Source organism: Poritiphilus flavus, assembly GCF_009901585.1.
Lineage (GTDB): Bacteria > Bacteroidota > Bacteroidia > Flavobacteriales > Flavobacteriaceae > Poritiphilus > Poritiphilus flavus.
In genome coordinates this window covers 346,030-403,218 of record NZ_WXYO01000001.1, presented here as the reverse complement: position 1 = coordinate 403,218, position 57,189 = coordinate 346,030, and the positions used below count along the sequence as shown (strand labels likewise).

Genomic DNA, 57,189 nt, shown 5'->3' with positions numbered 1-57,189 from the left:
CACTCTGTGATAAAGGTGTGGCATTGAACGGACTCATAGGGAGTGGCCAGGCCGTCGTTTTCCGTTTTATAATCTCCGGTAAAGACCCACACTTCGCCCTGATGTTCCACGCGAATTTGAGAGGAACCAACGATATGGCCGGCGGGATGAAGACTGAATTTTACATTGTTGATCCGAAAGGTCTCTCCCCATTCCCTGCCACTTATATCAATGTCTCCGAGACGGTGTTTTACAATGGGGATATTGCGGTGGTGGGTGATGTATTTTTGATGTCCCCAACGACTGTGATCTGAGTGGCCATGAGAAATGATCGCTTTTTTAACGGGGCGCCATGGATCCAGGTATACGTCAGCGATTTCACAGTAGATCCCTTTGTCCGTGAACTTCAGAAGCGGTTTTTGCATAGCCGGATGAAGATACGAATTTAGGCCCAAAATAAAGTTGGGGTTGGATTGAAATAAAGACCTCTAAAAAAATTATATTTGCGGAATTAAATTTTGAGATGCATGTCTATATTAGATCTATTTGATAGCGGATTCAGAAAACGCAACCAGGATCATTTCGCGGCTATTGTAAGGGTAGCGATGAGCGATGGAGTGATCACCGATGAAGAAAGAGCCTTTTTACACCGATTGGCAGCCAATCTTCATATCTCCGAAGCGGATTACAAAAAGATATTGAAGAATTACAAATCTCATCAGATCAACCCGCCAACCAGTTATGACAAGAGGTTGGAACGCCTCTACGATCTGGCCAGAATGGTTTATGCAGATGACGAACTCGGGGAAAACCAGACCGGCCTTTTGGAAAGGTTGGGAGTTGGACTCGGATTTTCTACCGTTAATGTACATTATGTAGTAGATAAGGCACTAAGATTGGTTAGGGCAGGGGTAGACCGAGATAATTTTATCGACGAGATCAAAAAAATGAATCGCTAAAGGATTCCGGAAGAATTAGAGAGGGGCATACAGCCCCTTTTTTCTTGTCTATTTCATAAACTCCTCCGCTTTTTCCACCATCTTCCTGCTGCCACAGAAAAAGGGTACTCTTTCGTGAAGTTCCGTGGGTTGGATATCTAAGATCCTCTGATGCCCGTCACTGGCCTTTCCGTTGGCCTGTTCTGCCAAAAATGCCATCGGATTGCATTCGTACAGCAAACGCAATTTTCCGTTAGATGCCATACTGCTCTTAGGATACATATAGATCCCACCCTTGATCATATTCCGATGGAAATCTGATACCAGGGACCCTATATATCTCGAGGTATAGGGACGGTCCCCTTCTTCTTTCTGGCAGTATTTAATATAGTCTTTGACACCCTGAGGGAAGTGGATGTAATTTCCCTCGTTTACGGAATAGATCTTCCCTGTTTCAGGAAATTGCATGTCCGGGTGCGATAGGTAGAAGGTCCCGATAGCCGGGTTCAGGGTAAAGCCATTCACACCATGGCCTGTAGTGTAAACCAGCATGGTTGAAGTACCGTAAATAATGTATCCCGCGGCTACCTGGTTCTTGCCCGGTTGAAGGAAATCCTCAAGGGTAACCGGTGTACCCACAGGAGTAATTCTTCGGTAGATGGAAAAGATAGTTCCTACGGAAACATTGACATCTATATTGGAAGAACCATCCAGAGGGTCTATCAATACCACATATTTGTTCTGATGCCTTTCGTCACTACTGTTTATACTGATAAAACTATCTTCTTCTTCCGAGGCGATACCGCATACAATTTCCCTGTTCTTCAGGGTTTGAATGAATTTTTCATTGGCCAGCACATCCAGTTTTTGCTGGTCTTCTCCCTGGATATTAGTATCCCCTGCAGCTCCCAGAATGTCTATAAGTCCCGCCTTATTCACTTCGTGATTAACTACTTTTGCAGCGAGACGAAGCGCGTTGATCAGTTTGGATAATTCCCCTGAGGAATATTGGAATGATGCCTGGTTTTCAATGATGAATTCGCCAAGGGTACTGTTTTTTTTGTCCATGAATGGGAAGAGGATTTATTTAGGCACAAATATCGTTTATTTTGTGATACTACATCGATTTCGTTGAAGCTTAGTTTTTTAAATTTATAACTTTGTGTTTTATTTGTAACAGTTATGAACTACAACATTCGCGATGCCCGAGAGGCTGATATGTCACAGGTCCTGGACCTGATCAAAGAACTGGCCGCCTTTGAAAAAGACCCTGACGCGGTTGAGGTACAGATCGAGGATCTGGTGCAGGATGGCTTTGGGAAAAATAGTCGATTCCATTGTTTCGTCGCTGAGATCGATGAGGAGATCGTTGGTATGGCCTTAATATATCCGCGTTATTCCACCTGGAAAGGTATAGCCTTACATTTGGAAGATCTCATCGTATCCGAAAAGATGCGTGGCAGCGGATTGGGGACAGCACTTTTGAATGAAGTAGTGAAATACGGAAAAGAATTAGGCGTTAAACGAATATGTTGGGAAGTCCTGGATTGGAATGAGCCTGCTATCCGTTTCTACGAAAGCAAGGGCGCAAGGGTGATGCGCGATTGGGACGTAGTTCAATTGGATGAAAATGGGATACAAAACTACCTGGCAAATTTGTAAACAGGCCGTATTATCATAAGAGAAGGAAACAGTTATTTATGAGGATATTTAAATTTGGAGGTGCTTCTGTAAAGGATGCCGATGGGGTTAAAAACCTGGTAAGCGTATTACAGAAGACCGGCTATCAGGATACTTTTTTAGTGGTTTCGGCCATGGGAAAGACGACCAATGCCATGGAGCGGGTCGTTGATGCCTACTTTGAGGACAAGAGCTCGGTAGCCAATGCGCTCAGGGAGGTAATGAACACTCATAGTGCCATCTTAACAGGACTCTTTGAAGATGAAGACCATCCGGTTTTTCGTGAAATTCAGTCCCTCTTTGATGAGGTTCGCGGCTTTTTAGCCTGGAATAAATCCCCCAAATACAGTTTTGTTTACGATCAGGTTGTTGGCTATGGGGAATTGGTTTCCACTACCATTGTCAGTAACTACCTGAACCTTGTGGGCATTCAAAACAGCTGGCTGGACGTACGCGATCTGATCAAAACAGATAACAATTACCGGGATGTAAAAGTAAACTGGGAAAGTACCCAGGAAAGGATCTCCAATAGCGTAAAAATGGGAAAACTCTATATCACTCAGGGTTTTTTGGGGAGTGACGACAACAATTTTACAACCACACTGGGGCGCGAAGGCTCTGACTATACAGCCGCTATCCTGGCTTACTGCCTTGACGCGCAATCGGTGACTATCTGGAAGGACGTTCCCGGGGTATTGAATGCGGATCCTCGATACTTTGAAGAAACCCGATTGCTCAACAAGATATCCTATCGCGAGGCCATAGAACTGGCCTTCTACGGGGCATCGGTAATTCACCCTAAAACGCTGCAACCTCTTCAGCGTAAAGAGATCCCCTTGCATGTTAAGTCCTTTTTGAATCCGGCAGACCCGGGGACTACTGTAGGAAAAGGGATAGGGATAGATCCGGAGATCCCCTGCTTTATAGTTAAGAAGAACCAGGTCCTGATGAAGTTGTCTTCATTGGATTTTTCATTTATCGTTGAAGATAATATCAGTGATCTTTTTAAGCTTCTTCACGATCATAAGATGAAGGTGGATCTCATTCAAAATTCAGCTATTAGCTTTTCCGTCTGTGTGGATAACAAATTCGGGAAACTGGAAGCGCTTCTGGAACAGCTCCAGGGAAAATTCAAGGTAGTACACCACGAAGAGGTATCACTTTATACCATAAGGCATTTTGATACGGCTGCCATTGAATCCTTGCAAAACGGAAGGGAAGTGCTGCTGGAGCAACGCGGTAAAGAAACTGTACAATTGGTAGTGAAGTAAGCAAATTCTTCCTTTTTATTTCAGCAAAAGAGGGTCTCCACATCCTATTTTCCTATATTTACCGTTCCAATATTTTTGATTAGAATGGGTTTAGTGACCGCAAAAGAGGTTGCTCAGGCGATACACCTGCAGAAGTACGGTTTTCTGGGAACTTTTATGGGATGGCTGTTGATGAAGATCACCAAGATTGCCACGATCAACCGTTTTTATAACAAACATAAGCACCTGGAAGGCCTGGACTTTTTAGATGCTATCCTGGATTACTACGAAATTGACTTCGAGATACCTGAAGAAGATTTTAAAAGGCTACCCAAAGAAGGTGCTTATATAACTATTAGCAATCATCCATTGGGGGGTATAGACGGTGTTCTGCTGTTAAAGCTTTTGCTTCAAAAAAGGGAGGATTTCAAGATCATCGCCAATTTTCTACTCCACAGGGTAGAACCCCTGGCCCCCTACATCATGCCGGTAAACCCTTTTGAGAACCACAAGGATGCCAAAAGTAGCATTGCAGGCTTCAAAAATGCTATTGCGCATCTCCGCGAAGGCCATCCGCTTGGGATCTTTCCCGCGGGAGAGGTCTCCACCTATAAAGATGGTAAACTCATCGTGGACAAACCCTGGGAAGAAGCGGCTCTAAAGCTGATCCGTAAAGCGGAGGTGCCGATTGTACCAATTTATTTCCATGCGAGGAACAGCAAGCTTTTCTATCGCCTATCCAAAATAAACGACATATTCCGGACGGCTAAATTGCCTTCCGAGCTGACCACCCAACGCAACAGGGCTATCAAGGTGCGGATCGGGCAACCAATTTCTGTAAGCACTCAAAAGGAGCACCACCATTTGGATGAATTCGCTGAGCTGCTCCGCAAAAAGACTTATATCCTGGCGAATGCCTATGAGAAAGATCGACTTATAGATCAGATCCCATCAACCTTAAAGATCCCAAAACCGCCCAGGAAGATTGCCTCCGCCATACGGAAGGAAGTTATTGAGGGTGAAATTGAAAAGTTAAGGGAGAAGGACTGCAGGCTGCTACAAAGTAAGAACTACGAGGTTTTCCTGGCACAGAAGGAGGACATGCCCTTTATTTTAAAAGAAATTGGAAGGCAAAGGGAAGTGACTTTCCGGGCCATAGGGGAGGGTACCAATAACCCTATAGACCTCGATCGTTTTGATTCCTATTATCACCATCTTTTCCTATGGGATAACCATGAAAAGACAATTGTCGGGGCCTACCGCATGGGAATGGGTGCGGAAATATTCAAGAATTTCGGAATTGATGGATTTTACCTGCAGGACCTGTTCGGTTTTGAACCCGAATTGTATGGTATGATGCAGCAATCCATTGAAATGGGCAGAGCTTATATTGTAGAAGAGTACCAGCAAAAGCCCATGCCCTTGTTTTTGCTTTGGAAGGGAATTGTTCATACCACCCTGCGATATCCGGAACACAAATACCTCATTGGTGGGGTAAGTATCAGCAATCAATTCTCCAATTTCTCCAAGTCCCTTATGATAGAGTTTATGAAGTCTAATTACTGGGACCCCTACGTGGCTCAGTATGTAAGGCCCAAAAAAGAGTTCAAGGTAAAGCTGAAGGATGCGGATAAGGAATTCGTATTCGACGCTACTGCCGCGGACCTAAATAAATTCGACCGCCTGATCGAAGAAGTGGAACCGGGTAGCCTGCGTCTGCCGGTACTGATCAAAAAGTACATCAAGCAGAACGCCAAAGTTGTGGCCTTTAATGTAGATCCGCTCTTTAACAATGCCGTAGACGGGCTGATGTACATCAAGATATCCGACCTGCCCGAAAGCACCGTAAAACCCGTTATGGAAGAGTTTCAGGCAGAGCTGGAACGCAAGTTTATGGAGACAAACGGAGCTTCCTAGGCTAATTCTGAGGCGACAAATTCCATAAAGAACTGCCGTATCTCATTCCGCGCTTTTAAAAAAGCCTTGTGCTTTTCGTCTTCCGTTCCGATTACCTTGGAAGGATCAAAGAAATTCCGGTGTATCCTTTGTGCGTTTTTGGCCGGGATAAACGGGCAGTTCTCATTGGCGTGATCACAGACCGTGATAATATAGTCCCATTCCACACCCTGGTACTCATCCACATGATTTGAGCTGTGCCCGGAAATATCTATACCGTCTTCTTTCATTATGGCTACGGCCCCGGGGTTGAGTCCATGGGTTTCAATACCTGCACTGTAAATGTTGGCATCCCCATTGGTAAGCTGATTTAGGTAGCCATGGGCCATCTGGCTTCTGCAGGAATTCCCTGTGCACAATACCAAAATGTTTTTCATAATTTTATGTTGTTCCTATAGTATTACTTCGTCTTTCAAAGAGGACATTGTCTTTCCAGACCCCATCCAGGTTCCCTATCCTTTCTCGCTTGCCGATCTTCCTAAAGCCTACCTTCTCATGTAATTTGATACTGCCTAAATTCTCAGGAAAGATACCGGACTGCAGGGTCCAAAGCCCTTCGGCTTCGCTTTGGACGATCAGTTCTTTCATTAGCGATTCCCCAACACCTTTGCCACGGGCCTGCTCTCCCACATAGACGCTTACTTCACCTACCCCGCCATACACGCAGCGACTGGAAACCGGTGAAAGTGCAGCCCAGCCCAGGAGTTCTTCCCCTTCCTGGGCCACCAGACGGCAGCTGCTAAGATGGTTTTGATCCCAATCCGCATAGGAGGGTACTTGCTTTTCAAAGGTGGCGAAACCGGTGGCAATGCCCTCCGCATAAATGCGGGCCACGCCCTCCCAGTCTTCAGCTACCATTTTTCGGATACGTATAGACATGATCAGCAACAACCACTTTCAGGATTACATCCAGCTTCAACTGCCTGTCCAACCAGTTTGGACTCCGGTACGCCGCAGGCATCCTTCGCCTTGCAGTCCGTTTTTTGAACAGAAAGCCTAACCAGGAATTGGTCAGCCGATAGTTCCACATCCTGCACGTATAACTGGGCGGTATGAAAACCGTCGTTGCTGTATTCAAATTTTAATTCGGCCTCGGCCTCCATGGGTTTCATTCGGCCAACCCTGTTCAAAATGCTAAGGGCCTTATAAGTGGTCATATATTCTGTTTTGCCGATCTCCTTGGGGCTTTCCCAAAGCTGGACAACGGTCTCCTTCCAGGTATCTGTCCTGGCACCACAGTCCACAGCATCTATATGAATATTCTTGACTTCAGTGATATGATAATTGGCACCAACAAGGGCTCCGTTACGGTAATCGAACAATAAACTCTTGTTCTGATGCGCTCTCAATAGGGAAAGGAATTCTCCTGTTTTCATAATTATAATATTTGATTAACAACAAATGAAAGAAGTTTTATCGAAGAAGGTGTTAAGTTGTTGTTGTACTTCTTTCCACTTCTCCAGGTTAATGCAATAACAAACTTTTTTGCCTTCAATCTCGCCACTGATCAGGTCAATACTCTTGAGCTCTTTCAGATGTTGTGAAATTGTGGGCTGGGCCAGTCCTATCTCGTCTACAATATCATTGCAGATACAGGCTTTTTGCGAAGCAATGTACTCCAGGATGGCGATCCTTGCCGGGTTGGCGAGTACCCTGAAGGTAGCGGCCAATCCGTTTTGACGATCCGTGAATATTTGTGATTTGGTAACCCCCATTTCATATTTATATATTGCAATATTACGATAATAAAACTAAAAACAAAAGCCAGATCGCAATAATCTGACTTTTTTATTCTAGAACCAGGGCTTTTTGCCAGCCTGGTAGGTGTTGTAGAATTCTTCGTCCGACTTGGTCAGGTAAATAATCCCCTCGATCAGACCAATGATTGGTGGAATCCATGCCAGGAAGGCACCAATAATAAAACAGGCTAATACGTATGAGATCAAGGAGAAGCCAAGTAAAATAAAACCTTCCTTGGTGTATCCAAGGATAAATTTATGGACACCAGCCCATCCGAGTACTATGGCAAGGATCCCGGCCAGTATTTTCTTATTGTCACTACCTCCGGTGGCGTTTTTCAGACCTTCTGAAAATTCATTTGCGGTTTTCTTTGCCTCTTCTGCAAAATCGCTGGCGGCCTCTTTGGCGTCTTCAGCAAAATCACTGGCCTTTTCTTTGGCCTCTTCGGCAAATTCACCGGCTTTTTCTTTTGCATTTTCAAATGCATCTTCAGCCTTATCCCCGAGATCTTTGTTATCGTCTGACATGCTTGCTTATTTTGTTGGTTACTATTGGTACTAAATGTAGCAAATTTTCTGATATCAGAGAAATGCTTTGTCCACAGGTTCCCACAACTCCAGCTTGTTCCCCTCAGGATCCAGGATCCAACCGAACTTTCCGTAGTCGTATTCCTCAATTTCACCAACTATAGTAACACCTTCCTCCTTTAGCACTTCCAAAAGCTCTACCAGATTTTCCACCCTGAAATTCATCATAAAAGACGACTCGCTGGGAGCGAAGTACTCAGTATCCTCTTTAAAGGGGCTCCATTGGGTTACGCAGTCGTTCCCCTCTTTGTCCTTCCACCAAAAAGACCAACCATACTGATCGGTATTTAGCCCCAGGTGCCTGTTATACCATTGTTTAATGCCGTCCGGGTCCTTGGTTTTAAAAAAGAATCCCCCAATACCTGTTACTCTGTTTTTCATGACTGTTCGTTTTATTGATTTGTTTTTGTTGATTTCTCGTAAAATTCTATCCATTGCTGAACGCTGATCTTGGAACACAGTTCTCCGATGAGCTTGTAGGGAATGGTCTCGATCTTTTTGAACCGAATACAGCTTTTACCCATATCCAGTTTGGTCTTTACGTATTTCGGATATTCCTTAGTGAACCAATCCAGTAGTTTTTTATCGGAATAGACTCCCATATGGTATAAGGCCACAAAGTTCTTTTGGGATGCAATATTGATGAAAGGCAGAGGCAGCTTAGGGTCGCAATGGTACCCATCCGGATAAATGGAATGCGGAACTACATAACCTATCATCCCGTAATTCATGGTCTCTTCAAAACCTTCGGGGATGTTTTCCAAGATGGTATTTCGGAGTTGGCTCATCGCCTCCCGACGGTCCTCCGGCAGTTCTGACAGGTATGCTTCTGGGCTGGATGCTGATGATCTCATGGTTGATGATTATTGGATTAGGACTTTTTCTGTAGGATCAAGGCCGAAATGAGCGACATGATAAATCCGATTACAAAAACCGTCATGAACATGAGGATGAAACTCATCATCGGATTCGCAAATAGGGCTTTTTCAGATTCCATTGTCTCAAGTTTCACCTGGAATTCCTCAGGGGGTAATGTGCTTCGGAGCTCTTCAATATTCCTTTGGTAATATTCATTCAGAAAATCGGGGTTGATGAATTGGTTGTAAATGATATCGAGTATCCCGAATGCCAAAGCCGCACATAGCGTGATCAGAATTCCGATACCAAGGGCCTTACCAAGGCTGATCAGCCCTTCGCTTTCTTTATCCCGGTAGTGTTTTATTCCAAAATAGACAAAGGAGAGCGAAACGATTATAGAGGCATAACCCAGGATTTCCTGTGTGGTGTAATCCTGATCGCCGATCAGATACCAGCTTAAAAGGAATAGCACACAAATGGTCACTGCGCTGTAGATCCCAAAACGGAGAATGGTTTTTTTCATAATGTTGGTCTTTATTGTTTGACTCAAAATTACATAAGGCACTGCTCAGCGTACTCATACTAAAGTACCAAACTACTCGTACTTTAGTGCCAAACACCCCTTATTCAGGGAGTATTCTGTACTTTTTGGCTATTTGAATGGCCTGGGTCCGCCTTTTAGCATCCAGCTTGATCAGCAGATTGGAGACATGGGTTTTGATCGTACTTTCCGAAACGAACAGTTTTGATGCGATCTCGCGGTTGGATAGCCCGTTTGAGATTTCCTGTAATACTTCGTACTCCCTGCTACTCAAACCCAGCTGTTTGATCTTCTCATGGTCAATTCCAAGGCTTTCGGGATCTTTTTTGCCCTGGTTTCTCCTCTTATTGATGTAGAGCCCGATCAAAAGGAAGACCACTGCAATGACGGCGATGATCATTTCTATGGAGCTGTCCCCGGAGATATAGGAGTATTTGCTGAGTTGAAAAAGACTCAGCAAAGCCGCAATAAGCGCAGCGAAAATTAGGACGGTCCGCTTCACATCCTAAATTTAACAAAATTCAGCTTTGATCTTATCTACAATGGTCTGGGCCAATTTTTCCTTACTTTCCACGGTCCAACCCGCTACATGCGGACTTAAAATGACGTTCTCGGCCTTCATCAGATAGTGGAAGGCTTCGGGTAACTGCTCTTCGGAAAACATATCTTCAAAGGAGGTTTTTTCGTATTCCAAAACATCCAATCCGGCCCCTAAGATCTTACCGGATTCCAGGGCGCTAACCAGGTCCCTGGTATTCACGCATTTTCCTCTTGCCGTATTTAGAAACCAGAAAGGCTTTTGAAAGCCATTGATGAATTCTTCATTGATCATTCCGGTGGTCTCGGGTGTTTGAGGAACGTGTAGACTTAAGACATCCGTTCGCTGTTGCAACTCCATGATGCCTACCTGCCGCGCATTGGAGTCTCCCACACCTCCTATAATGTCGTAGCAAATGACCTCAGTGTCAAAACCAGCCAATTTTTTGGCGAAGGCTTTTCCGGTGTTACCGTATCCGACAATACCCACCGTTTTCCCTTCGAGTTCCAGCCCTCGATTTCCTTCTCTGTCCCAAATGCCCTGTTGTATTTCCCTGTGGGCTTTGTTTAGTTTGTTGAAAAGGGATAGAAGCATACCCAGCGCGTGTTCTCCTACCGCATTTCTGTTACCTTCTGGGGCCGCGGCCAAAAATATTTCCCGTTCCCTGGCGTACCGAGTATCAATGTTCTCCAGCCCTGCTCCAACCCTGGCGATAAATTTCAATTTGGAAGCTTTCTCCAGAAAAGGTCTATCCAAAGTGAAGCGGCTGCGGATCACGATTCCGTCGTATTTGTGGATCTTCTTCTCAATTTTTTCCCTGGAAGAGTTATAGTCTTCGTAGTTTTTGAAACGAAGGGCTTTTAGTTGTTCTAAAAGCAAAGGATGGTTGGTGTCCAGATGTAATACCTTTAGTTTTCCCATATTTTTCTAAGCCATTGCCCGGCCTTTTTAAGTTCTTCTGTATAAGCGCATCCCTCAAAATGGGAAAGCGCATTGTTGACCACAAGTGTGATCTCACTTCCTTCTTTTTTGGCAAGGTCTACCCATTGCTGTGTACGGGACAGCGGAAAAAGCTCGTCCTTTCCTCCGTGCACGACATAAAGAGGGATGCTAATTTTACCTTCAGCCTTGTACGCACTGGCCATGGGGATGGCTGCCGAAAACAATCCAGGAAGGTGTTCAGCAAAATACCAACTGCCATTACCGCCGTTACTATATCCGCTTACCGCTACCCTCTCCGGATCTACCTTCCAGTGCTTTACGGCCTGGGCTACTATGGTCCTTATTTTTGTTATGTTATTCTCGCTGGACCACAATTGGCCTTCTCCTTCAGGAGCGACTACAATGGCCTCCATGGACTTGAATCCCGGGAAAGCGAGACAGTCTGCAAATCCGCTGTAGGTTCCGTAACCTCCTGCCCAATGCAGGGCAATGATCAAGGTGTTCTTCTCTGCTTGTCTTATGTTTTGTGGAAAACTGACCCTCATTTTCCATTTTTTCCCGGAACTGCTCAGAAAAGTAACATCCGAAATCCCCGGGCTCATTTCTATTTTGGAAAAGGATTTGGCGGCAGGGTCCAACTCCTGTTGGGGATATGCAAAGTCAGGACTCAGTAAGACCAGGAACAACAAGGCAATGGGGAAGTATTTCATATTTTAGGATAGGTGGTCTGGGTCATTTCGTGCTGTACGTTCCCGGTATGCGCGGTGTTTTGTTTTTCAAAAAGCAAGAGATGGACAACTTCATTATCCCGGGTAGAAGGGCAATGTTCAACTCCCTTGGGAACTACGATGATCTCGCCTTCATTCACCTCTACCACCTTGTCGCGGAACTTCATGATCAGGGTTCCCTTGAGTACCTGAAAAAGTTCATCTTCCTCATCATGGGCATGCCATACGAACTCTCCCTGGATCTTCGCCAATATGACCTGCATATCGTCTACGGTCGCTATTTGATGTGGATGCCATTTCTTTGTAAAAAGACCGTGTTTCTCCTTGAGGTTTATGGCTTTCATAAGTGGGATCTGTTTCGTTTGTGGATCAGTAAAAAAGATGATTCTGCAAGGATTAAATGTAATAAAAAAGCATAAACCATATGGTTTATGCTTTGCTAAATATATTCGGGGGGATCTTAAAGTGTACTATTTGTTTTATTGAACATATAACGCGCTATTTTCCACTTTCCGTTTTCTATTTCAAAAACAAAAAGTTCCCGGTTTTCCTCCGGTACGGTTTCCCCGCTGGCATGTATTAATGTGGTTCCTTTAGATCCGGTGACTGCATAAGCAATATCCTGATCTATAACAATTTCATCAATAAAGAACTTAATATTCAGCTGTATGTTTGAGAATACAAATTCATAAGCAGCTTGAATATTTTCTGATCCCCTTGCAGATGGAGCATTAGAGGGCATAAAGACTCCATCTTGGGTATATAGTGCTACTGCGGCTGTCGCGTTTGAAGTATTTAAGACCTCTTCGTACTTGGCCAGAATTGTTTCGATTTCCTGTTTTGCTTGTTTTTCCATCTCTTCGTTGTTTAAGGTTTTTGTATTTTTTTGTGACTTGTCGGTACATGCACCATGTAGTATTAGTGCTATCAGTGTAATTTTGATCCAGGTTTTCATCGCTTTGTTTTTTATACGACAAAGTTGAGGCAATGGAAAAAAAGTTGCCTATAAGGCAGTTTAAGAAAGCGTCTTAATATAGTTTAAGAAATTGGCCTAGCGGGATGCCAGGGAACGCCTTATTTTGCTTAGGAATTCTGGTGTAACCCCTATGTATGAAGCAATTTGCACGTTTGAGATGCGATTGAACAGTTCCGGGTTCTTCTCCTTAAAGTAGAGATATCGTTCTTCGGCCGTACAGCTGATATTCTGCAGCACCCTTTTTTGAAGATCAACGAAGGCGTTTTCAATGATCACTCTAAAGTTCCGGTCGAATTTTGGGTGGTTTACGTAAAGGTAGATCAGTTGATCTTTAGATATTTGAAGTATAATTGAACGTTCTAAGGCCTCAATATAAAGTTCACTGGGGAGTTCACTATGAAAACTGCCGATATCCGTGATCCACTGGTTTTCGATTGCGAATTGCAGGTTGTGCTCCTGGCCCTTGTCATCTACCTTGTACATTTTCAGGCAACCTTGTACCACAAAACTGTAGTGCCTGCATATATCACCTTGTTGTAATACAAAGTGCCTTCGTTTTATGCGTTTTTCTATAAGTCTCTCGGCAAGAGCAGCACTGTCTGCCTTGCCTAATGGCAGATATTGTTTGAATGAATTAATAATTGCGTCCGTATTCATAAACAGAACTGAAGTACTATTAAAATAGTCTTATTGGTCAATTTCCATATCTAATTGCCCGGTGTTTAAGCGATAGATATTCCCCATTCCGTTTAGAATTTCATCCGCAAGATCCTGCAATTCTTCCACCGAACGAAGCCGCCCTTCAAATTTTCCGGCCCTGTCACTGGTGAAATAGAAATTCCCGTTGCTTTGGTCCAGGAACGGACAGTAGTCCAATTTGTCTGAATTGACCAGTTCGCCCATATTTTTGGCTGGAGCCCAGCCCCCATCCGCGGTTTTTTTACTAAAGTAAAGATCTCCCCCGCCATTCCCATCCTTTCTTCCAAAGGCGCTGAAGATCAGCAGTTCTTCATCGGGGTCCACATAGGCGTTGAATTCAAATACAGCTGTATTTACGGTGCTGTCTAAGGGTACCGGTTTTTGATAGCCCTGGTCGCCATAAGTGCTAAGAAAAATGTCCTCCCTTCCAATCCCGTCTTTCCGTGTTGCGGTAAAGTATAAGTTTCCGCTTTTTCCCAATGCAGGATAGAATTCATCTCCACTGGTGTTGATCAGGGTATCCAGGGGGACAGGATCGCCCCAACCTTCAGGACCGCGTTCTACGGACCAGATATTGTAATCCTTTCGTGTAGTATCCGCATCCATCGGCCGGTTAGACGCGAAGAACAGTTGCTTCCCGTCTACCGAAAAGAAGGGTTCTATATCGTTGTATTTGCCGGAAAATGGCAGTATTTGTTTAGATCCCCATCCCTGATCCTCTTTTTTGATACTTACCAGACAGCGTTGACTTTGTTTGTAATTCCCAAGAGTAAAAACGATCTCTTTTCTGTTAGGGGATATTGCAAAATCCCTTTCGTACAGGGATGTGGAGACTATTTCTTCTCCAAAGATCTCCAGTTGGCCAGGGGTTTCATCCAGGCTGAATTTAGGAGTTTCACCCGGCTGCTGGCATCCAAAGGCCAACAGTAGTATAAACAGTAAGGGGTTTTTAAGTTGATCCATAGGGTTTGAGTTGTATCTGAATTGTAAAAAGAAAGGGTTGTTGGTTAGGTTTCATTCTTTCCGCATTTCGGGTTGTCCGTGCACTTTAAGTTCAAAAATATCATCTCTGGAGTAATGTCCGATCACATCAAAGTCCAGCTTGCTGCCGGAGACTTCATCAAGATCCAGATCGGCGACCAGGACCCCTGCTTCATCATATAGAGGACCAGTAATTACCTTACCCAGGGGTGATACAATTATACTCCCACCTCTGCAGAGGTTTTCCGGTTCCCCCTCCAGCAACTGACGGAATCTTTCCGGGTACATGGATTTGGTGAAATACTGATTACATCCCAGAACAAAACAGCGCCCCTCCAGGGCAATGTGCCGCATAGTGGCGGTCCATTCTTCCCGTGAATCAGCCGTTGGGGCGATATAGATCTCAACACCTTTGCTATACATAGCCATTCGTGCCAGAGGCATATAATTCTCCCAGCAAATCAAACCACCCAATTTGCCAATTTGGGTCTGAAAACTTGTCAATGATTCTCCTGCCGCCTCTTTCCAGATAATCCTTTCCGTTCCGGTTGGTTTAATCTTCCGATGAACACCAAGCAATCCGCTGCGGGGTGAAATGTAAAGCATGGAGCAGTACAGACTACCGCTTTTGGCCTCCTTTTCAGTTATTCCCACCACCAGATAGATGGAGTTTTCTTTGGAGATCCCTTCCAACCGCTTGAGGTCCGACCCCTCCAGTTCAATGCTGTTATTATAGTATTCCGTATAGAGCTTTCTACCTTCTTTGGTACGACTTCCTACCCTAGCCCCAAAGGTGAATCCCCTGGGGTATCCCGGAATAAAGGATTCAGGAAAAACCAACAATTCACAACCTTGAGCGGCATATGATGTACACAGCTTTTCCAGCTTTTCCAAGGTCTTTGCCTTATCAAAAAAAACAGGGCTTTCCTGAACCACGCCTACTTTGACATTCATGCGGATAGAGTTTTCAATCGCAAAAGTATTTTTCTCCGGTTTAAGGTAAGCCAAATTTTAGAGATAAGGAGTTCCCTCAGATCCCGAGGATTATTTTGGCGATCCAGAAGTAGATCAGGATACCAAATATGTCATTGCTGGTGGTAATGAAGGGACCAGTGGCAATAGCAGGGTCTATACCCCTTTGGTTTAGGAATAGCGGAGTGAAGGTGCCTATGATACCTGCCACAATAATGACTGCTACCAGGGAGGCGGAAATGGCCAGAGCCGTGTAAAAATCACCTTTCCAGAACCAGGTAAACAATAACAAAATGGCCGCGAGTATAAGTCCGTTTAACAGGGCAAGTAACATTTCTTTGAACAATCGGTTACTAACACTTCCTTTCAGATCGTCATTTGCCAGACCCTGAACGATGATCGCGCTGGATTGAACACCTACGTTACCCGCCATCGCCGCGATTAAGGGGGTAAAGAAAAAGAGGATCGCATGCTTACTTATCATTTCTTCAAAGCCACCCATGATGGCCGCGGCTCCTACTCCGCCTAACAGCCCCAGAAAGAGCCATGGCAGTCTCGCCCTAGTAAGTTCCCAAATGCTGTCATCTGCCTCCACTACCTGGGAGATACCGGCGGCCAGCTGGTAATCCTTATCCGCTTCCTCTTTGATCACATCCACAATATCGTCGATGGTGATACGGCCAACAAGTCGACCCATTTCATCCACCACCGGGATGGCTTCCAGGTCGTATTTAGACATGATCTTTGCGACTTCCTCCGGATCTTCGTTCACATTGACAGAATCTACCTTAGGGATATAAACGTCTCTGATCTGGGCGGTAGTTGAGGTGGTGAGAAGGTCCTTCAAGGACAATCTTCCCTTAAGAACATCCTCATCGTCTACGACATAAATGGAATGAACCCTGGTCACATTCTCTGCCTGTGCCCGCATTTCTTTTACACAGGTCAGCACGTTCCAGTTCTCGTTTACCTTAACAAGCTCCTTGGCCATGAGACCCCCTGCGGAATTCTCGTCATATCTCAGTAGATCTACGATGTCCTGGGCGTGTTCCCGGTCTTCTATTTCCGAAATAACCTCTTGAATGATCTCTTCGGGAAGCTCTGCAACAATGTCTGCGGCGTCATCCGTATCCAGTTCCTCCAGCTCTTCGGCAATTTCCTTGGAAGAAAGGTTGTTGAGGATGGCTTCACGAACATCTTCATCCAATTCCGTCAGTACATCGGAGGTCTTGTCACTGTCGAGTAATTTAATCAGGTAAGTAGCTTCATCCTCATTGAGCTCGTTGATGATCTCCGCGATATCTGCATAGTGCACGTCTCCCAAAAGGTACTCCAATTCCGGACCTTTTTGGGTTTCAATGAGCTGCTCTATTTCAGCCAGAAGTTCGTCTGTTAGCTTAAAGGGTGTCATTTGCTATCTTATCGGTCAGAGCGATAAAATCAGCCACGGCCAATTGCTCCGGACGCCGGTCAAAGATAGCATCTTCTTTTAGATTATCGGAAAGGTCAAAGACTTTTAGGCTGTTCCGCAAGGTCTTCCTACGAAGGTTAAAGGCTGTTTTTACAACCCGGAAGAAAAGGGCTTCATCGCACTCAAGTTCAAAAACTTCTTTGCGAATCAGTCTAAGGACACCAGAGGCTACTTTTGGCGGGGGTACAAAAACTTCCGGACCTACTGTGAAAAGATACTCTGCCTCGTAGAAAGCCTGGACGAGTACCGAGAGTATCCCATAGGTTTTGCTGCCCTCTTTTTCGCAGATCCGTTCAGCAACCTCTTTCTGGAACATTCCGGCAAATTCCGGGATGCGCTGCCTGTGCTCCAGCATTTTGAAAACGATCTGGGAAGAAATATTGTATGGAAAATTGCCTACTATGGCAAAGCAATCACCAGGGAACAAGCTGTCCAGGTCATAGGTCAGGAAATCAGCTTCAATAATATCAAAGCTCTTTCCGCCATCAAATAACTCAGCTGCGTCCAGGGGGAATTGACGCTCTAGATAGGCCACAGAATCACGGTCGAGCTCCATCACGGAAAGCTTAAGATCCCTTTGGAGTAAAAACCGTGTCAATACCCCGGTCCCAGGTCCGATCTCCAGGACATTCTTACAAGCTTTTAAGGGCAGTGCATCCGCGATACGGGCGGCTATCTCATCATCTTTCAAGAAGTGCTGTCCCAGGAATTTTTTGGGTCTTACCGGTCCTTTTGGCTTATTAGACCCCGCCTTTGGCGATCTGTAATGTCTTTTGTTCTTCTTCTTTTTGGACACCTTTGCTATTTTAACCCATAGATCGGCCGTAATAGACCCAGGCCCTAAGGCCGGATTCAAGAACCACCTTTTTTCTGTGATAGGCTGAGCCTTCGTAAGTATCTGCTTTTAGGAGTTCCATACCGCTGATCGCATAAACTTTTCCCTGGACAGAGTCCGAAGCATTATCCGAACGCGTAACGGAAGGGTAAAGACCCGCAATGAGTTCCGTAGCTATTTTATGCCCGGGAAGCACCGCGTCTTTGCCCTGAAGAGACCTGGAAAACACTGCTATCTGAGTAGGGCTGTCCTGCAGGGTGCCATAGGTGAATAAGAACTCAGTAGCACTGTTAGAAGCCTGTTTTTGTTCACTTATAACTTCCAACTCTGTTCTAAAGGCAACAAATTTATTGGCAAACAACTTCTGGCCATCTTCCCGAAGCCTGGGTGCGTCTTCTTTGTAATAGGCCTCCAGGGTCTCACGGTCTTTGGAAAGATATTGAATGGAATAGGTAGTGCCTCCGGTTTCCTCCTCTACCAGGACTCTGGTCATCCGGGCTTCCATAAACTTGCCGGTTGCGAGAACCTCAGGAATATGAACTTCCTTCATCCAGTCTAACCAGCTATCGTGAACCGTGTCGTCTATATTTATGGTTACGTTATAAATTAACATGGTTTTCTGGTTTGAAGATTAAGCGTAAGTTTAAGTCTAAGAGTGGGAACTTAAAGATACGATTCCTGAATTTGAGACTTCGCAGTATTAATTTATAACATCTCCCCGCAATATCCTAAAGCGTTTCCTTGCCTGAGGAAAAAAGTAACTATCCTGGTAGTTGTAAATGATCTTTTCGTAGTGTTCCTTGGCTTTTTCGGTATCCTCAAGGTAATTCTCGTAAAGTTCGGCCAGGGCGAAGTGGGCGTCGTCCGCCAGGATATCATTCCCGTAAAATTCCACGATCTTTTGATAATTGAATTTGGCACTGTCAAACTTTCTAAGGGATTCCAGAAGTTTCCCCTGTCTTAGCAGTGCTTCATCTTCGACTTTTTCACCTTTATGGTTTTGAAGGATGTCATCCAGAATTTGTATGGCCTCTTCCGTTTTGTTCTGGTATGCCAGCAAGTCTGCCCGGGCGTACTTTTTCAGGGCGGTCTGGGTAGAATCTTCCAGGGAATTATCTGAGATCAACAAACTTAGCTGCATGGCATCGTTAGCGATAAGCTGAGAAGTTGAGCTTCGCAAAACCTTTAGCTGGGTCAGCGCCCACTCAAAATCGCCTTTATAAAAACTGGTCTGCGCTACTTTAAATCTCGCATTCTGACCCATGACATCATTTTTTAAGCTTTTCTGCACCTGTGAAAAATGGATGAGAGCCTGGTTGAATTTCTGATCGAAAACCAGGATATCACCCAAAGCCATTTTAATGCTGGCTCGCTCAAACCGGTTTAAAGGGAGTTCCAGGGTTTTTTTAAGCACGCCTATGGCGGTTTCTGCCTTGTCTTTCTCAAAGGTCAGGAAGTTGGCGTAAGCGATTTGCAGCTGTATGGTCTCGCTCTGATAACCATAGGCCTCCAACAACTGCTCAAAGGTTTTGGTTACTTCAGAAAGGGCTTTTGAATCGTTTTCCAAAAGCCGTAATTGAATCAGTTCCAGCCTGGCATTCAGTCTTATAACCGGATCACTGGCATTGTCCTCAATGTATTCAAAAATCGTATGGGCCTCTTCCAGGGCCTTATCCTCAAGGGCAAGATGCCCAAGACTTTCAAGTCTTTGGAGGGAGGAGGCTTCTGCCCGGCGGTAAATGGCTTTTTCCTGGTTAAAGGCGCTGTTGTATTGCTTTTGTTGCACAAAGAGCCAACTCAACAGCTCATTCCATAATACATCAGGATTTTTTTGTGCCTTTTGCAGCAGGATCTTTTTTAGTTTGACATTGTTTTCATTAGCAGGGTCGGAAGTAATGAAATAATCAATATTTCGCAATACATTGGACTTGGAAGACTTTCCGTTACTGATCAGCTCCAGATAGGAGGAGTACATTCTTTCAATATCACCCTGCTCTCCGTAGATCCGGGCCATCTGGAAATTGTAATCCAGTTGTGGATTCAAGGCCATGGCCCTGGAGTAGGCTTTAAGAGCATCGTCCAGAAGGGTTAGCCTCTGGAATTTAAAGCCAATCCCATAACCATAATTCGGGTTTTCTTCTATGGCCTGCAAGGCCTTGTCGTAGTATTCCCTTGCTTTTATATGGAGTTCCTGAAGTGTATAATTATATCCCAATTCAATGTATATGGTGGGATAGGGGTTGCCATTGCCAATCTTGTTCAAGAGGAATTCTTCGGCTTCCTTGTATTTTTCCAGTTGCTGGTAGCAGGCAATAAGGCCTTCGGCATAATCCGTTCTCCTGGGATGCTTTTTAACCAATTTCTCGTAAAAAACCAGGGCTTTTGAAAAATCGCCGTCGTTGAAGTATTGCTTGGCCAGAAAATCGTCCTGGGCGGAAAGCCCAAAACACATCAAAAACATCAGTAAAAACAGCCTAATTCTCATTCGCGTCATTAAACAAATATAGCACAGTTAAGCAGAAGTATTTGTTAAGGAGATTACAAGGTTTTAACATCCCCTAAGGTAATAACGGATTAATACTGTCTATATTGGGATCAATCTATGATGGAAAAGCCTGTATACGGTACCAGAACTTCGGGGATTCGGATCCCTTCTTCCGTCTGATAGTTCTCCAATATTCCGGCAAGCACCCGCGGCAAGGCCAGCGCACTACCGTTCAGGGTATGTGCCAATTGCGTTTTCTTTTGACCATCTTTGAATCTGACTTTTAATCGGTTAGACTGGTATGCTTCAAAATTGGATACCGAACTGATCTCCAGCCAGCGGTCCTGGGCGGTAGAGAATACTTCAAAATCAAAGGTAAGTGCGGAAGTAAAGCCAAGGTCTCCTCCACATAGTCTCAGGATGCGATACGGCAATTTAAGCTCTCTGAGAATGCCCTTTACGTGTTCCACCATACTGTCCAGTGCTTCATATGAATGGTCCGGATGTTCCACTCTAACAATTTCCACCTTATCAAATTGGTGCAGGCGGTTCAGTCCTCGGACATGAGCCCCATAGCTTCCGGCTTCCCTCCGAAAACAAGGTGTATAAGCAGTGTAGCGTATCGGGAACTCATCGGGATCCACAATGGTATCGCGAAACAAATTGGTTACAGGTACTTCCGCCGTTGGGATGAGATACAGGTTGTCTGAACCCACATGGTACATTTGCCCCTCTTTGTCCGGCAGTTGCCCTGTTCCATAACCTGAGGCTTCGTTTACCAGGTGAGGCACCTGTATTTCGGAGTATCCGGCCTGGGTATTCTTATCTAAAAAATAGGCGATCAACGCGCGCTGCAGCCGGGCGCCTTTTCCTTTATAGACCGGGAAACCGGCACCACTGATCTTGACACCCAACTCAAAATCTATGATATCGTACTTTTTGGCCAGCTCCCAGTGAGGCAGGGCATCTCCTGAAAGTTCGGGGATATCTCCTTCCCTGAACACTTCCTCGTTATCTTCATCGCTATTGCCTGCCGGTACCGAAGGGTGTGGAACATTTGGGATCTGGTATAAGATCTCATTAAGTTTCAGACTGACCTCATTAAGTTTTTCGGAAAGCGCTTTAGACGATTCTTTTAACTCGGCTGTTTTTTCTTTCAGGGTATTGGCTTCCTGAGCCTTCCCGCTTTTAAAAAGCATCCCGATCTCTTTTGAAAGCTTGTTCGAAGTGGCCAGGGTATTGTCCAGCTCAGCCTGGACAGATCTTCGTTCTTCATCCAACTGGAGTGCGGAATTCAATATGGGACCCGCATCCAGGTTTCGCTTTTTCAGTGCTTCGGCTATGTCGTCCTTGCGTTCCCGTATGGCCTGTAGCTGTAACATGAGATTTTGGTTTAAGCGGCAAATTTAGGGCTATTTGACCAATGAATCAACGACAATTTGCACATTTCCTTACTCCAATATCAGCGGGGAATTGAGGTATGTCAGAGCCGGCATATCAGGGTTTGTTAGGAAGCTTCTTTTTGCTGGAAAAGTTTGAAGGAAGTATCCAGTTGTGATGTTTAAGATGATGCCAGGGGACGTTGGCCAGGTCGGTTTAAAGCTGAGCATCTAAGGTATACGCCAACGGTAAAGTAAGAGTTTTTTGAAGTATAATGTATTGATAAACAAATAGTTGGAAGTATACGCCTGTTTATAAGGATGCTCTATGGGTTTATATTTTTTAATAGATATTGAGTATGAAATAACGAATATTCCATAAGTTATATTTATTATTTTTGTTTTATCAACACCTCCCGGACCTCTCAACGATGTGCACTTTTGGGGGGTTTTTTGTTTTATTTACTTAACCAGACTAATGCCAGAAACCAAGAAGGAAATTTACACAAAGTCTCCTAAGACTTTTACAGAACAAGTCGATCTTCTTGAAAGCAGAGGTCTAAATATTGAAAATAAGCATAAAGCAGAAAAAATACTTACATATATCAGTTATAACCGACTGAGTAACTACTGGTATCCTTTGCTAAAAGAACCAAAAGAAGAAGAACAGTTTAAAGAAGGTTCTACTTTCGAAACTATTTTTAAATTGTATCAGTTTGATAGTGATCTAAGAACGTTGACGTTTCAGGCTATTGAGCAAATTGAAATAGCAATTAGAACTCAAACAATATATCATCTTTCCCATGATTATAAGACTGGATTTTGGTATGAATCAAGCGACTCATTTAAAGACTATCCCAACTATGTACAGTTTCTAACTAAAATCACCAAAAACGTCCAAGAAACTAAACAAGAATATATTCTAAAGTACCATCGTAATTATGTTCAATATATGCCCCCATCGTGGAAGGCGTTCGAACTCTTGACTTTTACCAACCTCCTTTCAGTATTAAAAAACGTAAAGAATTATAAACAAATAATCCCTATTGCACAGAGTATCGGATTACACCATAGCATTCTAATTTCTTGGTTAGAGTGTTTAGTTTACATTAGAAATATCTGCGCACATCACGGTAGACTATGGAATATTATTTTAACTATCAGCCCAGAATGGATTAAGTCCCCAAAAAGACCGTGGGTAGATCGGTGGGAAAACAATATTTCAACAAGGGCAGACTCCAAAGATAAAGTGTTAAAGATATATGCAGGCTTTTGCATAATTGTTTACTGTCTCGGATTTGTGAATCCATATAACAAATATGCTTCAAGCTTAATAGAGCTATTTAATAAATATCCTCAGGTAGACCTTAATCATATGGGATTTCCTGAGAATTGGAAAGAGCAACCTCTATGGACAAAATATGGCCAAAGTAAATCACAAAAGAAGCTTGAAGCTGCGGCAAAAAAGGCTATGAAAGATTCTCAGTAAATGGTTTTAGCCTATGTTCGCTATGTGTCAGAAAAGAAACCGCAAAAGAAGAACGGTAATTGGCCAATGTTGGTAGAGTTAGAAAAGTACCTTGATGCTCGTTGAAAAGGGTATAGTATTTCGCTATTCTTTTCTCCTAAATGAGTGGCGAGCTAATCAGAACTCCTAAATCAACAAAAGTACTTCCTATTGAATCATAGCAAAAGCGCTCTTCCCTTTCCCATTTTGAGTATAGATGTCGAAAATGGTGATTCGCAAACCGGATTTTAGGGTCTGTCCGGAAGCTTCTTTTTGCTGGAAAAGTTTGAAGGAAGTATCCAGTTGTGATGTTTAAGATGATGCCAGGGGACGTTGGCCAGGTCGGTTTTGGGGTCGATAAAGGTTCTGTAAGGGTGGTCGTTAATGCGTACGCGTGACCTGGCAAACACGGAGATCTCTTCACCCTTGGCCGCGTATTCCTTTTTCAGATGTTGCGCGAACTGCCACATAAAGTCCGGATAGGATGCCACCTTTCTGCGTTGTTTTTTGGTCAGATAATCCTCCAGTTTTACGTATTCGGATTTCCCTGTAGTTCGGTTGACTAGCCGGAATTGAATGGTCCCGTTTCGGCTTCTCAACATCATCCGCCAACTGAGCCTGTGGCCTTCTTCCGTCCAGAGTACATCGTCTTGGAAAAAATGGTGGCGCAGGGGCAAAGCGAATTGAATAATAAAGTAGGTGCCTCCGACGAGCAGAAGTATTTTTCTGTATGACGGAATTATAATTTCGTTGTCGGAATACAAGGTTTTATTGGATAAAAACCGCTTTTTGATGGTTTCCGGGCTAAAAAAGAAGACGGTAAAGGCCAGAGCCAGGTAAGGGAAGATCCCGATCTGGAAGACGAAGGAATTGAAAAGATGAAAAAAGATAGAGACGATGAAGGCGAAAAGCCGGGTAGGCTTCCAGAGGAGAGCCGGAATGATGAGCAGATCAAACAAGATCCCGGAAATACCTATGACTTTCTGGAACCAGGTCTCCTGTAGCAGCCCGCCAATTAGGAAGTAATCGCTCTTGCTTCGCATCAATACGTCGATAAAGGTAAAGTCTAACCAATCCCCGTATAATTTGGCTACTGAGGCATAGGTATAAACCAAAAACAGCTGTAGCACCACTATCCATTTCACATAGGCATACATACTGTCCGTACGAATTTCCGGATTGAGCTTCGCATCCAGCGAATAAGCACGGTTAGCAGGAAAAAAACACATGATCACCGAGATGAGGGCCAGAAGGTAATAATGGTTATTATAGGATGATTTTTGCATCAGGTAGACTCCGGACCACATCAACGCAAACGCGATCATGGCATAGCGGTATTTATATCCCAGGGCGATCAGCAGCCCCAGGGTGCCCATAATGGCAAAATAGAGATACATTCCGTTGCCGGGCAGCGGCTGAAGCCATTCAAATCCAATAAAATTAAAGGTGAATTTTGGTTCTATCAGGGTTCTTCGTACCCAGCCCGTTGCTATGGCGCCAAAGCCCTCAAAACTGATCAGTAGCCCGAAGAAAATCCGAAAAAGGACTAGAGATCCGTTGTCTATTTTGGAAAAAAGCAGCCGATTCAGCATGTCCTTATCTGTTGATTATAGCCAGCGAAGTCTCCCGGTCCTTCCTGAGCTGCTGCTGCAGGGCTTCCAGGGAATCAAATTTGTGTTCATCCCGGATGCGTTCCAATACGCGGACCTGGATCTCCTGGTTATATATATCAGCCTCGAAATCGAAAAAGTGTACCTCTATACTCTTTTGGGTACCATTCACCGTAGGGTTATATCCGATATTCATCATGCCGTAAACTTCATTATCTCCCATATCCGCCCTAACCACATATACACCGTTCTTTGGGATTAGCTTATAGCTTTCCGGGATGTGCAAATTAGCCGTGGGGAAATGTATCTCTTTCCCAAGTCCCTTTCCTTTTGCGACCGTAGCTGTGAGCATATATTCATAACCGAGGTAAGTGTTGGCGGTTTTTACATCACCTTCGTGAAGCGCCCTCCTTATCTTGGTTGAGCTTACAGAGACATCATCTATCTCCTGGGCCGGGATCTCTTCTACTTCAAAGTCGAAAGTACTTCCAAAAGCTATCAGATCATTGATATTCGCGTTGCGGTTCCTGCCGAATCTGTGATCGTAACCTATAATTATCTTTCTGATATTCAATTCGTTTACCAGGATATCACGCACAAACTCCGTAGCGGATAAGCGAGAGAATTTTTTGGTAAAAGGATGAATAATGAGGGTGTCCAGCCCAATATCCTCAAGGATCTGGGCCTTTTCGTTTACCGTATTCAACAATTTGATATCCGCATCTTTTTGCAAAACCATCCGTGGATGTGGGAAAAAGGTGAGTACAGTAGACCGCAAACCGGTTTTTTTGGCATTATTTATGAGGCGTTCTAATATCTTACGGTGACCGACATGAACACCGTCATAAGTGCCAATGGTAATGGCGGTCGGATGGGTTTTATCGTACTTGGAGATGTTTTGGACGGTAACCACTAGATAAAATAATAAAAAGACTTAATTTTAATCTTTTAAAGTCCCCTTGATGTTCGCAAAATTACATCTTGTTTTACCAATAACCATATTATTTCTGTTACTTTCCTTTTCCGGAGCCGCGCAGACATCCTACTGGAAACAAGAGATCCGTGGAAATGAGATCACTTCGCCGGCATTGCAACGTCTGGACATTAAAAAAACCCGGTTTTTCTCCCTCGAACAAGAGGCTATTTCACAAAAGCTGGCCTTAAGTGGTACTTCCGCAAGCGACCAAAACATACTCCATTTTCCGGATCAAAAGGGCAAACTAGTGGCTTACAGGGTAGTTGAGACACCGGTTCTGGCCCCGGAACTGGCCAGAAAATACCCCAGTATTAAGTCGTATACCGGTTATGCTCTTCAAGGGCATTCACGTATACGTTTTAGTATTTCCCATAAGGGGTTTCAGGGAATGATTGTGTATACCGGTACTGAAAAAACACTCTTTATTGACAAATCTTCCGACAATGGGGACGTCTATGTGGTCTACCCCAAGGATTCGCATACAGGATATGCGAATAAGTTGGTTTGTAATACGCCTTCGGCTGCCATTATGGGATTGGGCCCTACCGTTGCCAAACTGGTTGACGATCAGATCCTGCGCAGGTTTCGGATCGCTGTTTCCGCGACCGGAGAGTATACGCAATTTCACGGAGGAACAGTCGCGGATGCCCTGGCCGCTATTAATGGGACCCTAACCAGGGTAAATGAGGTATTTGAACGGGATCTCGGAGTAACTCTTGAACTGGTTGCGACTACTGACCAGGTAATTTATACAGATCCTGAAACAGATCCGTACTCCGGAAACCTGAACGCTCAGGTACAAACTACGTTGACCAGCGAGATAGGGGAGGCCAATTACGATGTTGGGCACCTTTTTCATCGGGCTAATAATAATGGAAATGCGGGATTTATTGGGTCCGTCTGTAGGGACAACCAGAAAGGGAGCGCCTTTGCCGCTACCACCGCACCTCAGGGAGACATTTTTGACCTGGACTTTGTAGCCCATGAATTGGGCCACCAGTTCGGTGCAAACCACACCTGGTCTTTCGAGTCTGAAGGGACCCAGGTACAGGCGGAGCCGGGTAGTGGTACTACCATAATGGGTTATGCTGGCATTGCCGGCGCTAATAATGTGGCTCCCAATGGAGACGACTATTTTCACTATTTCAGTATACAGCAAATAACGGATTACCTGGAAACGGTTTCCTGTGCGCAGGAAACAGCCCTTACCAATTCACCGCCAGTTATCACCCCAACAGGGAATTTCATCATTCCAAAGTCTACGGCTTTTGTGCTTACCGCAAATGCGACGGATCCAGATGCCGGAGATGTGCTTACCTATGCCTGGGAACAAATAGACGATGGGGTGGTAACCAATGAAACTTTTGGTCCAAACCGGCCCAACGGGGCCAATTTCAGGTCATTGAGACCCAGCAGCAATCCGGCTCGCTATTTTCCCAGATTGTCCGAAGTGGCCCAGGGCAACCTTACCCAGACCGATCCGGAGTTAAATTCTGCCTGGGAAACTGTTTCGGATGTACAACGTGAAATGAATTTCGCATTAACAGTAAGGGATAATGCCGAACCCGGTGGCCAGGTATCCTCGGATTTTGTGAATATCAGTGTGCAAAATGGTTCAGGACCTTTCCGGGTGACGTCTCAATCCGGGGCGGAAGTATATACGGCAGGATCCATACAACAGCTCAACTGGGATGTCGCCAATACAGATCAATTGCCCGTGAACGCCCAGTTTGTAGATATATTTTTATCCACTGATGGCGGACTTAGTTTTCCTATCCAACTGGCTCAGAATGTTGTAAATGACGGGGAACATGAGGTTTTGATCCCTGGAGATGCAACTACTTCGGCCAGGATCATGGTCAAAGCCAGCGATAATGTTTTCTTCGCTGTTAATACTACTAACTTTACAATACAGCAGACCGATGTAGTGCTTAGTTTTAGTGAGCTGGATTACGAAGTATGTCAGCCGGATAACCTGGTTATTCCGTTTACACTGCAAACTTTCGGAGCCTTCAGTGAAGAAGTGACTTTTAGCCTTATCGGAGCACCTGCAGGACTTTCTTCTGCTTTTAGTCCAGCTATGGCCAGTGCTAATAATACGGATGTCGATCTAACACTTTCAGGGACAGCAGGGGTCACACCCGGGACTTATCCTGTTACGGTAAGGGGGGAATGGACTGGAGGATCTGCCGAAGTAGACCTGAACCTTAGCATTTATGACGCCGCTTTTTCGGATGTGGTTTTAAGCACCCCGGCCAATTCATCAACTACGGTGAGCCTAAACCCTTTGTTTGAATGGGAAGCCAATGCCAGTGCCACATCTTATGATATTGAAATTGCCACGGATGTGGCCTTTGGTACCATAGTGGCCGCTGCCAATGTAGCTGTACCGAGATACAAAGCGCTGGGATTAAACCAGGAAACACAGTATTTCTGGCGTGTAAGGCCAAAGAACAGTTGTGGGGATGGTAATTTTTCAAGTCCGTTTGATTTTCAGACCGTCGCAGTGAATTGCAAAACAATAACGGCAAGTGGATTACCGATAAACATACCAGCGGTTGGAACGCCTACCATAACTTCAACCGTATCGTTTATAAATAACCTTCCTATAAACGACCTAAGGGTCACACTGGACCTGGAGCATTCCTTTTTGGCAGACCTCACCATAAGCCTTACTTCTCCACAGGGAACAACGGTAACCCTGGTGGCAAACTCCTGCGGAGACCTCAGTGATATCAATGCGGTGTTTACAGACAGTGGTCCTAGCTTCAACTGCCAGGGGAATCCCGGTATTAGTGGCACGGTAAAACCTTTAGGCGCGTTAAGCTCCTTTGCCGGGGAATCGCTCTTAGGGGACTGGACCCTGACTATAGCAGATTCCGCACCTGCAGACGGAGGGGTTTTGAACAACTTTAGCCTTGAGATCTGTGTGGAGGGAGAATTGAGACCTGATGACGATGGCGATGGTGTGTTTGACGATGGCGATGACCTCTGCTTAGGAACTCCGCCAGGGGCCGAAGTTGGGGTAGATGGTTGCGAGATATTTAGATTTCCTCCGGATAATTTTACGGTAGCGATTCAAGGCGAAACCTGTATTGCCAATGACAATGGGAGTATTGAAATTACGGCAATGCAGAGCATGGATTATACTCTCACTGTAAATGGAAATGGAGTTGATGTTACTGAAAACTTCACTACGAACTATCAGTTGGAAAACCTGGAAGCGGGCACCTATTCAATCTGTATCACGGGAACGGACGGAACCAATACCTTTGAACCCTTTTGTTTTGAGGCGGTTGTTTCGGAACCCGAATCACTGGACGTAAGCTCGCAGCTCATCCTGGACAGTCAACAGATCACGTTGACACTTTCAGGGTCGGAAAATTACGTAGTGGAACTGAACGGGGTAGAAACCCAGACGAATTCCGCTGAGATTACGTTGAGTTTAAAACAGGGCTTAAACACGCTCAAGGTAAGCACTGATCTTTCTTGCCAGGGGACCTATGAAGAAGTGATCTTTAATTCGGACAGGCCAATACTCTACCCCAATCCGGTAAGCAGCAGGGTAAGTGCCTTCCTGGGCGCTACAACCGGTACAGTGAATGTTGAGGTCTTTGACGCTAATGGAAGATTCATTAAAGCGCGAAGCTATAATTTGGTCGGGGAGAGTGAGATATCGATAGATATGTCTGAACTCGCTGCAGGGCTCTATTTTGTTAACCTCCGTATGGAAGGAGGAAGGGAAACTTATAAACTTGTAAAACGATGAGCAGAAGCTTGGTTTTCCTATTAGTATTAGCGATCATGGCCTGTAAAAAGGATGATCCCAAGCCGCCAGAAGCTGCCATTTTGGAATTTCCGCTACAGAATTCGGAATGTACAACCGGTGTGGATCAGAATGAGACCACCAGCCTGGTAGAATTCCGCTGGCAGGCTTCCAATCATACGGAAACCTACGAATTACGCGCTACCAATTTAAATACTTCTGCAACCCAGAGTGTAAGTACACAGACCCCTTCTGCGGAGTTGACATTGCAGAAGGGAACGCCCTATTCCTGGCAGGTCTTGTCTCGTAATTCCAATACGCAGGTAACTGCAAGCAGTGAAACCTGGCAGTTTTACAATGCAGGGACTCAAACCACCTATGCCCCATTTCCGGCGACTATAGTAAGGCCAACCTCCGGGGCTTCGGTAGCAGCCGATTCAAATAATGAGGTAACATTGGAATGGACAGGCGCTGATGTGGATGGGGATATTTCTACCTATGATATCTACCTGGACACCGTGAATCCTCCGGTAAATCTGGTGGCTTCGCCGGGCGCAACGGCATCACAACAATCTGCTGTAGTGGTTTCCGGGACCGTGTATTACTGGAAGATCGTCACTACAGATGAGGAAGGGAACAGTTCGGATTCCGGGGTTTATTCTTTCAGGGTTTTGTAAGGACTAGGTACCGTTGTACTGATTCATGGTGATCTTAGGCCCGGCCAGCACAAAGGAGTTTAGCAGTTCGGTTGCTCTTGCCAGGCGTTCTTTAAGCGATTTCGCTTCCTCCTCCGACCATTTACCTAGAACATAGTCTACCTGTCTGCCGCGTGCAAAATCTGAGCCCACCCCAAACCGAAAGCGATGGTAATTTGTGGTTTGCAGCATATTCTGTATGTCTTTCAGGCCATTGTGTCCACCATCACTACCCTTTGCTTTAAGGCGTAGGCTGCCAAAGGGAAGGTTGATATCGTCCGTAACGATCAAAACGTTTTCCATGGGGATCTTTTCCTTTTCCATCCAGTATTTTACCGCCTTGCCACTGCGATTCATAAAGGTGGAAGGTTTCAGGCATAGTACATTGCGACCTTTGATCTTATAGTTCCCCAGGTCGCCAAGTTTGTCTGTTGCAAAGGAGAATTCCTGTTTTTCAGCAAGCGCATCAAGTATCTGAAACCCTATGTTATGCCTGGTTTCCTGGTATTCTGGCCCAATATTCCCCAGGCCGGCTATTAAATACTTCTTCATGGGTTCCGTATGCTCTAGTATGAACTTCTTTTTAGCAAAAACAGATCGAAGGAATCGGAAAATCATAGTTTTCTAAAAGCCCAAAAGTACAAAAGCATCCTGAATCCCGATTTACATCAGGACAGGATGCTTTCGCATAATTGTGATAATTGTTATTCCGTTGCTTCGGCAGGGGCTTCTGCACCTTCAGCTGCAGGGGCCTCAGCACCTTCAGCAGCGCCTTCAGCAGCTTCTGCTCCTTCCACTCCTTCTTCTTCCTCTTCATCTTCAACGACAATAGCGGCACGGGCTGTTTTAACCTGTACAACAACTGTGCTGTCTGGGTGGAGGATAGTAAAATCGTCACTCAATAGCGAATCCACGGAGATATTCTGACCGATCTTCAGTTTGGAGATATCCACGTTGAAGAAATCAGGCAGGTTGTCCGGAAGTGCCTTGATGGTAAGCTTTCTTTTTCTAAACAACAAACGACCACCATTTCGTACCCCGGGAGAGTTTCCTTGGAGGCGAACAGGGATGTTCATGGTAACCGGCTTGTCCGGGAACAACTGGTAAAAATCAATATGCAGTATTTCATCGGTTACCGGATGGAACTGAATATCCTGCATTACAGCGTTCACTTTGGTACCGCTATCCAAATCAACCACAACAGTGTGGGCGTTGGGGGTGTACACTAAACTTTTGAACGCGAGTGCATCTGCTGAAAAGTGCAATGGTTTATCCCCTCCGTATACTACGCAAGGGACCTTTCCAGCATTACGTAGGGCCTTCGTTGAACGCTTGCCCACGCTTTCTCTTTCTGATCCTTTGATTGTAATTGACTTCATTACGTATTTAGATAAATTAAAATTTACATTAAGAATTTTGAGGCGATAGAGGTATTGTGGTGCACCCGGTGCATCACGTCAGCAAAGAGTTCAGCACAGCTGAGAACCTTTACCTTATCGCTTTTGATAGTGATCGGGATAGAGTCTGTAACGATCAACTCTTCTAATTTGGAATTTTCTATCTTCTCATAAGCATTTCCCGATAGCAATCCATGTGTTGTAATGGCCCGTACACTGACCGCACCTCTTTCCATCATGAGGTCTGCGGCCTTGGTAAGGGTACCCGCGGTATCCACAAGGTCGTCCACCAGGACCACATTCTTTCCTTCCACATCCCCGATCAGTTCCATATGCGAAATAACGTTGGCCTTGGCTCGCTGCTTGTAACAGATGACCACATCGCTTTCCAGCGCTTTGGAATAGGCATAGGCTCTTTTAGAACCACCCATATCCGGGGAAGCAATGGTCAGATTTTCAAGGTTGAGGTTTCTCAGATAGGGTAGGAAGAGGGTAGAAGCGAACAAGTGATCTACAGGCTTTTCAAAAAATCCCTGGATCTGATCCGCATGCAGGTCCATTGTGATGATCCTGGTTGCTCCTGCCGCTTCCAGCATTTTGGCTATCAGTTTGGCCGCTATTGGAACCCTGGGCTTGTCTTTTCTGTCCTGCCGCGCCCATCCGTAATAAGGCATCACCGCGGTAATGTGTCTGGCTGATGCGCGTTTCGCTGCGTCCAGCATCAGTAACATTTCCATGAGGTTTTCCGATCCGGGATTCGTAGAACCTATGATAAATATCCTGGCTCCGCGTACGGATTCCTCAAAGGAAGGCTGGAACTCCCCATCACTGTAACGGGAAAAAATGACATTCCCCAGCTCTGTACCATAAGCCTGGGCGATCTTCTCACCTAATACGGCACTCTGAGTACATGCAAAAATCTTTGGTTCCGGAACGGTATAGGACATAACTATCTCTTGTAAACCTTCCTGCCTCAATGGCCTTTAAAACCGGGACAGGACCCCCTTTTCGCAAAGGAGGTGCAAATTTAAAAATTTATTTGGGTTGCTAAAGTATAAAAGTGAGATTTTAATTTTGCGTCTGGCAAGTATTTTTTAGTTTTGCAGACCCTTTGCCTCAGCGGCGGTCCCGATACCTATCGGGAGGTAGCCGCTCAGGAGTTTTGCCTCGGTGGCGGAATTGGTAGACGCGCTGGATTCAAAATCCAGTGGTAGCAATACCGTGTGGGTTCGATTCCCACCCGAGGTACTTATTGAAAATCAGGCCCAACGGCCTGATTTTCTTTATTTATACTAGTTTGGTTTTCGTTAAACACTTCTGATTCAAACAGAAAAAACGTTTAAAAACTATAATTGAGTGATAAATTGAACAAGGTACCCAGCTGACTAAAATGGAAGCCATCATAGGTCATTTGGGAATACCTTTGGTTAAATGTAATCAGGTTGGATTGCACATCAATGGGTCTTAACCCCAAGGCATTTGTTGATGTATCATTTATAATAGCTTGTCCGGTGGCGTTTTCGGCTTTGAATTGCCATTCGGGCAAAACGTTCAAAATGTTATTGATGTTTAAGGCCAAAGTCATCTTATCGGTTGCATTATAATTTATTCCCAGGTCAGTAACAACTTTTGGGATGAACTCCGTTCTCAGATTGCTATCCAGCCCTTGTTGTTTAAAAGTGGTCTTTCCAAAATAGGTGTTGTTCAACAAGAATAAAAACTTACCAATTTCGTAGTCTGACCCCAAAATCCATTTTGTTATTGGCCTTGAGGTAAAGAACAATGCTTCCTGGGTAGCATTAACTACGGATTGATTGGCATCCTCTACAAGAGATGGGTTGTTGACCGCTCCGTCACGTTCATTATTAATAGTATAGTTACCTGCAAGGTTAAAGTCCAGGTTGCCATCTCCAAGACCTATATTTTTATAACTGGTCACAAGATCTATGCCTGAAGTTCTGGTATCCAACGCGTTTACAAAAAAGCTTAAGTCCGAGAGGTTGTTGGAGCTTAAAATATCATCAAGCGCTGTATTTCCCGCATCGGTTGGTTCAATTTCGGTACTTAATACAATTCTGTCTTTGATGCGGATATTGTAATAGTCAATGGTAAAGTTGAAGTTACTAGACAATCTGGCACCAAATCCTGCCGTAAAATTAACCGATTCCTCCGCATCTAACTCAGGAATACCAAGAATTCTGGCTTGTGGTGAGACATTGTTGACGAATCCTCCAACCTGTATTCCCTGTCCTGCAACGAAACGGTATTGGGTCTTTTGGGTAAATATCTGGTGAAGTGTTGGGGCTCTGAAACCAGTGGAGAGCGACCCTCGGAGAGTGAAGCTGTCATCAATCTTGTACCTCGAGCTCAATTTCCATACGAAGGCATTTCCAAAGTCAGAATAGTTTTCGGTACGTACTGTACCATTAAGAAGAAAATCTGTTGAAATGTCCCAGGCCAGATCAAAATATCCTCCAAAATTATATCTGTTGAAACTGCCTGAATTCTCAGGTCTGTTCCCGGCAAAGGAATCTGCCCCACCTCCATCATAAGACCCAAGTTCACCTTCAATAATGGTGAAGTTCTCACTTCTAAACTCAGCGCCAAAGCCAATGCTTATATTGTCCGTCAGTTTTTTGGAAATATCTATGTTACCTACCACATGGTTGAATTGTGAGCCTCCCGGATCAAACCTAATAGCACTGTTTTCCTGGTAAAGTCTTGAGCTGGGTGTCTGCTCTCCGGGGTCAGGGATACCATTACCATTTATATCGTTCCAGATTGAAGGGGAGAACACTTCGTTTCTGTTATGTGAGTTCTCCACTTTGTAAGTTTGTTTGTTGCCTCCCACGGTTAAACTAACATCATAGTACCAGTCATTTTTGGAAGCTTTAAAGCCAATGGTGCCGTTATAATCGTTTAGATCGCCATCAAATGTCGGTACGTAACCATCATAACCATTGGCGTTAAAAGTGTTTCCATAGTTATCGGTATTGGTTCCCTGGTTGTTTGGGTTATTGCCCGGAAAGAAGTTTCCCAGGTACGGAAAATCTTCAATATCGCGCCAGTAAGGTGTCCTGTAATTGGCAAAACTGTTGACTTTTTTATAGACATAGGCCGCATTAAAATATAGCTCAGATTCATCGCTTAGATCTATGCCCCCATTTACAAGAAATTTGGCACTGGTCGTTTCCGGAGAACCATTGATGTTTCCTGCATCGGGCCTTCTGGACAGGAATTCGTTTACAAAAGCGATATCTTCCGGCGACCCCGATGTAAAATCACTTATCTCGCCACCGGCATCGACCTTGCCGGGCCTGTTGGACAGACTCGTTTTTGAAAAGTCGATAGTATAGTTTATAAACCCTTTGTCATCCCCTAGCGGTGCACCACTGTTTAAAGCTATTCCGAATACCTCACCATCGCCTTCTGAGGTGATGCCTGTTCTGAGTGTTGCAGAACTGTATTCTGTGTCATTTTTCAAGATAATGTTGATGACCCCGGCAATGGCATCAGATCCATATTGCGCCGATGCCCCGTCGCGTAAAATCTCCACCCTTTTAATGGCATCTATGGGAATTGCAGAAATGTCTGCACCTGTTTCTCCCCGACCCGGTGCGGTCTGAACGTATAAAAGCGCGCTAAGGTTTTTGCGTTTGCCATCGATCAAAATAAGAGTTCGGCTCGGACCCATGTTCCGAATTTCGTAGGGGTCCAATAGCGATGTAGCATCGTTCACGGGTGTTTGTACCGTATTGAACGACGGTATTCTGTACTGCAATGTTTTGTCAAAAGTCATTTGCCCTGTGCTCTGCAGTTCCTTTACACCGACTATATCAACCGGCAAGGGCGTATCGGTGGAACTTCTGGCCAGGGCACGTGACCCAACCATGATAATTTCTTCCAATTGTACGCCTTCGTCAAGTACTACAGTGATTTTGGATGCAGTTGAGACAGCTACTTCTTTGGTTGAATACCCAACCGATGAGAATACCAAAATTGCAGGGTAACTACTGACCTTTAAATCAAAATTACCGTCAAAATCTGTGGATGTTCCATTGGATGTTCCTTTTTCTACAATATTGACGCCAGGCAACGGCTCTCCCCCGGGTCCTGTTACCATACCGGAAACCGAATCCTGTATTTTGACGGTGCCATTGGCGTCTAAATAGTTTGCAAAGATGGTTGTGTTGGATAGCAGAAATGACAGGCCAAATACCAATAAATGTTTTTGATTCATAAAGTCGTTTTAAGTGGTTAGTTCTGAATCTTATGATTCCCTTTTATATCAATAAGGATAGGTTGTAAGAAGATATATACCCGCCTTCGGAAAAAAAGTAGATAAAAAAAACATGGGGTAGAAAACAGATGTAATACTCGGGATTATTCGAGGATAAGTTGTGTGGATCCCGCATTTGTTTTATGCTAAACATGGGTGATCCGTTTTAGATTTTCTTATCCTTTATTAAAATCTAAGCAAAACTCTCATCTGTAAACTGGAGGCAAAGACCATTTTGAGACCTTTTTTTGTAAATTTGTCAGGTATGAAAAAGGTCTTTAGAAGTAGTTTCGCTTTTATTCTCTTAGGCTTGTTGCTGATAAAGATCTCTTCTTTCCATATCTACGATCATCAGGATTCCTCAATTGATCCAATGGCTCATTGCGAGCTATGCCTACAGGCCATAGAAGGGCAGCAAATGGAAATGTTGTACCCTCCCTTTGTTGCTGATCAGGTTATTTCCACACCAATTCTCTTCGAAAGAAAGGCCATATTTCCTGGTCCTGTGCTTTCAAACACGGCTACGCCGGCAATTCTATTCTCCCGGCCTCCTCCTTCCCCCATTGCCCGGGGTTAAGCCCCCTTTGAGGAATGTTTTGCCGCGTTTCTACTGAATGGAACCTCACATACTTTCCGTATTAGAACAGAAGACATTTTGCGGCTTCAACTGCAGTTGCAAATTGAAGAAGCTCATAATATTGAGTTCGATTATTTGATAATTACAAGCGATTCAAAAAGGGCTTTGGTAAATGCCTGAGATCGTCAAATTAGCCCTAAATGAGTACCATGGATTCAGATAGAAGAAGTTTTTGTGAGATATTTAGTTAGAATATTCGGGCCTTGTTGTCTGCTAGTCGCATTTTTAACTGGTTTAGTCTCATGTCAGGAGAACAACCCGTCTGTTACATCGACAAAGATAGACCACGCAAAGATTGATGCGCTTTTTGGCAAAAACGTTTCAGAGGTACTTTTTGACCACCTTTATGTGGTACTGGATAGCAGTTCATACGCTGATCTGACTCAGAATACTTCCTGGAAAAACTCATATGCATTCATTGACAAGGGCTTACCTGATTTTGACGTTATAGATGATCAATCGACTTCCTGTTACCTCAGGGGGCACAGGCACTATATTGAAATTCTGGGACCTCATAACGAATATAAAGAGCCGGTTGGGAAAAGCGGTATTGGATTTTCACTACGGAATAAAGGAGAACATTTTCATTTGGGAGTGAAACCCAGGTTGAAACAGGCGGGAAGTTCTTACTTGAGTAACTCAGAAGTTGTAGATATGCCGATTGGAAATCAGGAAGCCACCTGGTTCAAAGCCTTTTATTCCCCTAGTGCAGGTAGTTGGTTGGATACCTGGTATGCATTCTACAACCCAGCTTTTCTGGACAGCCTGTATCACAAAGAGCACCCGGACTATTCGCGTGAGGACTTCCTGCAACAGTCGTATAGCAAAGATCGCCTCTTTGAGGGGATCAGGGAGATCTCTTTAAGCTGTACCCCGGAAGACTATAAACGCATTGGTCAGGAATTGAGGTTTTTGGGCTGTAGGCTTCTGGAAAAAAAAGGTGACAGACTTAGCATAGGCAGCGGTGACATAACCATAAATATTAGCCCCTCGAATACCGTTGAATTTAGTCGTATTACCCGAATACATTGCGGTATAAACGCTGAGGATTTTAGTGTGATAAAACTTGGAAATATCACAATTACGAATCGCGGTAAAGAATCCATCTGGAACTTAGAAAACTTATATAAAGACTACCATTAAATATTTAGTAACAATTAAATCCAATAGAAATGAAAATGAATAAACCACCTATTATTATGAGCCTGATTCTTTTAGCTGTTGTTTTGGTCTCCTGCAAGCAGCAGAAAAAGGATTCCAGCGTGGACAGTGCCAGGGACAGAGAAATGCAGGGATCCATGGAAAGCGAAGCCCCGCAAATTACCCTGGAAAAACTGGAAGGTTCCCCGGCCTATGCTGATGCTGTTCTGCAATTGGAAGAACCCAAAAACACCACTATTGCAGATGGAGGAGAAGTCAACTTTAATTTTACAATGAACAATTACGAACTTGGGGCACAAACCTCGGGCCCTAACGCTGAGCGGCTGGCCAATTCGGGTAAGGGGCAGCACATCCACTTTATTTTGAATAACCAACCCTATTCCGCTCATTATGAGCCAGCCTTCGCGAAGGAGATTCCGAATGGAGTGCATCATTTGGTTGCTTTCCTGAGTCGTTCATACCACGAATCTGTCAAGAATGAGAGGTCGGTAGTGGTGAAGAAGATGGTCGTAGGCCCGGACGCCGAAGACACTTTAGGATTGGACATGGAGTCCCCAACGTTGATTTACAGTCGGCCAAAAGGAGAATATTCCGGTGCAGATACGGAGAATCTGATGTTAGATTTTTTTGTGTTGAATACCACGCTTTCAGAGAATGGGAATAAGGTTAGGGCAACAATAAACGGTAATGAATTTACGATTTCTGAATGGGCTCCCCATATAGTCAGGGGATTACCAATGGGTGAAGTGACCATTCAGTTGGAGTTAATAGACGGAGAAGGAAATTTGATTCCAGGACCATTTAATCAGGTCACCAGAACGGTGACGCTTAAAGAGTAATTCTATTGGAAAGATCGAAGAAAAGCCAGGTTCTTAAGATCTGGTTTTTCTTCTTTGTCCGATCCCAAATCCGACAAGCTGGGGGTCAGGCTCGTTCCAAAAGATGCAGTTTGTTTAGTTTTTCTATGAGGTCACCGGTAATAGCTACCACTGCGGGTTTTGGTAATCCATCTTCGTCAAAAGGCCATTTACTGGTCGGGTTTTTAAGATCTGTGGTTTGCTCGCCGGGATGTTGTACGCTTAAAAACAAGGTCTTTCCGTCCGGTGAGAACCAGGGACCGGTAAGCTCCGCATCATTGGGGGCTGAAACCAGGCGAATGACCTTACCCTGATCTTTTCCATGACGTGGAATTACGAATAGACTATTGTTCTTAAAGGGTAAGTAGGGACCGTCTTTGTTCATCTTGCTTCCGGAAATATCTGAGGTGAACCATAAATTCCCGGCCATATCAAAAGCCAGGTTATCTGGACAGGAAAAACCGTTTTCCTCTCCGCCAGCCATAAAGGTGGAAGCTTTAAAAGTTAAGGAATCGTACTGCCCATTGGTCTCCTCTACTTTTAATATGGAACCGTGGAAATCGTTTCTATCCGTATTGTTCGTAAGCGAGACGAATACGCTTCCACTAATGGGGTCTATTTCGATATCCTCCGGACGATTCAGCGCTGTGGCACCCAGGATCTTGGCAGCCTCACGGCAGCGGACCAGAACTTCGGTTTGGTCTTTGAATCTTTCCTGTAGCGCAGTTTGGCTTTCCCAATCCAGGGCCAGCCATTGCCCATTTACGGTATCTGCTACATAAAGTATTCCCTCTTTTAGAGAACCGGGTTCAGACGAAACAAATTTGTACAAATGCTCATTGTTTTTGTCGTCCCCGGAATAGGCCACTACACGTTTGTCCGGCAATTCGTAAAGCGTACAACACTCATGGGCGTATCTGCCAATTGCTACGTGCTTTTGGGCTGATCCGTCCTTTGGATCTACTTCCACTACCCAACCATAATGCTCAGGGGGATAGGGGTAGAATCTTTCCCAACCTTCTTCACTGGGACGGTGTTGAGCCTGGTTGTCCAGATCATAAACCGTTTCTCCAAAAAAGCTATCGTAGTTTTCCTCACAGGTCAGAAAGGTATTCCATGGGGTAATTCCGCCTGAACAATTACTATTTGTTCCAATTACGGTCTTAGCCCCTTTGATTGGATGATCCCAATTAAGCGCTATGGGTGTTTTTCCGGTAATACGGCGATTGTGAGCATCGTTCTTTACGATATTCCATTTGCCATTGGTCTGTTTTATACGTACAATGCTTCCGCCGACATTGTACATTTCTTTATCCACTTGCTCCTTTGTTCGATGTTCGTCGGGATTTTCATATTTGGTGGGATCGAAGCCTGAAACAAAAAGGGGATTGACATATTCGTGATTCACCCAAAGCAAACCATCGGTAGGATCGTCATCGCTAAGAGGTAAAAAGCAGGTGAAATCATTGTTATAGCCAAAACTGGCATTTGGACCAAGCGCTTCGCCCCAGCGTACGATCACATGATAGTCTAAACCTTTGGCCATCAGGAGATCGTCTTTATTCGACGGGGCGAGCCCCTCGAGCTTCAATTGCTTTAACCTGTCCAACACGCCCTGACCGGTTTCCATGGTTTTTTCTGTTGGATCTGCTAGGTTCCCGCAACTACTAATAAAAGGAGGTAAAATAGCGGTTCCCATACTGGCCTTACCTAAAAAGCTGATAAATTTTCTGCGATTATATGGCATAGTGAAATTCTATTTTGTTAGATGAATACCCGGAGTGCCTGCCAGGTATTTGATAATTTGTTTATCGGGCGAATTGATTTGAGCTGGGGGAAGATCCATGGGCCTGGTTCTTCGGAACCAGTATAGTGTTTGTATTTAACCGGAATGTTAAAACAATTAGGTGTTTTCATTACTGATGGAATCCCGGGGGTGTTTTCAGCAATCGGCACAAATACCCCTGATTATAGTTTGCACCTTGTTCGTTTTGAATCCTTCAGGGACATTGAATTCACCTGGAGCCGGTGTCTCCATACAATATACTGTTTCGCAACACTCACACACAAAGTGGGCATGATCGTCGCCTTCAATCGGAGATTCTCCAAAGGCATATTTAGCTACTCCGGAATGGTCGTTAATTCGATGGATGATGCCTGCCTGCTCAAAACTTGTGAGATTTCGGTATAGGGTAGACTTGTCTAATTCTTTAACCAATGCGGCTTGCAGGTCACTATAGGACTGGGCATGATCCAAATGGACAAAATGCCGGATCAAGGTCATCCGGACTTTGGTTTTTTTCAGTCCCTTTTGTTCTAAAAGCTGTTTGTAATCTACTTCTTTCATATTTTCCAGCTTATCGAAGGCTCACGGCATCCGCCTTTTCAATTTTATAGTAACAGGCATTCGGATCATCAGGGTTCAACCGAAGTAAGCCCTGGACTGAAATCAACTCATCCATCTCAAAGGGAGGATTCTCATCAAATTGCAGATCGACAACAGTTTCAGGACCACCATTACCACAGAAAAAACAGGAGGCCATAGGATTTTTCGAAAGAAGGTACACCGACCTTTTGACGTCCATAACCAACAAATAGCCTGTGATAATCACCTTTTCTCCTTCCAGGCCTTTCATTTTGTATGAAAAATTGGCTTCCTGGAATTCTGGAAAATAGGTTTCCGGTGAGGGGGTATCCCAAGAAATACCATTAGATAGATCAGCCCAGCTCAAAAGGGTTTGAGCATGGATTTCTGTTCCGATCAAACACAACACTATGATAAGAAATAAACGCATTTTCTTTACTTAACCAATTTACCGCTAGACCCTTCCAGGATATAGTTGCAATGGGATACGTCATTGGCGTTGAGTTCCAGCACTCCGGTAACCACTACAATCTGGTCCGTCTTAAAAGCGGGCTTTTCCTTAAAGAGCACTTCAACAATGGTTTCCGGTCCTGCGGCTCCGCAGAAAAAACAGGACGCCATTGGGTTTTGAGACACTAAAAATACCTCTCCGCTACCGGAAATATCCAAAAAGTATCCCTTTATACTTACCTCTTTTCCTCTATATGATCTTATTTTCTCACCAAACTTGGGCATCAAAAAATGCACCCCGTATTCCTCGCTGTATACGGGTTCAAAACTGACATCGGCAAAATCCTCCCACGTCAACTGGTCCTGGGCCACCACCAACGAGTAGCTAAAAGTTACGAACAAAACGACTAAAAATGATTTAAGCATCTGATAAAGTTTTAGCAACATTTAATTTGAAAATCGAAAGAGAAGCCAACAAGGTGGCAATTACCGCTAATACAATAATAAGGCCAAACAGCACTGATTCCGTAGTATCTGGTCCTAATATTTCTAAGGCATATCCATAGGATTTTTGTGTATAAAGGGAAACTGCCCAAAGCCCTAACCTACCCAGAACCCATCCTAGTACAAATCCTATAAGAGCCAAAAATAGTCCTTCCAGAAGGGCCAATCCAAGAAGTTGTCCAGTTCCCAGGCCGTAGGTTCTTAAAAGTGCCAGTTCCTGTCTTCGTTCCCGGATAGTCCTTAAGAGACTAATAAAGATACTCAATCCGGAAACTAAAAGGATGGCTAACGCGATTCCATTTATAGTTTGCACCCCAGAACCCAGCAGTCCCATTAGTCGCTGTACTTCGAAACTAGGCAATGCTGCCTGCATGGAAGTATTCTCATTGATGAATCTGGGAAGTTGAACCATGCCCAGCGGGTTTTTGAACTTTACAAGTAATGAGGTTATCTCTTTATCTTCATGCTCATGATCCCCCTCATGATCGTGATCCTCTTCATGACGCTCTCCCTCATCGTGATCACCTCCTTCCTCCTTATGATCGTCTTCCGCATGGTCATGAGCATCCCAGATACTTTCCAGATTGGTAATCAGCAGCTGGTCTACCACTGTGCCGGAGGGCTCCAGGATCCCGGTTATGATAAAAGGATGATCATCGTGAACATCAACATCGGAAGCTGCCAGCCCATGAGAACTAACGAACTGGTCTCCAACCTTTAGATCTAACAGGCGGGCGACATTGCTCCCGGCCACTACTTCGAAAGATCTTTTATAAAGTTTTCCCTGGGATAGTTGGGTATTGTAATGATCCAGATACCCGGGTTCTGTGCCTAGAATACGGAAGCCTTTATAGTTGTCGCCATAGGAAACAGGGATGGCTATCTGAACAAATGGGTGTTTTTGAAGGGTTTTGGCTTCCTCCAATTTAATATTACCGGTTGGAACATCAACGTGCAGTACGGAAGACAAAACCAGTTGTAAAGGACTGCCCTTTGCGCCAACAACCATATCAAAAGGCGCGATGTTCTTGTTGAGTTGCCCTCCCAATTGCTGGCTGAGTTGTAATACAAACGTCACTAATGAAACGCTCAACAACAATAACATCAGGCTCAAGATCAGGTTGAGCGGTTTGGAGATCATATTCCTGTAAGCAAGATAACTCAGCTTCATAGTACGACCTGATTTTGAAAATGCGACATTACCCTCATATCATGGGTAATAATTAATAAGCTGCTCTTACATATTTCGGCCTCTTCCTTAAGTAGCTCGATGACCTTTACACAATTCAGATCATCTAAATTGGAAGTGGGCTCATCTGCAAAAACGATTTTAGGCCTGTGGATGAGTCCCAGGGCAATGGAAAGCCTTTGCTGCTGTCCCTGACTTAAGGCCGTTACTTTCTTATGGAGATGATCGGCCAGTCCTAAGCGCTCGGCGAGCTCCAGTCTTCTCTTTTTGTCATTCGCGCTCTTAGGGAAACTTTGCCTTAGGCGAAGATTATCTGAAACATTCAGGGATTTGATGAAGTGGTATTGTTGAAAGATAAGACCTATGTGCTCCCCCCGAAATTTATTCAATGTATTAAGGGCCAAAGAATGTAAGTCAGTTCCTGCAATGGATATGGTCCCATCCAAAGGAGCCAAAAGGCCTGCCATAAGGTAGAGCAGGGTTGTCTTGCCAACCCCGGAAGGGCCAATTACAAGAAGATGATCCCCTGGATCCAGGTCTATATCAGGGAAAGTGAACTCTTGTCCATTTTCATAGGCATAGCTCAGATTTGATGTCTTGATCATCAGAACATTTTTGCAAAAGTAAAAGAAATATAAATGCAACCGAGTTGCATTTACAAAAATAGACTACTTTTGCGCAGATATTATGATCGGGGCTACAGAGTAGTTTCGTATTGTCTAACCTTAAAATGAGTTTTTGCTCATGATGAAAGTAGTCAATCTGACCTCCAAATCCGACTTTATTGGAGTAATGGCCAGTAGCCTGTGTTTTGTACACTGTATAGCAACGCCACTCCTTTTCGTAGCCCAGGCGGGTTCGGCGGTTGCAGGAGAGGTACATCCCTGGTGGTGGGGAACTTTGGATTTGACTTTTCTGCTTATTTCATTTTTCGCTGTGTACTGGTCGGCCAGGAAAACTTCTAAAAAGTGGGTGAGATATGCCTTCTGGGGTTTATGGGGCGCATTGGCTTTGATCATAATCAATGAGAAATTAGAATTGTGGCGTCTTGCTGAGGAAGTAATATATCTTCCTACCATAGGTCTGATCTTTCTTCATTTTTACAATCGTCGCTATTGCCAATGTGAGGATGAGCATTGTTGTGCCGATCACATAACACATTAAATCTGTCTTTATGGATAAATCCAAAATAGAGGTTATAGGGAACAACCATATTGGCACTTCCCTCAAAACCCCTATGCGAGAAGATGCATTTGCGCATACGGATGCGGAGAAAATCAGCAATATTCAGTTCCATTTTTCCAAAATAATGGAGGAGTTGGGTTTAGACCTTTCAGACGAAAGTCTGTCGGGAACTCCATACCGCTTTGCCAAAATGTATGTTAAAGAATTGTTCTACGGTCTGGATCCTAAAAACAAGCCAAAGATCTCTACCTTCCCAAATACTTACGGTTATCAACGAATGCTGGTGGAACAGGATATCACTATAGACTCCTCCTGTGAACACCACTTCTTACCCATCGCAGGGAAGGCGCATGTGGGTTACATTCCTGGAGAAAAGGTAGTGGGCTTGTCCAAAATAAACCGCTTAGTTGATTATTACTCCCACAGGCCACAGGTTCAGGAACGTCTCTGTCTTCAGATTCTTAAAGACCTTCAGGAGGTGTTGGGTACGCGGGATGTCATCGTTGTTGTACATGCCAGGCACTTATGTGTTTCCTCCAGAGGCATCAAGGATAAGGAAAGTTATACCACCACCCTGGACTATGGCGGCGTATTTGAAAATGAGGATAGGCGTGCCGAGTTTTTCAATCTTTTAAAAAATGACGGTAACAAGGTTTAGTCCTTCTGATCAGACCTAATGGATAGCCGGATGGGAATTGCAATTCAAATTCCTGTCAATGCGCATGCGCCAAAGCGATAGGGTGTTGTTTACTTCAACTGCAGTTTCTTTATCAATTTTTCTACTGTAAGTCCCTGTACCAGTATGGAGAAGATCACAATGCAATAGGTGATTACCAGGAAAAGATCGCGCTCCATAGCTTCCGTAAGCCCCAGGGCCAGTGCGATTGAAATTCCACCGCGAAGTCCGCCCCAGGTCATTATTACGGCCGTATTCGGTACAAAATCCAGCCTTTTTCGGAAGAGAAGCACCGGACCGATAAGGGACAGGTATCTGCAGATCAATCCGAGAGGTATAGCCAATAATCCCGCGTAAACGTAAATCGGTTTGGAGTCTAAAACCAGTATCTCCATTCCGATAAGGACAAACAAGATCGTATTCAGCAAAATGTCTATCAGCTCCCAGAATTTGTCTACATAGTCTTCTGTTAGTTCAGACATGGACTGTTTTCTGATCTTATTGCCACCCACAAAAAGACCTGCCACCACCATGGCAAGGGGCGCGGAGACGTGAAGATGGGTAGCGATCAGCGTACCCGTCATTACGGTGGCCAGGGTAATGATCACCTCAATATTGTAATCGTCAATCCTTTTAAGTAATCGAAAAGTAAGCCATCCCAGGAATAGTCCAAGCAGTAATCCCCCAAATACTTCAACCGCGAATAACTCCAATATATCGTGGAAGGAGAAACTGTTTCCCGAGCCGCTGGCCAGGCCAAAAATGGTTAAAAAGATCACCACACCAACCCCGTCGTTAAAAAGGGATTCCCCTACAATTTTGATCTCAAGTTTTTTTGGGGCACCTGCCTTTTTTAGGATTCCCAGAACCGCAATGGGATCTGTAGGAGAAATCAAGGCCCCAAAGAGCAGACAATAAATAAACTCAACCTGTAGCCCTAGCAGCATCAACAAATAATAAACCCCTGTGCCCACCAGAAAAGTAGAGACCAGCACACCAAAGGTGGCGAACACCAACACCGGCCATCCTTGTTCCCTTAGCTTTTGCAAATCAGTATGTAAAGCTCCCGCAAAGAGCAGGAAACTCAACATTATATCCAGCAATACAACCTTGAAGTCAATGCTGGAAATAATAAAGCGTTCCGCCCGCAGTAAGGTATCGTCAAAATAACTCAGGGCAAAGACTGCCAGGGTAAAGATTATGGTGATCAGCGTAAGCCCGATAGTATTGGGTAATTTGATAAATCTGGCATTGATGTACCCGAATAAGGCCGAGATAAAAACAAGTACACTGGTGATTGCAAAGTAATCCATGGGTTGGTAGTGCTTTAAGTGGTTTTCAGAGGTTGAATTACAGCTCGAAATATAACTGATTTTTCGTTCTCCAAGGCAAGAATCCACCAATAACTACAGCGAAAAATCCACGCTATGCCTGAGATGGATTTTTTGGTTCCAGCCAGTTTAGGAAGGGCTTTTTATACTTTATGGATTTTGGTTCCAAAGAACCTTCATTTTTATTACGGTAAACACCGATTTACCACCTAATTACCTGCTTGCCTTCGTATGATTTATAGGCCGATGGGGGCATGCCCACAATTTTTTTAAACACTCTGCTAAAAAAAGTAGGGGAAGTGAAACCACTCTGATAACATGCTTCCGTAACATTGGTATGCTGTTTTTGCAGCAATTCACATGCATAGGAAATACGTATTTCATTCAATGTTTGCGTCATGCTTTTTAAGGTGAGCCTTTTGTAGTATCTGCAGAAAGAGGTTTCGGTCATACTTACTAACTCAGCTACCTCTGAGAGTTTTATCTTATTTCTAAAATTCTTATAAATGTATTCCTTTACGAGCTGCATTCGGTACTCATCCAGCTCTGAACGGTTATATTTCGTCTTGGTGGCCAACAAAGTCGGGCTTTTCTCTTCTGAAAGTACGATCAATATTTCCAAGAGATCCAGGAATTGGCGAGTACTGTTTCTTTTTGAGATGCCATCGATAAACCGCCTTACCTTCGCCGTAGTCTTTTGGTCAAAGTGAATTCCGTTTTCTGCCCTGGAGAAGAGTGCAAGGATTCTTGCCATTTCCGGTATTCTAAAGAAGTCCTTGCCGGCGAAATCATCTCTAAACTGTATAACTACTCCTTCTGGTTGGTTGTTTAAATGGCTTGACTTATCTGAATGCTCAAAAATCACATGAGGAAAATCCTGGCCCAATAGTACCATTTCACCCTCGTTAAATTCGGTGAATCGATTCCCCATCATGGCGGCAACCCTACCTTTTTTAAAGAACATGATCTCCAATTCACTGTGATAATGCCAACTGGTATGTAGATCAAAAGGCCCTTCCTTAATAACAAATGAGCAATGTTTTTGATGGTTTATATGTCTTAAGGCGGGTTTAGAGGTCATTATATTTGGTCTTATTTTGCCCGATTTGGTTTCTAAGGCACATTTTAGGATAGAATAAGATAAATATAGGCAAATCCGATGATATCCCGGGCCTTGATCTTATTCTAACTTTATGCCATGACTAAGTTGGGTATCAGTTCATATACTTTTCCCTGGACCGTAGGCAGCCCGGAGGATTCTCATGGAAATCTCAGCAATGCAAAAGCATTGATACAGAAAGCGGTGGAATTCGGAGTAGACAGATTACAGATAGGGGATAATATACCCTTACAGGATTTCTCATCCGAAGCACTTGAGTCGCTGGTGGGTTTGGCAAAGGAAGAGGGCGTACAAATCGAGGTAGGCACCAGGCGTTTGACCAAAGCGCGCATAGAACAATTCGTCCCAATCGCTTCCTCTTTTGGATCGCCCTTTATCAGGGTAGTTATTGATGATGTGGATTATGAACCTAAAGTAGAAAGGATAATCGAAATCATTAAAGAGCTTCTGCCTTTACTTAAATCGCGAGAAATTGTACTGGCAATTGAAAACCATGACCGTCTTTCCTCGGCCTCCCTGGCCAAAATCGTTGAAAGCACAGACCCGGAGTACGTCGGGATATGTTTGGATACCGCCAACTCCCTGGGAGCAGGCGAAGGTATACATGAGGTAATTCGCAATTTGGGAGCTTATACTGTAAACTTGCACATCAAGGACATTACAATACGTAGACTCGAACACAAAATGGGATTCAAGGTGTTAGGTTGTGCTGCCGGAACAGGAATCATTGACATTCCTTTCCTCATTGATTTTCTAGCTAAAAATCTAAAGTTGATTTCAATAACCTTAGAAGTCTGGTCAGATTATTTAAATACGTTGGAAGAAACCATAAAGCGGGAGCATTTGTGGGCCGGGGAAAGCATTTCATATCTAAAAAAAATCATAGCAAAAACGGAATAACATGAAAAAGATAGTATTAATGGGAGCCGGCGGTAAAATGGGGTGTCGGCTTACCGATAATTTTCTAAAACATCCCGAATACAATGTCAAATATGTGGAAATTTCGGACCAGGGAATACAAAACTTAAAAGAGAGAGGGGTCAACATTAGCAGTGCTAATGAAGAGATTCCCCTCGCAGATGTGGTAATTTTGGCTGTGCCGGATGTCGCTATTGGAGCCATTTCAGAAACCGTGATTCCGCAAATGAAGTCGGGAGCACTGGTGTTGACCTTAGATCCGGCCGCGCCTTTGGATGGAGTTATCACACACAGAGAAGATTTAGGTTATGTTATTGCACATCCTTGTCATCCCGGGATCTTTAATTGGGAAGCAACCGAAAGCGATTTTAGGGACTTTTATGGAGGGATAAGCGCTAAACAATCCATTGTGGTGGCCTTAATGCACGGATCGGAAGACCATTATGAGCTTGGAGAAACGATTTCACAACAAATGTACGCCCCCATCGATAAAACACACCGAATTACGCTGGAGCAGATGGCCATTTTGGAACCGGCGATGGTAGAGACTCTCGCCCAAACTGCCATGGAAGTCGTAAAAGAAGGTTATGACAAAGTGCTAGAGCTCGGTGTACCTGAGCCCGCAGCAAGAGATTTTGTAATGGGACATTTAAGAATTCAGATCGCGGTCTTGTTTAAAGAGGTGAATGGGTCGTTTTCAGATGCTGCCTATAAAATCAGTAAACGGGCAAAACCAATTTTGTTTAAAGAAAATTGGCAAAGAATCTTTGAAATGGATGACATTAAGGAACAGGTAAAGGATATAACAACTAAATAATGAGCTACTGTCAGGAAAGAGCAGTTTTTGAGCATAGATGATAGTAAGTCGATTATGTGAATTGGAATGGAAAAACTGAAATTTGCGATTTTCGGTACTGGATTTTGGGCGAATTTTCAAATCCCGGGCTGGCAGGAACTTGAGGGAGTTCAATGCGTCGCGGCCTATAATCGAACAAGGTCCAAAGCTGAAAAGCTTGCCCAAACTTTTGGGATACCCGCTATATATGATAGCCCGGAAGCGTTAATTGCAAATGAGGATTTGGACTTTGTCGATATTTGCACCAATGCGGAAACCCATTTACCCCTGGCAAAAATGGCTGCGGAACATGGCCTGGATATTGTCTGCCAGAAACCCATGGCACCCTCGTTACTGGAATCTCAAGAATTAGTTTCCATATGTTCAGCCCAGGGAGTAAAGTTCTTTATCAACGAAAATTTCAGGTGGCAGGCGCCCATCCGAAAATTGAAAGAAGTTATGGATTCCGGGGTGATCGGAACCGCATTTAAGGCAAGGGTATCTTTCTGTAGCGCATTCCCGGTCTTTGACAACCAACCCTTTCTGGCCGAATTGGACCATTTTATTCTCACGGATATTGGATCGCATGTACTCGATGTTTGCCGATTTTTGTTTGGTGAGGCTCAAAGCTTGTATTGTACGACCCGCCGTATCAACAAAAACATAAGAGGAGAAGATGTGGCCAATGTACTGATGAAGATGCAAAACCAGATGACGTGCTTTGCAGAAATGTCATACGCCTCAAAACTGGAAAAAGAATCGTTTCCACAGGTACTGGTCTCGGTGGAAGGATCCAGGGGATCTTTGGCACTGACCCACGACTATACCCTTAAAACCACTACCTCTGGCGGAACAGTTTCTGAGGTTATAAGGCCAAAAGTTTATCCTTGGGCCGACCCGGAATACGCTGTTGTGCATTCCAGTATAGTAGATTGTCAACGGGATATCTTGAAAGGTTTAAAAGGAGGAGAGGCGGAGACCACCGGGGCGGACAACTTAAAAACGGTAGAACTGGTTTGGAAAAGTTATGAATCAGCAGAGGAAGACATGCTGATCCGTTTGGATTAAACTACTCCAGGAACTTCAGCTCTCTGGCCTTCAATGTGATGGATTTGTCCTGGAAATTTATAGTTATCGGTTCAGCGGTAAAATTCGCCAGGACTGCATAGATCTTTTCTTTGTATCGCAATACCAACCCTTCAAACTCCAGCGGTGATGAACTGAAAGAATGTATCAAATGCCCGCCTTTATATCGCCCTAAAAACTCGAAGATTTTGAACACAGGAAATACTCGCTTTTCTTCTTGTCTTAGCAGACCTTCATTGCCGGTAGTTTGAAAAAAGCTGGCCGAAGCAGCTCCTGCTGTTGACAAATATTTGATGGAAGCCAACGTCCAATGGGCGCACAAAGATCCCTTTTGCCTTTCATCTACCCGTATTTGTATTTGACGCTCTGAAGAAAGTTCTTCTGTGGCATCCGGATTGGATCTGGGTTTTAAGGTGATGGGGGAGATGTGTACAGGCTTTCCCCCGGAAAGTATTTTTGCGCTTTTTGTTACATCTTCAAAAGAGGATGCCGTTTCCATAATGGACCTATTATCAAAGGCATGAACCTGGGGGTTTGCTGAAAACGAACAAAAATCGAGCTCATCCATGGGGGGAGCTTGTCTATTGAATTCGGCAAAGTAAAAGTCTGTTCCGCTACCCAAAGGGATGTTCGGAAAAAAGCTTTTTACAACAGGAAGCACAGATGCCAGGAATGCTTCGCCAGCCGATTTGTTTTGGGAGTCGATTACGGTGACCTCGCAAATATCAAAGGTGCTCCATGCTATCTGAGAGAGCCTTTCACTTAATAATGTTCTGTTTTCATTCGCAAATACCAGCAGGGATATAGGTACCCCCAGCATATTGGCTTGAGCACAACGCAATTTAAGATCTGTTTGCCAGGATTCCAGATCAAATTTCAATTCAACCCTGACATGGCTTAATTTCAGGGCCTTTAATCTGTTTATAGTCCAGGGGTTGAGAGCATCTTTATTAGATTCCAGCCCGATAGCGGGCAGAGGGCTGTGGTTATCTGAAATGGATAGGAAGTGCTTATTGGAAAAGCCGTGTTTTTTAAACGAGGGTTTTGGCTCAACCTTCAGCAAAATGGACTGGCTTACCTCGTCTTGCGGCCTGACCAATACAGGAAATGGTAGCTCCAGTGGAGTACAATAGGTCTTATAGGATGCATCCAGCCAATTTCTTTGGTCTTCCGTTTCAAAACCGGCCCCTTTAAAGTCAAGGAATGCGCTACCTGATTCAAGTTCCCATTCCATTTTACTGATGTCCGTAAAGGGCTGATGTGGGCTTACGTTCTCCGGGAAACTATAGCTGTTTGTTCTTCCAATGGAATGTTCGATCTCAATGGGTAAGCCCGCGTGGTTCCTGATCGGGTGTAATAAACAAAAACCAATTCGGTTGGCGTAAAAATTACTATGCGACCGCCCTGCTATACTGAAGAAAATACGATTTTCTTTTCCGACAATATTACATTTCCACCGAAAATCGATCTCCCCCTGTTGACAAATAGCTTCATAAGAGATTTCAAAGGCCTTGTCGTCTACCTGGGTAGAGATTCCCTCTATACGATATGGAACAGTGCCCCAATTTGCATCTCGTACTGCAAAATAGATCATGCGAACAAATTCTTCTCTTCCAAGACGCACATAACGAAGAAAGCCGTTTTCGAAAAGCATGTGCAACTTGCCTGCATTCAAGATTATGGAGTGGCCTTGCTGTATCATTCTGTACTGTTGAGCCCTGCACCCCACATGTAGGTGGACATTTGTTCAAGGTTCTGCTGGTGGATAATGAAGCCGGGGTCAATAAGAATTCGATCTAATGGCTTATCTTCCAAAATACCCATAATTGCTCTAAGAGCCAAATCGCATTCGTAGTAGACATTCTGAACACCGGTTACATCCAGGTGGCCACTTTTTAGCATCTTGTAGGCCATTGCGTCTCCATCGAACCCGCCAAGTATGATATGTTTTTCATGACCTATGGGATAGTATTTGTCAGCGTTTTTTAAGGCAGAAATCACCGAAGGGAACAGAAAATCGGAAGAGGAGAATATGAACCCGATATCAGGGTTTGCCTGAAGCGCATTGGTAACTCCAGCCAGCGCTTTTTCCTGGTTCCATTCTGTCGGTACTTCAGCAACTAGCTCAATAACATCTGAATATTCGCGAATCGCATCGTTAAAACCTTTCCTTCTCATAACAGCGTTGGTATCTCCTAAATCCCCAATTAGGATCATCGCTTTGTATTTCTTTCCGGACGTCCTGGCCAAATCACCCATATAGCGAACGGTTTTTTTGGTGATTTCATAATTGTCGGCCACTATTGTCGTATAGGTACCTTTATTCAACGCAGGTAATCGGTTATAAACCACAATAGGGATACCAGCCCGATTGGCTGCCTTGATGATGGGAATCACCGTATGGGCATCTTTGGGGGCTATGACAATACCGTCTACCCCACGAGAAATAAAATTATTTACCTGCTCGAATTGTCGGTTGGCGTCGCTGTTCGCAACCGCCTCCAGGTAGTCAAGTTCGTTTTCCTCACAACTGGCCTTCAAAGCATCAATGCTGGCCACCCAGTATTCTGTCTGTAGCGTTTCAAATGAGATCCCGATTAATGTTTTCTCCTTGGGCTGTCTGCAAGAAAAAAATAAAGTGAATATACCTAAAAGCGCGATTAAACCTTTGTACCCCATTATTGATCTCGTTTTAATTCAATCCCAGTTTTTTAGCTTTTTTTCTTCGCATGTTTTGCAAGCTGTCTATCATGACAATTAAGAAAATAATGCTTCCTGTAATCAGCGGATGCAGATAAGGGTCGGCGTTGATCATGACCAATCCATTTTGGATGGACTGAATCAAAAGGACCCCGATCAGGGTACCGGGGAACACGCTACCGCGCCCGCCAAACAGGCTGGTTCCTCCCAAAATGGCCGCTGCTATGGCCATAAACTCACTTTGTAACCCAAAAGTAGGGGAAATGGCCCCTAGTTGTGAGATTGCCACAAGACCGCCCAATGCCGCACAGAAACCGCAGATCAAATACACTTTCAATAAAACCCTATTCACTGAAATACCCGCTTTTCTCGATTTCTCAGGGTCATGACCTACCGCATAAACGTGCTTTCCAAAGTTCGTTCTGGTCAGGATGAAGTACGCCAGGAAGACTACAATCAACATCAGGAGAATGGGAACAGGAATACCCCAGATTTTACCGGATCCTAATTTTAGAAGTGATTCAGGTAAATTAATGGCCCGGGTATCCGAAATTAAAAGTCCCAGACCACGCCCTGCGTAGAAAGTCGCCAGGGTAACGATAAACGGAATTACTTTTAATCGAAAAATAAACAAGGCATTTACAAACCCAAATGCAAGACCAATGCCTAGTACGATAACACCGGCAAACCACAAGGGCAACCCCGAAACGACCATTTTTCCGGAAATCACCCCTACCAGGAACATGATAGAGCCTACAGATAGGTCAATGCCGGCAGTCAATAATACAAACGTCATACCGGTGGCCAAAATCGCGAGTGCGGCTCCCTGCACCAGAATGTTGAAAAAGTTATTAAAGGAAAAAAACTCTGGAGACAGCAAACTAAAAAAGAGAACGGTCAACGCAAATAGGACCATTGTAGAATTGTCGAGGAGGCGCTGCATATTTTTGTTCAAGATCCACTTCATCCTTATCGCTTTTCATCTTTTTCCTGGCCATGTAATGCCGCCGCTAATATGTTCGACCGGTCAAAGGAACCCTTTTGAAACTCCTTGGTTAACCGACCTTCGCTCATCACCAAAATTCGATCACATAGCCCTATTAACTCTTCAATGTCAGACGATATCAAAAGAATACTGGAACCGGCCTTAACCAAATTGTTGGTCAAAGTGTAAATTTCATGTCTGGCTCCAATATCAATACCCTTGGTAGGTTCGTCCAATATCAATAGCTCCGGACCTAACAATAACCATTTAGCGAGAACCACTTTTTGTTGATTACCACCACTAAGTGTGGCAACTGCTTGTCGTGAAATATCATGATACTTAATCTTATTGGCATTGGCTTGTTGCCTGACCTTATTCTTGATTATCTGCTTGGGGATAAGATTCCCTAAGCTACGCTCTTTTGTTAGTCCGGCAAGTTGAATATTTTTTTCTATGGACTGTTGTATCATCAGACCTTCTTCCCTTCTGTTCTCAGTTAGAAAAGCCATTCCCTCATGCACCCATTTGGTAGGACTAGGTTTTGATATTTTGTTCCGTTTCCAACGGATATTCCCGCTTGTAAATGGGTCCAAACCATAAAGTAAACGGGCTAGCTCTGAACGCCCTGCGCCGACCAAGCCGTAAAATCCAAGGACTTCTTGTTTCCTTATCGAAAAAGAGACCTCCTGCACCAGTCCTCCGAACAAATGCTTCACTTCTAACAAATTTTCCTCAGCAGGCATTGTAGTTCTGCTCGGAAAGTACTGGTCCAGGTCTCTACCGACCATAGCTTTGACCAATTTTGGAATGCTAAGGGCAGTTTTGTCCTCCTGACAGATCAGTTGACCATCTCTAAGTACCATTATCTGATCTGCCAACAACATCACATCTTCCAGATTATGGCTTATATAAATGATGCCAGTACCATCTGCTTTTAATTTCCTGATTAATGAGAAAAGCTTTTCTGTTTCATATCTGGTCAGTGAAGTAGTTGGTTCATCAAAAATGATGATTTGTGGGGAGTTGTTCAGGATCTTAGTGATTTCCAGTAATTGCTGCTGGGCCGCCGTTAGTTGGTCTACCTTGGCAAGTGGGGAAATGGAAAGCCCCATTTCGGATAGAAGTTCATCGGTCTTTCGAATGGCTTTTTTCCGGTCCAAAAAGGAAAGCCCCAACATGCTCTTTTTTGGAAAATCTGAAATGAATAGATTCTCCATAACTGTTAAATTGGTGAACAGATTTAGCTCCTGATGCACAAAGGCAATACCCGCTTTCAGGGCATCATTTGGTGAATTAGGAATAAAGGGTTCTGCATTCAATTCCATTGTTCCGCGGCTTGGAGCGAAAAGACCACCCAGGATATTCATCAGTGTTGATTTTCCGGCGCCATTTTCCCCTACCAATCCCAGCAACTGGCCTTTTTCCAGTTTAAGGTCAATACTTTTCAGTACGGCTACTTCACCAAAGCTCTTGGATATTTTGTTCATCTTTAGCAACATCCTAAGTAGCTTTTAAGGATTTTTCCAAAACAGTATTCAGAATCGCGGCGCCTAGAATAACACTTCCTTTGACCACCATGATGATAAAGAAAGATAGATTCAAAAGATTGAGGCTGTTATCCAACAGCGTCATAAAAAGTGCACCAAAAAAAGTCCATGCTATTTTTCCTTTTCCACCAAACAAACTGGTGCCCCCTATAACTACCGCTCCTATGACATCCAGAAGGATGTTCTGGCCCATGACGGGAGAACCGGTTTCCAATCTAGCGGTATATAATATGGCCCCAACCGCCGCACACAAACCGCTAAACACATAGACCAGGACGATAGTTTTTGGAACGTTGACCCCGGAAATCTTTGCGGTTTTGGTATTTGCCCCAACCGCATATATCCATTCTCCGAAAATCGTTCTGTTCAACAAAAAATAGGCAACAAGCACTACCAATAACCCCACATATACTGGTATAGGAATACCAAGTAAAGAAGTATAGGGCATATCAATAAAAGCCTCGGGTAAATTGTACAGGTTTTGGGATTGAGTAAGCCATATGGCTAAACCGCTGAATAATATCATTGTTGTGAGGGTTACCATAAATGCCGGCATGCCTAATTTTGCCACTGCGAAGCCGTTGATGGTTCCAATAAGAGCACCTCCTAGCAGCATAGTCGATATTCCGAACAGTATGGCTGCGAATTCCGACTGAAAAAGTCCAGTATCACTGCTCATCATAAAACCTCCTAACACACTGCACATAGCTACAATGGAGGTTACCGATAAATCAATGCCAGCGGTGAGCATTACATAGGTTTGCCCAATCGCGATGATCAATAATGGCAATAGGTTGAACAATAGATTCATCGTATTGTTCAAGGTAAAGAAGCCGGGAGCCAGGACCGCCATGATGAGGTAATATCCAACACACAGATAGATAATAAAACCCGATTTAGAATTTGATATTCCAGCCATGGCACCCATTTGATCTTATTAAATCTAGTCTATTCCAAATGACCTAAACCCCATTCATTTTTCCAATACTTGTCCGATTTTATCATTTGAAGCCCTCAAGTCTATTTATTCCCTATCATTGTGGATAAAATAGTATCTAAAAGCGTCATTGGAAAATGAAAAAATCCCATAAGCATGCACAGAAAGATCATAATTTCAAAGCGTCCACATATCATATTGGATATGGTCAAAACTCCATGCTCATGATAAGAAAATCTCTTTGCCTTTTAATATTGATGGTGTTGATTTCCTGTGAAACACAGAAAAAGGAAACGACTAGCGATATTCCTACTAATGGCCCGATTCAATTACATCCTGAAAACCCTCATTACTTTTTGTTCAAAGGAAAGGCCCATGTGCTGATTACCTCTGCAGAGCATTATGGGGCCTTGATCAACCTTGAATTTGATTATAAAAAATACTTAGAGACCCTTGCAGCCGAGGGCATGAATTACACCCGGATTTTCACAGGAACCTATTACGAAATTCAGGGAGAGAGTTTTGGTATTCAACAGAATACCCTGGCTCCCGAAAAAGACAAACGCATTACACCCTGGGCAATTGTATCTTCGGATTCTCCCGGAGAATTCAAGTACGATTTGGCTACCTGGAACGAGGACTATTTTAAACGGTTAAAAGATCTTATGTCCGAAGCGGCAAAACATAATATAATTGTTGAGGTTACTTTGTTTTCTTCAATTTATCGCGACGAGCATTGGGATATTATACCTCAAAACCCAAAGAATAATATCAATATTACGGATAGGATAAGCCGTTTGGAAGCTCACACTCTGGACAACCAATCGCTTCTGGATTACCAACTTGCTTTCGTGAAAAAAATGGCAGTTGAACTCAATGAATTTGACAATTTCTTTTTCGAAATCCAGAACGAACCCTGGGCGGATCTTGGGGTTGCTGTA

The 57,189-nt window shown here is 44.2% G+C and carries 58 protein-coding genes and 1 tRNA gene (2 of these 59 cut by a window edge); 17 read left to right on the top strand and 42 right to left on the bottom strand.

All coding sequences use genetic code 11. The annotated features are described in order from the left end of the window. Positions 1-404, bottom strand: the 5' portion of a protein-coding gene (locus GTQ38_RS01590) for a ligase-associated DNA damage response exonuclease (protein WP_161433472.1). The gene continues 625 nt to the left of window position 1, outside the view; 404 of the gene's 1,029 nt are visible here — the first part of the coding sequence; it begins with the start codon at positions 402-404; the stop codon falls past the left edge of the window. Positions 405-506: 102 nt separating this feature from the next. Here GTQ38_RS01590 and GTQ38_RS01585 point away from each other — a divergent pair, with 102 nt between their 5' ends. Then, complete coding sequence (locus GTQ38_RS01585) at positions 507-938, top strand: TerB family tellurite resistance protein (RefSeq protein ID WP_161433471.1); 432 nt, start codon at positions 507-509, stop codon at positions 936-938. Between the two features lie 48 nt (positions 939-986). On the opposite strand, the gene fbp is transcribed toward GTQ38_RS01585, so the two are convergent. Next, positions 987-1,985 carry a class 1 fructose-bisphosphatase gene (gene fbp, locus GTQ38_RS01580; protein WP_161433470.1) on the bottom strand — a complete coding sequence of 333 codons (999 nt, stop codon included), beginning with the start codon at positions 1,983-1,985 and terminating at the stop codon, positions 987-989. Positions 1,986-2,099: 114 nt separating this feature from the next. Here fbp and GTQ38_RS01575 point away from each other — a divergent pair, with 114 nt between their 5' ends. The 3 genes from GTQ38_RS01575 (at position 2,100) to GTQ38_RS01565 (ending at position 5,764) form a co-directional block, all read left to right on the top strand. Continuing rightward, positions 2,100-2,579 carry a GNAT family N-acetyltransferase gene (locus tag GTQ38_RS01575; protein ID WP_161433469.1) on the top strand — a complete coding sequence of 160 codons (480 nt, stop codon included), beginning with the start codon at positions 2,100-2,102 and terminating at the stop codon, positions 2,577-2,579. A gap of 38 nt (positions 2,580-2,617) precedes the next feature. Continuing rightward, positions 2,618-3,868, top strand: coding sequence for an aspartate kinase (locus tag GTQ38_RS01570; protein ID WP_161433468.1), 1,251 nt, complete (start codon positions 2,618-2,620; stop codon positions 3,866-3,868). Between the two features lie 84 nt (positions 3,869-3,952). Continuing rightward, positions 3,953-5,764, top strand: a complete 1,812-nt coding sequence (locus tag GTQ38_RS01565; RefSeq protein WP_161433467.1) for a GNAT family N-acyltransferase — start codon at positions 3,953-3,955, stop codon at positions 5,762-5,764. Here GTQ38_RS01565 and GTQ38_RS01560 read toward each other — a convergent pair. From GTQ38_RS01560 to serS, 21 genes are all read right to left on the bottom strand, one after another. Further along, entirely contained in the window at positions 5,761-6,180 is a 420-nt protein-coding gene (locus tag GTQ38_RS01560) for an arsenate reductase ArsC (RefSeq protein ID WP_161433466.1), read from the bottom strand. The genes GTQ38_RS01565 and GTQ38_RS01560 overlap by 4 nt on opposite strands. A 4-nt stretch (positions 6,181-6,184) precedes the next feature. Continuing rightward, on the bottom strand, positions 6,185-6,682 hold the full coding sequence (locus GTQ38_RS01555) for a GNAT family N-acetyltransferase (protein WP_161433465.1): 498 nt from the start codon (positions 6,680-6,682) through the stop codon (positions 6,185-6,187). Between the two features lie 2 nt (positions 6,683-6,684). Continuing rightward, entirely contained in the window at positions 6,685-7,179 is a 495-nt protein-coding gene (locus GTQ38_RS01550; RefSeq protein ID WP_161433464.1) for a DUF6428 family protein, read from the bottom strand. Between the two features lie 15 nt (positions 7,180-7,194). After that, positions 7,195-7,518, bottom strand: coding sequence for an ArsR/SmtB family transcription factor (locus GTQ38_RS01545; protein ID WP_161433463.1), 324 nt, complete (start codon positions 7,516-7,518; stop codon positions 7,195-7,197). Between the two features lie 78 nt (positions 7,519-7,596). Further along, complete coding sequence (locus GTQ38_RS01540) at positions 7,597-8,070, bottom strand: NINE protein (protein WP_161433462.1); 474 nt, start codon at positions 8,068-8,070, stop codon at positions 7,597-7,599. A 54-nt stretch (positions 8,071-8,124) separates the two neighbouring features. Beyond that, the gene (locus GTQ38_RS01535) at positions 8,125-8,511 is read right to left on the bottom strand and encodes a VOC family protein (protein WP_161433461.1); all 387 of its coding nucleotides are present in this window, start codon (positions 8,509-8,511) and stop codon (positions 8,125-8,127) included. A gap of 11 nt (positions 8,512-8,522) precedes the next feature. Further along, entirely contained in the window at positions 8,523-8,984 is a 462-nt protein-coding gene (locus GTQ38_RS01530; protein ID WP_161433460.1) for a DUF1801 domain-containing protein, read from the bottom strand. 17 nt (positions 8,985-9,001) lie between these two features. After that, positions 9,002-9,511: a DUF4199 domain-containing protein gene (locus GTQ38_RS01525; protein ID WP_161433459.1), complete on the bottom strand. Its 510-nt coding sequence runs from the start codon at positions 9,509-9,511 to the stop codon at positions 9,002-9,004. Positions 9,512-9,611: 100 nt separating this feature from the next. Beyond that, a complete protein-coding gene (locus GTQ38_RS21145) occupies positions 9,612-10,031 on the bottom strand; it encodes a response regulator transcription factor (protein ID WP_317169022.1) in 420 nt (139 codons plus the stop codon). Positions 10,032-10,040: 9 nt separating this feature from the next. Further along, entirely contained in the window at positions 10,041-10,988 is a 948-nt protein-coding gene (locus GTQ38_RS01515; RefSeq protein WP_161433458.1) for a 2-hydroxyacid dehydrogenase, read from the bottom strand. Then, positions 10,976-11,719 carry a carboxylesterase family protein gene (locus tag GTQ38_RS01510; RefSeq protein WP_161433457.1) on the bottom strand — a complete coding sequence of 248 codons (744 nt, stop codon included), beginning with the start codon at positions 11,717-11,719 and terminating at the stop codon, positions 10,976-10,978. Before GTQ38_RS01510 ends, GTQ38_RS01515 begins: the two co-directional genes overlap by 13 nt. Further along, positions 11,716-12,081 (bottom strand): cupin domain-containing protein, encoded by a 366-nt coding sequence (locus GTQ38_RS01505; RefSeq protein ID WP_161433456.1) that lies wholly within the window; start codon positions 12,079-12,081, stop codon positions 11,716-11,718. Before GTQ38_RS01505 ends, GTQ38_RS01510 begins: the two co-directional genes overlap by 4 nt. Positions 12,082-12,197: 116 nt before the next feature. Next, entirely contained in the window at positions 12,198-12,692 is a 495-nt protein-coding gene (locus GTQ38_RS01500; protein WP_161433455.1) for a YybH family protein, read from the bottom strand. Between the two features lie 96 nt (positions 12,693-12,788). Continuing rightward, positions 12,789-13,370: a Crp/Fnr family transcriptional regulator gene (locus GTQ38_RS01495; protein ID WP_161433454.1), complete on the bottom strand. Its 582-nt coding sequence runs from the start codon at positions 13,368-13,370 to the stop codon at positions 12,789-12,791. Between the two features lie 30 nt (positions 13,371-13,400). After that, on the bottom strand, positions 13,401-14,375 hold the full coding sequence (locus tag GTQ38_RS01490) for a TolB-like translocation protein (protein WP_161433453.1): 975 nt from the start codon (positions 14,373-14,375) through the stop codon (positions 13,401-13,403). 51 nt (positions 14,376-14,426) lie between these two features. Beyond that, a complete protein-coding gene (locus GTQ38_RS01485) occupies positions 14,427-15,347 on the bottom strand; it encodes a carbon-nitrogen hydrolase family protein (protein ID WP_161433452.1) in 921 nt (306 codons plus the stop codon). A gap of 76 nt (positions 15,348-15,423) precedes the next feature. Then, positions 15,424-16,776 (bottom strand): magnesium transporter, encoded by a 1,353-nt coding sequence (gene mgtE / locus GTQ38_RS01480; protein ID WP_161433451.1) that lies wholly within the window; start codon positions 16,774-16,776, stop codon positions 15,424-15,426. Beyond that, on the bottom strand, positions 16,763-17,632 hold the full coding sequence (gene rsmA / locus GTQ38_RS01475; RefSeq protein ID WP_161433450.1) for a 16S rRNA (adenine(1518)-N(6)/adenine(1519)-N(6))-dimethyltransferase RsmA: 870 nt from the start codon (positions 17,630-17,632) through the stop codon (positions 16,763-16,765). The genes mgtE and rsmA overlap by 14 nt, the downstream gene beginning before the upstream one ends. A gap of 10 nt (positions 17,633-17,642) precedes the next feature. Further along, positions 17,643-18,284 (bottom strand): DUF4286 family protein, encoded by a 642-nt coding sequence (locus GTQ38_RS21140; protein WP_161433449.1) that lies wholly within the window; start codon positions 18,282-18,284, stop codon positions 17,643-17,645. A gap of 87 nt (positions 18,285-18,371) precedes the next feature. After that, positions 18,372-20,156: a tetratricopeptide repeat protein gene (locus GTQ38_RS01465; RefSeq protein WP_161433448.1), complete on the bottom strand. Its 1,785-nt coding sequence runs from the start codon at positions 20,154-20,156 to the stop codon at positions 18,372-18,374. 110 nt (positions 20,157-20,266) lie between these two features. Beyond that, a complete protein-coding gene (gene serS / locus GTQ38_RS01460; protein WP_161433447.1) occupies positions 20,267-21,538 on the bottom strand; it encodes a serine--tRNA ligase in 1,272 nt (423 codons plus the stop codon). Positions 21,539-22,013: 475 nt separating this feature from the next. Here serS and GTQ38_RS01455 point away from each other — a divergent pair, with 475 nt between their 5' ends. Further along, positions 22,014-23,024 carry an Abi family protein gene (locus tag GTQ38_RS01455; RefSeq protein ID WP_161433446.1) on the top strand — a complete coding sequence of 337 codons (1,011 nt, stop codon included), beginning with the start codon at positions 22,014-22,016 and terminating at the stop codon, positions 23,022-23,024. 266 nt (positions 23,025-23,290) lie between these two features. Here the strand turns inward: GTQ38_RS01455 and GTQ38_RS01450 are convergent, their stop codons facing one another. Together GTQ38_RS01450 and GTQ38_RS01445 are read right to left on the bottom strand one after the other, a co-directional pair. Further along, on the bottom strand, positions 23,291-24,634 hold the full coding sequence (locus GTQ38_RS01450; RefSeq protein WP_161433445.1) for an HTTM domain-containing protein: 1,344 nt from the start codon (positions 24,632-24,634) through the stop codon (positions 23,291-23,293). A gap of 4 nt (positions 24,635-24,638) precedes the next feature. Then, complete coding sequence (locus tag GTQ38_RS01445) at positions 24,639-25,565, bottom strand: bifunctional riboflavin kinase/FAD synthetase (protein WP_161433444.1); 927 nt, start codon at positions 25,563-25,565, stop codon at positions 24,639-24,641. 49 nt (positions 25,566-25,614) lie between these two features. Between GTQ38_RS01445 and GTQ38_RS01440 the strand changes: the two genes are divergently transcribed. Further along, positions 25,615-29,397 carry a reprolysin-like metallopeptidase gene (locus GTQ38_RS01440; protein WP_161433443.1) on the top strand — a complete coding sequence of 1,261 codons (3,783 nt, stop codon included), beginning with the start codon at positions 25,615-25,617 and terminating at the stop codon, positions 29,395-29,397. After that, positions 29,394-30,071: a hypothetical protein gene (locus GTQ38_RS01435; protein WP_161433442.1), complete on the top strand. Its 678-nt coding sequence runs from the start codon at positions 29,394-29,396 to the stop codon at positions 30,069-30,071. Before GTQ38_RS01440 ends, GTQ38_RS01435 begins: the two co-directional genes overlap by 4 nt. Before the next feature lie 3 nt (positions 30,072-30,074). Here the strand turns inward: GTQ38_RS01435 and pth are convergent, their stop codons facing one another. The 3 genes from pth to GTQ38_RS01420 all read right to left on the bottom strand — a co-directional run bounded on the left by pth (position 30,075) and on the right by GTQ38_RS01420 (position 32,433). Beyond that, positions 30,075-30,704 (bottom strand): aminoacyl-tRNA hydrolase, encoded by a 630-nt coding sequence (gene pth, locus GTQ38_RS01430; protein WP_394350955.1) that lies wholly within the window; start codon positions 30,702-30,704, stop codon positions 30,075-30,077. Between the two features lie 89 nt (positions 30,705-30,793). After that, on the bottom strand, positions 30,794-31,468 hold the full coding sequence (locus GTQ38_RS01425) for a 50S ribosomal protein L25/general stress protein Ctc (protein WP_161433440.1): 675 nt from the start codon (positions 31,466-31,468) through the stop codon (positions 30,794-30,796). A gap of 23 nt (positions 31,469-31,491) precedes the next feature. After that, entirely contained in the window at positions 31,492-32,433 is a 942-nt protein-coding gene (locus GTQ38_RS01420) for a ribose-phosphate pyrophosphokinase (RefSeq protein ID WP_161433439.1), read from the bottom strand. 217 nt (positions 32,434-32,650) lie between these two features. Between GTQ38_RS01420 and GTQ38_RS01415 the strand changes: the two genes are divergently transcribed. Next, positions 32,651-32,734: transfer RNA gene (locus GTQ38_RS01415), tRNA-Leu, on the top strand. A gap of 91 nt (positions 32,735-32,825) precedes the next feature. On the opposite strand, the gene GTQ38_RS01410 is transcribed toward GTQ38_RS01415, so the two are convergent. Further along, positions 32,826-35,609 carry a TonB-dependent receptor gene (locus GTQ38_RS01410; RefSeq protein ID WP_238857774.1) on the bottom strand — a complete coding sequence of 928 codons (2,784 nt, stop codon included), beginning with the start codon at positions 35,607-35,609 and terminating at the stop codon, positions 32,826-32,828. Between the two features lie 421 nt (positions 35,610-36,030). Between GTQ38_RS01410 and GTQ38_RS01405 the strand changes: the two genes are divergently transcribed. The 3 genes from GTQ38_RS01405 (at position 36,031) to GTQ38_RS01395 (ending at position 38,402) form a co-directional block, all read left to right on the top strand. Further along, positions 36,031-36,342 (top strand): hypothetical protein, encoded by a 312-nt coding sequence (locus tag GTQ38_RS01405; protein WP_161433437.1) that lies wholly within the window; start codon positions 36,031-36,033, stop codon positions 36,340-36,342. 234 nt (positions 36,343-36,576) lie between these two features. Continuing rightward, the gene (locus GTQ38_RS01400; protein ID WP_161433436.1) at positions 36,577-37,545 is read left to right on the top strand and encodes a DUF5829 family protein; all 969 of its coding nucleotides are present in this window, start codon (positions 36,577-36,579) and stop codon (positions 37,543-37,545) included. Between the two features lie 29 nt (positions 37,546-37,574). Continuing rightward, positions 37,575-38,402: a hypothetical protein gene (locus GTQ38_RS01395; RefSeq protein ID WP_238857741.1), complete on the top strand. Its 828-nt coding sequence runs from the start codon at positions 37,575-37,577 to the stop codon at positions 38,400-38,402. Between the two features lie 85 nt (positions 38,403-38,487). Here the strand turns inward: GTQ38_RS01395 and GTQ38_RS01390 are convergent, their stop codons facing one another. From GTQ38_RS01390 to GTQ38_RS01365, 6 genes are all read right to left on the bottom strand, one after another. Continuing rightward, a complete protein-coding gene (locus GTQ38_RS01390) occupies positions 38,488-40,167 on the bottom strand; it encodes a PhoX family protein (protein ID WP_161433435.1) in 1,680 nt (559 codons plus the stop codon). Between the two features lie 195 nt (positions 40,168-40,362). Continuing rightward, the gene (locus GTQ38_RS01385; RefSeq protein WP_161433434.1) at positions 40,363-40,767 is read right to left on the bottom strand and encodes a Fur family transcriptional regulator; all 405 of its coding nucleotides are present in this window, start codon (positions 40,765-40,767) and stop codon (positions 40,363-40,365) included. Between the two features lie 10 nt (positions 40,768-40,777). After that, on the bottom strand, positions 40,778-41,215 hold the full coding sequence (locus GTQ38_RS01380) for a hypothetical protein (protein WP_161433433.1): 438 nt from the start codon (positions 41,213-41,215) through the stop codon (positions 40,778-40,780). Between the two features lie 5 nt (positions 41,216-41,220). Continuing rightward, on the bottom strand, positions 41,221-41,661 hold the full coding sequence (locus tag GTQ38_RS01375; protein WP_161433432.1) for a hypothetical protein: 441 nt from the start codon (positions 41,659-41,661) through the stop codon (positions 41,221-41,223). Then, positions 41,654-42,910 carry an ABC transporter permease gene (locus tag GTQ38_RS01370; protein ID WP_161433431.1) on the bottom strand — a complete coding sequence of 419 codons (1,257 nt, stop codon included), beginning with the start codon at positions 42,908-42,910 and terminating at the stop codon, positions 41,654-41,656. The genes GTQ38_RS01375 and GTQ38_RS01370 overlap by 8 nt, the downstream gene beginning before the upstream one ends. Further along, positions 42,907-43,533, bottom strand: a complete 627-nt coding sequence (locus GTQ38_RS01365; protein ID WP_161433430.1) for an ABC transporter ATP-binding protein — start codon at positions 43,531-43,533, stop codon at positions 42,907-42,909. Before GTQ38_RS01365 ends, GTQ38_RS01370 begins: the two co-directional genes overlap by 4 nt. A 139-nt stretch (positions 43,534-43,672) precedes the next feature. On the opposite strand from GTQ38_RS01365, the gene GTQ38_RS01360 reads away from it, so the two are divergent. Together GTQ38_RS01360 and folE are read left to right on the top strand one after the other, a co-directional pair. Then, complete coding sequence (locus GTQ38_RS01360) at positions 43,673-44,092, top strand: MerC domain-containing protein (protein WP_238857740.1); 420 nt, start codon at positions 43,673-43,675, stop codon at positions 44,090-44,092. Positions 44,093-44,102: 10 nt separating this feature from the next. Further along, complete coding sequence (gene folE / locus GTQ38_RS01355; protein WP_161433429.1) at positions 44,103-44,771, top strand: GTP cyclohydrolase I FolE; 669 nt, start codon at positions 44,103-44,105, stop codon at positions 44,769-44,771. Positions 44,772-44,860: 89 nt separating this feature from the next. Here folE and GTQ38_RS01350 read toward each other — a convergent pair whose 3' ends face one another. Together GTQ38_RS01350 and GTQ38_RS01345 are read right to left on the bottom strand one after the other, a co-directional pair. After that, on the bottom strand, positions 44,861-46,102 hold the full coding sequence (locus tag GTQ38_RS01350; protein ID WP_161433428.1) for a cation:proton antiporter: 1,242 nt from the start codon (positions 46,100-46,102) through the stop codon (positions 44,861-44,863). A 220-nt stretch (positions 46,103-46,322) separates the two neighbouring features. Next, positions 46,323-47,201, bottom strand: coding sequence for a helix-turn-helix domain-containing protein (locus tag GTQ38_RS01345; RefSeq protein ID WP_161433427.1), 879 nt, complete (start codon positions 47,199-47,201; stop codon positions 46,323-46,325). Between the two features lie 117 nt (positions 47,202-47,318). Here GTQ38_RS01345 and GTQ38_RS01340 point away from each other — a divergent pair, with 117 nt between their 5' ends. The 3 genes from GTQ38_RS01340 (at position 47,319) to GTQ38_RS01330 (ending at position 50,061) form a co-directional block, all read left to right on the top strand. Continuing rightward, positions 47,319-48,140, top strand: a complete 822-nt coding sequence (locus GTQ38_RS01340; RefSeq protein WP_161433426.1) for a sugar phosphate isomerase/epimerase family protein — start codon at positions 47,319-47,321, stop codon at positions 48,138-48,140. A gap of 1 nt (position 48,141) precedes the next feature. Continuing rightward, entirely contained in the window at positions 48,142-48,975 is an 834-nt protein-coding gene (locus tag GTQ38_RS01335; protein WP_161433425.1) for a phosphogluconate dehydrogenase C-terminal domain-containing protein, read from the top strand. Between the two features lie 66 nt (positions 48,976-49,041). Then, positions 49,042-50,061 carry a Gfo/Idh/MocA family protein gene (locus GTQ38_RS01330; protein WP_161433424.1) on the top strand — a complete coding sequence of 340 codons (1,020 nt, stop codon included), beginning with the start codon at positions 49,042-49,044 and terminating at the stop codon, positions 50,059-50,061. 1 nt (position 50,062) lies between these two features. On the opposite strand, the gene GTQ38_RS01325 is transcribed toward GTQ38_RS01330, so the two are convergent. From GTQ38_RS01325 to GTQ38_RS01305, 5 genes are read right to left on the bottom strand one after another with little or no spacing between them, the layout of a single operon-like run. After that, a complete protein-coding gene (locus tag GTQ38_RS01325; RefSeq protein ID WP_161433423.1) occupies positions 50,063-51,781 on the bottom strand; it encodes a hypothetical protein in 1,719 nt (572 codons plus the stop codon). Continuing rightward, positions 51,778-52,758, bottom strand: coding sequence for a sugar ABC transporter substrate-binding protein (locus tag GTQ38_RS01320; protein WP_161433422.1), 981 nt, complete (start codon positions 52,756-52,758; stop codon positions 51,778-51,780). Before GTQ38_RS01320 ends, GTQ38_RS01325 begins: the two co-directional genes overlap by 4 nt. A gap of 13 nt (positions 52,759-52,771) precedes the next feature. Further along, positions 52,772-53,722, bottom strand: a complete 951-nt coding sequence (locus tag GTQ38_RS01315) for an ABC transporter permease (RefSeq protein WP_161433421.1) — start codon at positions 53,720-53,722, stop codon at positions 52,772-52,774. Positions 53,723-53,748: 26 nt separating this feature from the next. Continuing rightward, entirely contained in the window at positions 53,749-55,251 is a 1,503-nt protein-coding gene (locus tag GTQ38_RS01310; protein WP_161433420.1) for a sugar ABC transporter ATP-binding protein, read from the bottom strand. Positions 55,252-55,264: 13 nt separating this feature from the next. Then, positions 55,265-56,230, bottom strand: coding sequence for an ABC transporter permease (locus GTQ38_RS01305; protein WP_161433419.1), 966 nt, complete (start codon positions 56,228-56,230; stop codon positions 55,265-55,267). A gap of 242 nt (positions 56,231-56,472) precedes the next feature. Between GTQ38_RS01305 and GTQ38_RS01300 the strand changes: the two genes are divergently transcribed. Beyond that, a protein-coding gene (locus GTQ38_RS01300; RefSeq protein ID WP_161433418.1) for a hypothetical protein crosses the window boundary here: on the top strand, positions 56,473-57,189 show its beginning. 783 nt of this gene lie beyond the right edge of the window; only the first 717 of its 1,500 coding nucleotides appear in the window; it begins with the start codon at positions 56,473-56,475; its stop codon lies beyond the right edge, outside the window.

Excerpts from the sequence above, each read along its gene's own strand:
- GTQ38_RS01585 (WP_161433471.1), top strand. The coding sequence starts at position 507 with ATGTCTATATTAGATCTATTTGATAGCGGATTCAGAAAACGCAACCAG.
- fbp (WP_161433470.1), bottom strand. The coding sequence starts at position 1,985 with ATGGACAAAAAAAACAGTACCCTTGGCGAATTCATCATTGAAAACCAG.
- GTQ38_RS01575 (WP_161433469.1), top strand. The coding sequence starts at position 2,100 with ATGAACTACAACATTCGCGATGCCCGAGAGGCTGATATGTCACAGGTC.
- GTQ38_RS01570 (WP_161433468.1), top strand. The coding sequence starts at position 2,618 with ATGAGGATATTTAAATTTGGAGGTGCTTCTGTAAAGGATGCCGATGGG.
- GTQ38_RS01565 (WP_161433467.1), top strand. The coding sequence starts at position 3,953 with ATGGGTTTAGTGACCGCAAAAGAGGTTGCTCAGGCGATACACCTGCAG.
- GTQ38_RS01560 (WP_161433466.1), bottom strand. The coding sequence starts at position 6,180 with ATGAAAAACATTTTGGTATTGTGCACAGGGAATTCCTGCAGAAGCCAG.
- GTQ38_RS01555 (WP_161433465.1), bottom strand. The coding sequence starts at position 6,682 with ATGTCTATACGTATCCGAAAAATGGTAGCTGAAGACTGGGAGGGCGTG.
- GTQ38_RS01550 (WP_161433464.1), bottom strand. The coding sequence starts at position 7,179 with ATGAAAACAGGAGAATTCCTTTCCCTATTGAGAGCGCATCAGAACAAG.
- GTQ38_RS01545 (WP_161433463.1), bottom strand. The coding sequence starts at position 7,518 with ATGGGGGTTACCAAATCACAAATATTCACGGATCGTCAAAACGGATTG.
- GTQ38_RS01540 (WP_161433462.1), bottom strand. The coding sequence starts at position 8,070 with ATGTCAGACGATAACAAAGATCTCGGGGATAAGGCTGAAGATGCATTT.
- GTQ38_RS01535 (WP_161433461.1), bottom strand. The coding sequence starts at position 8,511 with ATGAAAAACAGAGTAACAGGTATTGGGGGATTCTTTTTTAAAACCAAG.
- GTQ38_RS01530 (WP_161433460.1), bottom strand. The coding sequence starts at position 8,984 with ATGAGATCATCAGCATCCAGCCCAGAAGCATACCTGTCAGAACTGCCG.
- GTQ38_RS01525 (WP_161433459.1), bottom strand. The coding sequence starts at position 9,511 with ATGAAAAAAACCATTCTCCGTTTTGGGATCTACAGCGCAGTGACCATT.
- GTQ38_RS01515 (WP_161433458.1), bottom strand. The coding sequence starts at position 10,988 with ATGGGAAAACTAAAGGTATTACATCTGGACACCAACCATCCTTTGCTT.
- GTQ38_RS01510 (WP_161433457.1), bottom strand. The coding sequence starts at position 11,719 with ATGAAATACTTCCCCATTGCCTTGTTGTTCCTGGTCTTACTGAGTCCT.
- GTQ38_RS01505 (WP_161433456.1), bottom strand. The coding sequence starts at position 12,081 with ATGAAAGCCATAAACCTCAAGGAGAAACACGGTCTTTTTACAAAGAAA.
- GTQ38_RS01500 (WP_161433455.1), bottom strand. The coding sequence starts at position 12,692 with ATGAAAACCTGGATCAAAATTACACTGATAGCACTAATACTACATGGT.
- GTQ38_RS01495 (WP_161433454.1), bottom strand. The coding sequence starts at position 13,370 with ATGAATACGGACGCAATTATTAATTCATTCAAACAATATCTGCCATTA.
- GTQ38_RS01490 (WP_161433453.1), bottom strand. The coding sequence starts at position 14,375 with ATGGATCAACTTAAAAACCCCTTACTGTTTATACTACTGTTGGCCTTT.
- GTQ38_RS01485 (WP_161433452.1), bottom strand. The coding sequence starts at position 15,347 with ATGAATGTCAAAGTAGGCGTGGTTCAGGAAAGCCCTGTTTTTTTTGAT.
- mgtE (WP_161433451.1), bottom strand. The coding sequence starts at position 16,776 with ATGACACCCTTTAAGCTAACAGACGAACTTCTGGCTGAAATAGAGCAG.
- GTQ38_RS21140 (WP_161433449.1), bottom strand. The coding sequence starts at position 18,284 with ATGTTAATTTATAACGTAACCATAAATATAGACGACACGGTTCACGAT.
- GTQ38_RS01465 (WP_161433448.1), bottom strand. The coding sequence starts at position 20,156 with ATGAGAATTAGGCTGTTTTTACTGATGTTTTTGATGTGTTTTGGGCTT.
- serS (WP_161433447.1), bottom strand. The coding sequence starts at position 21,538 with ATGTTACAGCTACAGGCCATACGGGAACGCAAGGACGACATAGCCGAA.
- GTQ38_RS01455 (WP_161433446.1), top strand. The coding sequence starts at position 22,014 with ATGCCAGAAACCAAGAAGGAAATTTACACAAAGTCTCCTAAGACTTTT.
- GTQ38_RS01450 (WP_161433445.1), bottom strand. The coding sequence starts at position 24,634 with ATGCTGAATCGGCTGCTTTTTTCCAAAATAGACAACGGATCTCTAGTC.
- GTQ38_RS01440 (WP_161433443.1), top strand. The coding sequence starts at position 25,615 with ATGTTCGCAAAATTACATCTTGTTTTACCAATAACCATATTATTTCTG.
- GTQ38_RS01435 (WP_161433442.1), top strand. The coding sequence starts at position 29,394 with ATGAGCAGAAGCTTGGTTTTCCTATTAGTATTAGCGATCATGGCCTGT.
- GTQ38_RS01425 (WP_161433440.1), bottom strand. The coding sequence starts at position 31,468 with ATGAAGTCAATTACAATCAAAGGATCAGAAAGAGAAAGCGTGGGCAAG.
- GTQ38_RS01420 (WP_161433439.1), bottom strand. The coding sequence starts at position 32,433 with ATGTCCTATACCGTTCCGGAACCAAAGATTTTTGCATGTACTCAGAGT.
- GTQ38_RS01410 (WP_238857774.1), bottom strand. The coding sequence starts at position 35,609 with ATGGTAACAGGACCCGGGGGAGAGCCGTTGCCTGGCGTCAATATTGTA.
- GTQ38_RS01405 (WP_161433437.1), top strand. The coding sequence starts at position 36,031 with ATGAAAAAGGTCTTTAGAAGTAGTTTCGCTTTTATTCTCTTAGGCTTG.
- GTQ38_RS01395 (WP_238857741.1), top strand. The coding sequence starts at position 37,575 with ATGAAAATGAATAAACCACCTATTATTATGAGCCTGATTCTTTTAGCT.
- GTQ38_RS01390 (WP_161433435.1), bottom strand. The coding sequence starts at position 40,167 with ATGCCATATAATCGCAGAAAATTTATCAGCTTTTTAGGTAAGGCCAGT.
- GTQ38_RS01385 (WP_161433434.1), bottom strand. The coding sequence starts at position 40,767 with ATGAAAGAAGTAGATTACAAACAGCTTTTAGAACAAAAGGGACTGAAA.
- GTQ38_RS01380 (WP_161433433.1), bottom strand. The coding sequence starts at position 41,215 with ATGCGTTTATTTCTTATCATAGTGTTGTGTTTGATCGGAACAGAAATC.
- GTQ38_RS01375 (WP_161433432.1), bottom strand. The coding sequence starts at position 41,661 with ATGCTTAAATCATTTTTAGTCGTTTTGTTCGTAACTTTTAGCTACTCG.
- GTQ38_RS01370 (WP_161433431.1), bottom strand. The coding sequence starts at position 42,910 with ATGAAGCTGAGTTATCTTGCTTACAGGAATATGATCTCCAAACCGCTC.
- GTQ38_RS01365 (WP_161433430.1), bottom strand. The coding sequence starts at position 43,533 with ATGATCAAGACATCAAATCTGAGCTATGCCTATGAAAATGGACAAGAG.
- GTQ38_RS01360 (WP_238857740.1), top strand. The coding sequence starts at position 43,673 with ATGATGAAAGTAGTCAATCTGACCTCCAAATCCGACTTTATTGGAGTA.
- folE (WP_161433429.1), top strand. The coding sequence starts at position 44,103 with ATGGATAAATCCAAAATAGAGGTTATAGGGAACAACCATATTGGCACT.
- GTQ38_RS01350 (WP_161433428.1), bottom strand. The coding sequence starts at position 46,102 with ATGGATTACTTTGCAATCACCAGTGTACTTGTTTTTATCTCGGCCTTA.
- GTQ38_RS01345 (WP_161433427.1), bottom strand. The coding sequence starts at position 47,201 with ATGACCTCTAAACCCGCCTTAAGACATATAAACCATCAAAAACATTGC.
- GTQ38_RS01340 (WP_161433426.1), top strand. The coding sequence starts at position 47,319 with ATGACTAAGTTGGGTATCAGTTCATATACTTTTCCCTGGACCGTAGGC.
- GTQ38_RS01335 (WP_161433425.1), top strand. The coding sequence starts at position 48,142 with ATGAAAAAGATAGTATTAATGGGAGCCGGCGGTAAAATGGGGTGTCGG.
- GTQ38_RS01330 (WP_161433424.1), top strand. The coding sequence starts at position 49,042 with ATGGAAAAACTGAAATTTGCGATTTTCGGTACTGGATTTTGGGCGAAT.
- GTQ38_RS01325 (WP_161433423.1), bottom strand. The coding sequence starts at position 51,781 with ATGATACAGCAAGGCCACTCCATAATCTTGAATGCAGGCAAGTTGCAC.
- GTQ38_RS01320 (WP_161433422.1), bottom strand. The coding sequence starts at position 52,758 with ATGGGGTACAAAGGTTTAATCGCGCTTTTAGGTATATTCACTTTATTT.
- GTQ38_RS01315 (WP_161433421.1), bottom strand. The coding sequence starts at position 53,722 with ATGCAGCGCCTCCTCGACAATTCTACAATGGTCCTATTTGCGTTGACC.
- GTQ38_RS01310 (WP_161433420.1), bottom strand. The coding sequence starts at position 55,251 with ATGAACAAAATATCCAAGAGCTTTGGTGAAGTAGCCGTACTGAAAAGT.
- GTQ38_RS01305 (WP_161433419.1), bottom strand. The coding sequence starts at position 56,230 with ATGGCTGGAATATCAAATTCTAAATCGGGTTTTATTATCTATCTGTGT.